General features: G+C 51.8%; 60 protein-coding genes (1 of these 60 running past the window's edge). 45 read left to right on the top strand and 15 right to left on the bottom strand.

Annotated features, from left to right (window positions below; translation table 11 throughout):
* The 8 genes from ACYP03_RS06065 to ACYP03_RS06030 form a co-directional block, all read left to right on the top strand.
* Nucleotides 1-54, top strand: the 3' end of a protein-coding gene (locus ACYP03_RS06065) for a type II secretion system F family protein (protein ID WP_459778871.1). Its footprint begins 813 nt before the window's first position; 54 of the gene's 867 nt are visible here — the last part of the coding sequence; its start codon lies off the left edge, out of view; its stop codon occupies nt 52-54.
* A 115-nt stretch (nt 55-169) separates the two neighbouring features.
* Nucleotides 170-1,072, top strand: coding sequence for a type II secretion system F family protein (locus ACYP03_RS06060; protein ID WP_459778870.1), 903 nt, complete (start codon nt 170-172; stop codon nt 1,070-1,072).
* A gap of 58 nt (nt 1,073-1,130) precedes the next feature.
* Nucleotides 1,131-1,841, top strand: a complete 711-nt coding sequence (locus ACYP03_RS06055; RefSeq protein WP_459778869.1) for a tetratricopeptide repeat protein — start codon at nt 1,131-1,133, stop codon at nt 1,839-1,841.
* A gap of 29 nt (nt 1,842-1,870) precedes the next feature.
* Nucleotides 1,871-2,230 carry a DUF3613 domain-containing protein gene (locus ACYP03_RS06050; protein WP_459778868.1) on the top strand — a complete coding sequence of 120 codons (360 nt, stop codon included), beginning with the start codon at nt 1,871-1,873 and terminating at the stop codon, nt 2,228-2,230.
* A 63-nt stretch (nt 2,231-2,293) separates the two neighbouring features.
* Nucleotides 2,294-4,066, top strand: a complete 1,773-nt coding sequence (locus ACYP03_RS06045) for a pilus assembly protein TadG-related protein (RefSeq protein ID WP_459778867.1) — start codon at nt 2,294-2,296, stop codon at nt 4,064-4,066.
* 378 nt (nt 4,067-4,444) lie between these two features.
* Nucleotides 4,445-4,975 (top strand): copper resistance protein NlpE, encoded by a 531-nt coding sequence (locus ACYP03_RS06040; RefSeq protein ID WP_248142999.1) that lies wholly within the window; start codon nt 4,445-4,447, stop codon nt 4,973-4,975.
* 242 nt (nt 4,976-5,217) lie between these two features.
* Nucleotides 5,218-5,988 (top strand): PEP-CTERM sorting domain-containing protein, encoded by a 771-nt coding sequence (locus ACYP03_RS06035; protein WP_459778866.1) that lies wholly within the window; start codon nt 5,218-5,220, stop codon nt 5,986-5,988.
* 286 nt (nt 5,989-6,274) lie between these two features.
* Nucleotides 6,275-7,873, top strand: a complete 1,599-nt coding sequence (locus tag ACYP03_RS06030) for a putative bifunctional diguanylate cyclase/phosphodiesterase (RefSeq protein WP_248142995.1) — start codon at nt 6,275-6,277, stop codon at nt 7,871-7,873.
* 5 nt (nt 7,874-7,878) lie between these two features.
* Here ACYP03_RS06030 and ACYP03_RS06025 read toward each other — a convergent pair whose 3' ends face one another.
* Complete coding sequence (locus ACYP03_RS06025) at nt 7,879-8,664, bottom strand: AraC family transcriptional regulator (protein ID WP_459778865.1); 786 nt, start codon at nt 8,662-8,664, stop codon at nt 7,879-7,881.
* Nucleotides 8,665-8,851: 187 nt separating this feature from the next.
* Between ACYP03_RS06025 and ACYP03_RS06020 the strand changes: the two genes are divergently transcribed.
* From ACYP03_RS06020 to ACYP03_RS05980, 9 genes are all read left to right on the top strand, one after another.
* Complete coding sequence (locus tag ACYP03_RS06020) at nt 8,852-9,397, top strand: 3'-5' exonuclease (protein WP_248142991.1); 546 nt, start codon at nt 8,852-8,854, stop codon at nt 9,395-9,397.
* 33 nt (nt 9,398-9,430) lie between these two features.
* Nucleotides 9,431-9,784, top strand: a complete 354-nt coding sequence (locus tag ACYP03_RS06015; protein ID WP_248143358.1) for a RidA family protein — start codon at nt 9,431-9,433, stop codon at nt 9,782-9,784.
* Nucleotides 9,785-10,248: 464 nt separating this feature from the next.
* Nucleotides 10,249-11,415 carry a serine hydrolase domain-containing protein gene (locus tag ACYP03_RS06010; protein WP_459778863.1) on the top strand — a complete coding sequence of 389 codons (1,167 nt, stop codon included), beginning with the start codon at nt 10,249-10,251 and terminating at the stop codon, nt 11,413-11,415.
* Between the two features lie 207 nt (nt 11,416-11,622).
* Nucleotides 11,623-12,642: a LysR family transcriptional regulator gene (locus ACYP03_RS06005; RefSeq protein ID WP_248142988.1), complete on the top strand. Its 1,020-nt coding sequence runs from the start codon at nt 11,623-11,625 to the stop codon at nt 12,640-12,642.
* 283 nt (nt 12,643-12,925) lie between these two features.
* Nucleotides 12,926-14,359 carry an ethanolamine permease gene (gene eat, locus ACYP03_RS06000; protein ID WP_248142986.1) on the top strand — a complete coding sequence of 478 codons (1,434 nt, stop codon included), beginning with the start codon at nt 12,926-12,928 and terminating at the stop codon, nt 14,357-14,359.
* Nucleotides 14,360-14,467: 108 nt separating this feature from the next.
* On the top strand, nt 14,468-15,835 hold the full coding sequence (locus ACYP03_RS05995) for a glutamine synthetase family protein (protein ID WP_459778862.1): 1,368 nt from the start codon (nt 14,468-14,470) through the stop codon (nt 15,833-15,835).
* Between the two features lie 26 nt (nt 15,836-15,861).
* Nucleotides 15,862-17,253, top strand: coding sequence for an aldehyde dehydrogenase family protein (locus tag ACYP03_RS05990; protein WP_459778861.1), 1,392 nt, complete (start codon nt 15,862-15,864; stop codon nt 17,251-17,253).
* Nucleotides 17,254-17,318: 65 nt separating this feature from the next.
* Nucleotides 17,319-18,482, top strand: a complete 1,164-nt coding sequence (locus ACYP03_RS05985; protein ID WP_248142983.1) for an iron-containing alcohol dehydrogenase — start codon at nt 17,319-17,321, stop codon at nt 18,480-18,482.
* Between the two features lie 21 nt (nt 18,483-18,503).
* Nucleotides 18,504-19,223, top strand: coding sequence for a glutamine amidotransferase-related protein (locus ACYP03_RS05980; protein WP_459778860.1), 720 nt, complete (start codon nt 18,504-18,506; stop codon nt 19,221-19,223).
* Between the two features lie 124 nt (nt 19,224-19,347).
* Here the strand turns inward: ACYP03_RS05980 and ACYP03_RS05975 are convergent, their stop codons facing one another.
* The 3 genes from ACYP03_RS05975 to ACYP03_RS05965 all read right to left on the bottom strand — a co-directional run bounded on the left by ACYP03_RS05975 (nt 19,348) and on the right by ACYP03_RS05965 (nt 22,003).
* Nucleotides 19,348-20,148, bottom strand: coding sequence for a siderophore-interacting protein (locus ACYP03_RS05975; RefSeq protein ID WP_459778859.1), 801 nt, complete (start codon nt 20,146-20,148; stop codon nt 19,348-19,350).
* Between the two features lie 27 nt (nt 20,149-20,175).
* A complete protein-coding gene (locus ACYP03_RS05970) occupies nt 20,176-20,811 on the bottom strand; it encodes a recombinase family protein (RefSeq protein WP_459778858.1) in 636 nt (211 codons plus the stop codon).
* Nucleotides 20,812-21,082: 271 nt separating this feature from the next.
* Nucleotides 21,083-22,003 carry a LysR substrate-binding domain-containing protein gene (locus ACYP03_RS05965; RefSeq protein ID WP_248142979.1) on the bottom strand — a complete coding sequence of 307 codons (921 nt, stop codon included), beginning with the start codon at nt 22,001-22,003 and terminating at the stop codon, nt 21,083-21,085.
* A 96-nt stretch (nt 22,004-22,099) separates the two neighbouring features.
* On the opposite strand from ACYP03_RS05965, the gene ACYP03_RS05960 reads away from it, so the two are divergent.
* From ACYP03_RS05960 to ACYP03_RS05950, 3 genes are all read left to right on the top strand, one after another.
* Nucleotides 22,100-22,285, top strand: a complete 186-nt coding sequence (locus ACYP03_RS05960; protein WP_248142978.1) for a hypothetical protein — start codon at nt 22,100-22,102, stop codon at nt 22,283-22,285.
* 127 nt (nt 22,286-22,412) lie between these two features.
* Nucleotides 22,413-22,883: a GNAT family N-acetyltransferase gene (locus ACYP03_RS05955; protein WP_459778856.1), complete on the top strand. Its 471-nt coding sequence runs from the start codon at nt 22,413-22,415 to the stop codon at nt 22,881-22,883.
* Nucleotides 22,880-23,344 carry a GNAT family N-acetyltransferase gene (locus tag ACYP03_RS05950; protein ID WP_459778855.1) on the top strand — a complete coding sequence of 155 codons (465 nt, stop codon included), beginning with the start codon at nt 22,880-22,882 and terminating at the stop codon, nt 23,342-23,344. Before ACYP03_RS05955 ends, ACYP03_RS05950 begins: the two co-directional genes overlap by 4 nt.
* Before the next feature lie 49 nt (nt 23,345-23,393).
* On the opposite strand, the gene ACYP03_RS05945 is transcribed toward ACYP03_RS05950, so the two are convergent.
* Nucleotides 23,394-23,903 (bottom strand): c-type cytochrome, encoded by a 510-nt coding sequence (locus ACYP03_RS05945; protein WP_459778854.1) that lies wholly within the window; start codon nt 23,901-23,903, stop codon nt 23,394-23,396.
* A gap of 289 nt (nt 23,904-24,192) precedes the next feature.
* Nucleotides 24,193-25,467 carry a sulfite oxidase gene (locus ACYP03_RS05940; RefSeq protein WP_330960894.1) on the bottom strand — a complete coding sequence of 425 codons (1,275 nt, stop codon included), beginning with the start codon at nt 25,465-25,467 and terminating at the stop codon, nt 24,193-24,195.
* A 290-nt stretch (nt 25,468-25,757) separates the two neighbouring features.
* Between ACYP03_RS05940 and ACYP03_RS05935 the strand changes: the two genes are divergently transcribed.
* The 5 genes from ACYP03_RS05935 (at nt 25,758) to aspA (ending at nt 33,004) form a co-directional block, all read left to right on the top strand.
* Nucleotides 25,758-26,192 carry a DUF2000 domain-containing protein gene (locus ACYP03_RS05935; protein WP_459778853.1) on the top strand — a complete coding sequence of 145 codons (435 nt, stop codon included), beginning with the start codon at nt 25,758-25,760 and terminating at the stop codon, nt 26,190-26,192.
* A 206-nt stretch (nt 26,193-26,398) separates the two neighbouring features.
* Nucleotides 26,399-28,111 carry a transporter substrate-binding domain-containing protein gene (locus ACYP03_RS05930; RefSeq protein WP_459778852.1) on the top strand — a complete coding sequence of 571 codons (1,713 nt, stop codon included), beginning with the start codon at nt 26,399-26,401 and terminating at the stop codon, nt 28,109-28,111.
* Complete coding sequence (locus ACYP03_RS05925; protein WP_459778851.1) at nt 28,108-29,526, top strand: sigma-54-dependent transcriptional regulator; 1,419 nt, start codon at nt 28,108-28,110, stop codon at nt 29,524-29,526. The genes ACYP03_RS05930 and ACYP03_RS05925 overlap by 4 nt, the downstream gene beginning before the upstream one ends.
* A gap of 317 nt (nt 29,527-29,843) precedes the next feature.
* Entirely contained in the window at nt 29,844-31,133 is a 1,290-nt protein-coding gene (locus ACYP03_RS05920; protein WP_459778850.1) for a dicarboxylate/amino acid:cation symporter, read from the top strand.
* A 440-nt stretch (nt 31,134-31,573) separates the two neighbouring features.
* Nucleotides 31,574-33,004: an aspartate ammonia-lyase gene (aspA, locus tag ACYP03_RS05915; RefSeq protein WP_248142969.1), complete on the top strand. Its 1,431-nt coding sequence runs from the start codon at nt 31,574-31,576 to the stop codon at nt 33,002-33,004.
* Nucleotides 33,005-33,136: 132 nt separating this feature from the next.
* Here the strand turns inward: aspA and ACYP03_RS05910 are convergent, their stop codons facing one another.
* Nucleotides 33,137-34,042, bottom strand: coding sequence for a LysR substrate-binding domain-containing protein (locus ACYP03_RS05910; protein WP_248142968.1), 906 nt, complete (start codon nt 34,040-34,042; stop codon nt 33,137-33,139).
* A gap of 462 nt (nt 34,043-34,504) precedes the next feature.
* Here ACYP03_RS05910 and ACYP03_RS05905 point away from each other — a divergent pair, with 462 nt between their 5' ends.
* From ACYP03_RS05905 to ACYP03_RS05870, 8 genes are all read left to right on the top strand, one after another.
* Nucleotides 34,505-34,891, top strand: coding sequence for a GFA family protein (locus tag ACYP03_RS05905; protein ID WP_248143356.1), 387 nt, complete (start codon nt 34,505-34,507; stop codon nt 34,889-34,891).
* Nucleotides 34,881-35,600 (top strand): HD domain-containing protein, encoded by a 720-nt coding sequence (locus tag ACYP03_RS05900; protein ID WP_459778849.1) that lies wholly within the window; start codon nt 34,881-34,883, stop codon nt 35,598-35,600. Before ACYP03_RS05905 ends, ACYP03_RS05900 begins: the two co-directional genes overlap by 11 nt.
* Nucleotides 35,584-36,039: a GNAT family N-acetyltransferase gene (locus ACYP03_RS05895; protein WP_248142966.1), complete on the top strand. Its 456-nt coding sequence runs from the start codon at nt 35,584-35,586 to the stop codon at nt 36,037-36,039. Before ACYP03_RS05900 ends, ACYP03_RS05895 begins: the two co-directional genes overlap by 17 nt.
* A 54-nt stretch (nt 36,040-36,093) precedes the next feature.
* Entirely contained in the window at nt 36,094-36,468 is a 375-nt protein-coding gene (locus ACYP03_RS05890) for a nuclear transport factor 2 family protein (protein WP_459778848.1), read from the top strand.
* Nucleotides 36,469-36,479: 11 nt separating this feature from the next.
* On the top strand, nt 36,480-37,397 hold the full coding sequence (locus ACYP03_RS05885) for an alpha/beta hydrolase family protein (RefSeq protein WP_459778847.1): 918 nt from the start codon (nt 36,480-36,482) through the stop codon (nt 37,395-37,397).
* A 21-nt stretch (nt 37,398-37,418) separates the two neighbouring features.
* Nucleotides 37,419-37,874: a GNAT family N-acetyltransferase gene (locus ACYP03_RS05880; protein WP_459778846.1), complete on the top strand. Its 456-nt coding sequence runs from the start codon at nt 37,419-37,421 to the stop codon at nt 37,872-37,874.
* 63 nt (nt 37,875-37,937) lie between these two features.
* Nucleotides 37,938-38,447, top strand: a complete 510-nt coding sequence (locus ACYP03_RS05875; protein WP_248142962.1) for a DUF2867 domain-containing protein — start codon at nt 37,938-37,940, stop codon at nt 38,445-38,447.
* A gap of 10 nt (nt 38,448-38,457) precedes the next feature.
* Complete coding sequence (locus ACYP03_RS05870; RefSeq protein WP_459778845.1) at nt 38,458-38,904, top strand: GNAT family N-acetyltransferase; 447 nt, start codon at nt 38,458-38,460, stop codon at nt 38,902-38,904.
* A 79-nt stretch (nt 38,905-38,983) separates the two neighbouring features.
* Here the strand turns inward: ACYP03_RS05870 and ACYP03_RS05865 are convergent, their stop codons facing one another.
* On the bottom strand, nt 38,984-39,457 hold the full coding sequence (locus tag ACYP03_RS05865; protein ID WP_248142960.1) for a peroxiredoxin: 474 nt from the start codon (nt 39,455-39,457) through the stop codon (nt 38,984-38,986).
* Nucleotides 39,458-39,649: 192 nt separating this feature from the next.
* On the opposite strand from ACYP03_RS05865, the gene rimJ reads away from it, so the two are divergent.
* The 5 genes from rimJ (at nt 39,650) to ACYP03_RS05840 (ending at nt 43,107) form a co-directional block, all read left to right on the top strand.
* Nucleotides 39,650-40,189, top strand: coding sequence for a ribosomal protein S5-alanine N-acetyltransferase (gene rimJ, locus ACYP03_RS05860; RefSeq protein ID WP_248142959.1), 540 nt, complete (start codon nt 39,650-39,652; stop codon nt 40,187-40,189).
* A gap of 56 nt (nt 40,190-40,245) precedes the next feature.
* Nucleotides 40,246-40,689, top strand: a complete 444-nt coding sequence (locus tag ACYP03_RS05855; RefSeq protein WP_248142958.1) for a GNAT family N-acetyltransferase — start codon at nt 40,246-40,248, stop codon at nt 40,687-40,689.
* Between the two features lie 57 nt (nt 40,690-40,746).
* The gene (locus ACYP03_RS05850) at nt 40,747-41,202 is read left to right on the top strand and encodes a GNAT family N-acetyltransferase (protein WP_248142957.1); all 456 of its coding nucleotides are present in this window, start codon (nt 40,747-40,749) and stop codon (nt 41,200-41,202) included.
* Nucleotides 41,203-41,565: 363 nt separating this feature from the next.
* A complete protein-coding gene (locus ACYP03_RS05845; protein ID WP_459778843.1) occupies nt 41,566-42,198 on the top strand; it encodes a hypothetical protein in 633 nt (210 codons plus the stop codon).
* 138 nt (nt 42,199-42,336) lie between these two features.
* Complete coding sequence (locus ACYP03_RS05840; protein ID WP_248142955.1) at nt 42,337-43,107, top strand: hypothetical protein; 771 nt, start codon at nt 42,337-42,339, stop codon at nt 43,105-43,107.
* A gap of 77 nt (nt 43,108-43,184) precedes the next feature.
* Here ACYP03_RS05840 and ACYP03_RS05835 read toward each other — a convergent pair whose 3' ends face one another.
* The 6 genes from ACYP03_RS05835 to ACYP03_RS05810 are packed head-to-tail and all read right to left on the bottom strand — an operon-like array spanning nt 43,185 to nt 49,157.
* The gene (locus tag ACYP03_RS05835) at nt 43,185-44,912 is read right to left on the bottom strand and encodes an ABC transporter substrate-binding protein (protein ID WP_459778841.1); all 1,728 of its coding nucleotides are present in this window, start codon (nt 44,910-44,912) and stop codon (nt 43,185-43,187) included.
* Between the two features lie 22 nt (nt 44,913-44,934).
* Entirely contained in the window at nt 44,935-45,207 is a 273-nt protein-coding gene (locus tag ACYP03_RS05830) for a DUF2160 domain-containing protein (RefSeq protein WP_248142953.1), read from the bottom strand.
* Between the two features lie 23 nt (nt 45,208-45,230).
* Nucleotides 45,231-46,031 (bottom strand): carbohydrate ABC transporter permease, encoded by an 801-nt coding sequence (locus ACYP03_RS05825; protein WP_459778840.1) that lies wholly within the window; start codon nt 46,029-46,031, stop codon nt 45,231-45,233.
* 39 nt (nt 46,032-46,070) lie between these two features.
* Nucleotides 46,071-46,940 carry a carbohydrate ABC transporter permease gene (locus ACYP03_RS05820; protein ID WP_459778839.1) on the bottom strand — a complete coding sequence of 290 codons (870 nt, stop codon included), beginning with the start codon at nt 46,938-46,940 and terminating at the stop codon, nt 46,071-46,073.
* The gene (locus ACYP03_RS05815; protein WP_459778838.1) at nt 46,930-48,066 is read right to left on the bottom strand and encodes an ABC transporter ATP-binding protein; all 1,137 of its coding nucleotides are present in this window, start codon (nt 48,064-48,066) and stop codon (nt 46,930-46,932) included. The genes ACYP03_RS05820 and ACYP03_RS05815 overlap by 11 nt, the downstream gene beginning before the upstream one ends.
* On the bottom strand, nt 48,066-49,157 hold the full coding sequence (locus ACYP03_RS05810; protein ID WP_459778837.1) for an ABC transporter ATP-binding protein: 1,092 nt from the start codon (nt 49,155-49,157) through the stop codon (nt 48,066-48,068). The genes ACYP03_RS05815 and ACYP03_RS05810 overlap by 1 nt, the downstream gene beginning before the upstream one ends.
* 234 nt (nt 49,158-49,391) lie before the next feature.
* Between ACYP03_RS05810 and ACYP03_RS05805 the strand changes: the two genes are divergently transcribed.
* The 3 genes from ACYP03_RS05805 to ACYP03_RS05795 are packed head-to-tail and all read left to right on the top strand — an operon-like array spanning nt 49,392 to nt 52,305.
* Complete coding sequence (locus ACYP03_RS05805; protein WP_459778836.1) at nt 49,392-51,254, top strand: sigma-54-dependent Fis family transcriptional regulator; 1,863 nt, start codon at nt 49,392-49,394, stop codon at nt 51,252-51,254.
* A gap of 49 nt (nt 51,255-51,303) precedes the next feature.
* The gene (locus ACYP03_RS05800; RefSeq protein WP_459778835.1) at nt 51,304-51,669 is read left to right on the top strand and encodes a MerR family transcriptional regulator; all 366 of its coding nucleotides are present in this window, start codon (nt 51,304-51,306) and stop codon (nt 51,667-51,669) included.
* 60 nt (nt 51,670-51,729) lie between these two features.
* The gene (locus ACYP03_RS05795) at nt 51,730-52,305 is read left to right on the top strand and encodes an NAD(P)H-dependent oxidoreductase (RefSeq protein ID WP_459778834.1); all 576 of its coding nucleotides are present in this window, start codon (nt 51,730-51,732) and stop codon (nt 52,303-52,305) included.
* 74 nt (nt 52,306-52,379) lie between these two features.
* Here ACYP03_RS05795 and ACYP03_RS05790 read toward each other — a convergent pair whose 3' ends face one another.
* A complete protein-coding gene (locus ACYP03_RS05790) occupies nt 52,380-53,291 on the bottom strand; it encodes a LysR family transcriptional regulator (protein ID WP_459778833.1) in 912 nt (303 codons plus the stop codon).
* 131 nt (nt 53,292-53,422) lie between these two features.
* Here ACYP03_RS05790 and ACYP03_RS05785 point away from each other — a divergent pair, with 131 nt between their 5' ends.
* The 4 genes from ACYP03_RS05785 (at nt 53,423) to ACYP03_RS05770 (ending at nt 56,214) form a co-directional block, all read left to right on the top strand.
* The gene (locus tag ACYP03_RS05785) at nt 53,423-54,064 is read left to right on the top strand and encodes an NAD(P)-dependent oxidoreductase (RefSeq protein ID WP_459778832.1); all 642 of its coding nucleotides are present in this window, start codon (nt 53,423-53,425) and stop codon (nt 54,062-54,064) included.
* A gap of 155 nt (nt 54,065-54,219) precedes the next feature.
* Nucleotides 54,220-54,942, top strand: coding sequence for an SIMPL domain-containing protein (locus ACYP03_RS05780; protein WP_459778831.1), 723 nt, complete (start codon nt 54,220-54,222; stop codon nt 54,940-54,942).
* A gap of 39 nt (nt 54,943-54,981) precedes the next feature.
* Nucleotides 54,982-55,719 carry an SDR family NAD(P)-dependent oxidoreductase gene (locus ACYP03_RS05775; RefSeq protein ID WP_459778830.1) on the top strand — a complete coding sequence of 246 codons (738 nt, stop codon included), beginning with the start codon at nt 54,982-54,984 and terminating at the stop codon, nt 55,717-55,719.
* A 108-nt stretch (nt 55,720-55,827) separates the two neighbouring features.
* Nucleotides 55,828-56,214, top strand: coding sequence for a hypothetical protein (locus ACYP03_RS05770; RefSeq protein ID WP_459778829.1), 387 nt, complete (start codon nt 55,828-55,830; stop codon nt 56,212-56,214).
* Nucleotides 56,215-56,411: the final 197 nt, after the last annotated feature.

Genomic DNA, 56,411 nt, shown 5'->3' with positions numbered 1-56,411 from the left:
GGGGCGCAGTTATTCGGCGGCCTGGTGCTTTGGCGGATGATACGGTCACTGTAGATATGGGGGCATCGTTTGTCCGGTGGCCGCCGTCTGTTTGGAGATGATCTTCTTCTGGCGTAATTTCTGCGCGGGATGAGGAATGGGTGTTGAAGGAATATGCAGGAGAAACACCATGACAATCACAGCTTATCTGATTATTGCGAGCCTGTTGTGCACTGTGAGCGGGGCAGGGCTGATTTACTGGTCTCTGAAACTGCAAAAAGCGCGTCATGTGGAAGAGAATCTGGCGAAATCGCTGGGCAGGCCGCGAGCCGGGGAGCGGGTCATCCGGCGCGGGCAGTGGTTGTGGGGAAAAACAAAACGCAGCAATGCCTCTTCTTACTTCAATGAAATTCTGGAGATGATGCGTAAAGCCGGTTACATCACGAACCGTGAGCAAACGCTCTGTGTGTTTCGTCTGGCGGCGGTGTGGTGTGCCATCCAGCTGGTCTTTGCCAGTCAGCTGATTCAGGCGGATGCAACGCTGAATCATAAAATCAGTCTGATGCTGGTCAGCGCGATGGGGACTGCTTATTTCACGATTCAGTGGCTGAAGAAAAAGGCAGCCAGACGGACCCGTATCATTGATGAAGAACTCATCATTGGCCTGCAGGTAATGAAAATTCTGTGGGATGTGGGTCTGTCGCTGGAAAGTCTGTTACGCACGTTAACCCGTGAACTGTCCGATCTGACTCCGGAACTGAACAAAGAGCTCAGGCTGGCGTTGAGCAAAATTGAAGCGGGTCAGGAGCGGGCTTCCGTCTTCAGTCAGATCGCCAGAGTGAACGAGTCTGCCGGGATGCAGGATTTACTCACGATGCTGGCTCAGGTCTCTGAAACCGGTGGCAATATGTCTGCATCACTCAATCAGTTGTCGGTGCTGTTGCAAGACAGACGGCGAACTCAGTTACAGGAAAAAGTCACCAAACTGTCGGGCAAGATGTCTGTGGTGATGATGATATTTCTGTTTCCGGCCTTGTTTGTTGTGCTGGCAGGTCCCGGGTTTATGGCGCTGCTCAACTCACTCAGCAGTTAACAGCAGCCAGGACAACAGATCTGGAAGTGGATAGCAGGAAATGAACAGGGATGGATGCATGAAAAACGGAAAACAGGGACGATCTTTTTGGGTGAGTGGTTTGCTGGCGGTGGTGCTTACTGGTTGCAGTGTATCGCCGCAGAATGAGAGTGCACATGAAACGGCCAACAAAGATGTGCAGTCCGGTGCCTGTGGCGAAACTCTGGTTGCGAAAGACGGTATGAAGCTGGCGATGGTGAAGCAGCAGATGGCGCAGGGGCAGTATTACCTGGCGCTGGCTGCGCTTGATGAGCTGAAGGAAGATGGCTTGAGTGTCCGGATCATGCGGGCCAACAGTTACCGGAAACTCGGCAAATGGGATGAAGCTGCCCGGCTATACCGGAATTTGGCGGACACTTGTCTTGCCGGAGAGGCTTATCACGGTCTGGGCTTGATTGCTTCCTATCAGGGGCAGATGAATGCAGCAATGGACTGGATGGAAAAAGCAGCTAAGGCCGCCCCTGTGGAGGCGGATGTGCGCAATGATCTGGGATTTCTGCTACTGGTCACCGGCCAGGATCAGAAAGCCAGAGATGAGCTGATGACAGCCCTTGAGCTGAATCCGAATCATCCGAATGCGGCTAAAAACTTATGGTTTATTTTACTGAAAAATAACCAGAAACAGGCTGCCGCCTCACTGGCTTCCCGTTTCGCATGGGGGGAAGCAGAGCAAAAAGAAATGATGGATGCCATCGCTGTTTTCCACCCGTTACAGTTGGATCCATCTTAACCGGACAGTCAACAGACAGGAGTACTGGGATGAAAGGGACAAACACAGCTGCGATTGCTTTTCTGAGTGTCATCTTGCTGAGCTGTGCCGCAGGGCATGCAGCAACTTTCCCGCCGAAAAAGGTGAATGAAGACCTTACAGAAAAGACACAAAGTCAGATCAGTGAATATCCGGAAAAAGCAACGGCTCAGTTGAAACCTGTTGTCCGGCATCAAGGTAAAAACATGACTCAGCTTTGGCTGAATATCCAGACGCGCGGTCAGATGGCGACATCTGAGACCGATAGTCTGACCCCGGAAGCAGCCAAGGCGACGCAATTGCGGATGCAACAGAGCTTCAGTCATCCGATTCCGGATAAATTCATTAAAGATGACTTTACCGGCAGTTAACTGACGTTCAGGAGAAACACTTATTCAGGGCTGTCATTCCCCCGCAGGGAAAGGAGCAAAATCATGTTGCGTGCATCCGGTGATCAATGGTCATCCATGGCTCGACAGCGCGGTGCCGTCGGGCCGGGGCTGATCTTACTGATGATCAGCATGGTGCTGTTTCTGTCACTGGCAGTTGATACCGGCCGGTTGTACATGGAAAAACGTCAGTTACAGAAACAGGCCGATCTGGCGGCGCTCTCGCTCAGCAGAAGCGGCTGCTATCTTGACGGCAGTACAGAAGATAAAGCGCAGGCGCTGATTACACTGATGAAAGGGAATCTGAAGAATAATGGATTTGACCCGGATGCTAACGAGTATGAGGTGTTGTTTGGAGCCGCTAGTATCAATCAGGCCGATTCCCGATGGGAGTTTGATCCGGATAATTCTGTGAAATCTGCCGGGAAAGTTACCCTGACAAAGACGGTACCGGCAAGTCTCCTGACTCAAATGACTTCCGATGAGCGCGTCACACTCTCGGCATCAGCAACGGTCATGAAGCGAATGTCCGTCGGGTTCGGTGTGGGGTCGCGAACCATCGATGTGGGCCTGACCAATTCAGTGCTGGGAGCTGCGCTCGGAGGCGAGCTGTCAGTGGGATCTTATCAGGGGCTGGCAGACACTCAGGTACGTTTGGCCGGGCTGCTCAGCGCAATGAATGATATGGGCTTGCTGGCAGTGGATGTATCTGCCGGTACAGTAGAGGGCATTTTAGACACACATCTGACGGTTGCACAGTTCATTGAAGCCAATATTCAGGCGGTGAGTGAATATGCGGTGCTGGATGCGGATGTATTGCCTGCACTCACCCAGTTGGATAGTCTGGCGAAGGTTTCCGCTCTGTCGCTGACCCTGTCAGACATTATTCAGCTGGCGGCAGGCTCAAACGATGCCATGAATGATGAGATCCACCGTGCTGCGCTGGCCAGTAAAATTACTTTGTTTGATTTGGTTTCAGCGGCGATTTATGCGGCGAATGGAAACCATGCGATAGAAATTGATGATTTAAATGTAGACACGGGTTTGTTGGGGCTGGGGCAACTGGGGGTGACTGTTGATGCAACAATTATAGAGCCACCTAAATTTACAGTTGGGGTTTTACCGGTTACAGATGAACAGCCTGGAACAAAAGTAGAAACAGCTCAGGTTCGGTTGAAAGTTGGATTAGATTTACCGCTGAATCTTCTTTCCCTTCCCGGAATTTTAGACACTGATCTTTCTTTTGGGTTAGCCGTCGATGCAGCGAAAGCGAATGCCGAGTTGTTAGATATGACGAATTGTACTTCAGATGGCTACCAATTAATGTTTGATGTGACGCCTGCGTTAGCTTCGGTGAAATTGGGAAGTCGAAGTGATGTAGACCAGCCCGCAAAATTATCTGCAGAAGTTTTGTCTGGATTGGTTGGCTTAGATGTTAAGCTCAGTGCAAATGTTGAAAAAACAGATGGTTCTGGAATACCCCTGATAGTTAATGCAGCTCATGGTGATATACCAAGTGTCTATTCATTAACTGAAGAAGTTTCAGACAATTTAGATAGTTTATTATCTAACGAAAATATCATTCATGTGGATACTGAAATTAAATCTGGCTTGGGTAGCCTAGGTCTGGATGATGCAGTAGATTATTTAGTCAATACTACTATTAGTGGGATGATATCTGATTTATTATCACCTGTGATTTTATTAGTGAGCCAACAAGTTTTAGACCCGCTACTAAATCTTTTAGGGATTCAGGTCGGCACGGCAGATGTCTTCGTTTCATCAATTGATGTTGATGGTGGCGGTTTAATTCAGTAACCCCGTACATGCATGGTGCAATGACTTCTCTGTGGCGACACTGGAAGCGGTCGACTGGAATAACCAACGCGGCGATAGTGCTGGAGTGGATCAGATCCAAAGACACTGCCTTTGATAAAGAATTGAAAGATTTCCTTTTAACAATTAAACCGATTGCACACCCACAATCCTGTTTTTGCTCACCGCTTTTGGCTGCATGATGATGCCGTTGAACTGTGGTATGAATTCTTGGGCACTTTTTCAATCATTCCGAGTCCAATCACACATCACGAGTCAGGCCGGTTAAGCGGTCTGGTTTTTCAGTATGTTTGACGGGTTTAAAGGGCCGGGTGTCTCAGGATCGCTCTCAGGCCGTTTGAGTCAGGATCAGGAGAAAGTATGAATACGAAGCGACTGTTAACTCTTGCTGTGGGTATGGGGCTGGCAGCGGTTCTTGTCGGGTGTGAACAAACCTCATCTGAAAGTGAACAGGCTCAGAAAATGAAATCGGAACCGGAATCAGTGACAGAAGTGGCTTCTGATTCGGCTCAGAATGAAACGCAGCCCGAGTTTGCTTATGTAGACACAGAGCATAATGCCCGGAATTCGCTGGACTGGAACGGGACTTATGCCGGCACCATTCCTTGTGCAGACTGTGCCGGTATTGAAACCGTGCTGGTGCTGAATCTGGATGGTACTTTCTCTCTGACAGAGACTTATCTGGGAGCCGATGATCAGGGCCAGTTCAGTCATCAGGGAAGTTTCACCTGGAACGATGCCGGAAACACCATCACGTTAACCAACGACAGTGGTGATGATATTCAGTTCTTCGTGGGTGAAAATCAGTTGTTCCGGTTAGATCGTGAGGGGCATCGTATTACCGGGGAACTGGCCGATATGTATGTCCTGAGTAAGCAGCGTACTCAATAATTCTCCCTGTTTTATCGAATCAACGGGCCGTGAATCAAAAATTCCGGCCTGTTTGTCTGATTTGACGTCAGTAAATTTTACATGCCCGCCTGAAGTATCCCGAATTTTGTCGGCCTTTTTTACAATGAGTGAACTCAGTCTGTAAAACTCATTGCATTTCAGCCAAGTACGACTTGGCATACAAGATGCACCTTCCTGTTGCGAACACAACTTCAATTTTCAACACGGTAGGGAGCAATACCATGAAAACGATAATTCAAACCGGGCTGCTTGCCCTGGGTTTGCTGGGGGGCTCAATGAGTGTCTCGGCGACACAGATTGATTTTACCGGGAACCCATACTCTGTGCTGGATGGAAATCAGTCTGCAACCGTTGGCGACATTACTTTTTCTGCCTGGCGATATTTTCTGGATACTGATGGGCTGTTTTCTGAAGGTTCTCTGGTCACTGGGAATCCAAACCGGGTCCTGCTGTCGCATACGCCAACACAGGGGATTGGTGTGGATACTCTCCCGACCCCGATTGAAGTGATTGCTGAAGCCCTGCTCGATGATGAAGACAAAATTGACGCCTGGGAATTTGTGGTGCTGAGTTTTGCTGAGCCTGTGACGTTGAACGGCCTTTACCTGAATCACTATAATCTGCTGGAATCCGGCACAGCCCTTATGTTTGATGACGGTTTTCCTGAGTTAGAACTTGGCATGAATGTGAATCTGCTGGGTCTGCCTTCCCTGCTGAATATGCTGACGCCAAACGCATTCAACTGGGATGGCTCATACTGGGACTTAGATGACGAAGACAATGTCAGCCATCTTGTGATTTCTGCGACACTGCTGTCTGATTTTTATATCGCCGGTATCGACTATAACGATACGTATGGCCATGACGGTCCCTGCTATCCGAATCCAGTTCCTGAACCTGCCAGTCTGCTGTTACTGACCACAGGTCTTGGGATGCTGGGATGGCGCCAGCGCCGTAAACACATCATAAAAAATGAGCCAATGATGGCCTGAACACAACTATCCGTATGAACCTCAGTGATTCATATATTCCGGCGTAGCAAGATGCACGCCGGTTTTTTTATTGAATGGCTGTAAGGAGTTGCAGCGATATCACGAAATTGTTCACAAAGAAGTGCCACATCAGGAGGAAATTTGCCTAAAATGAAAGTGTCATTTTCACGTTAATGTGATCGTGTTAACTAAAAATCTCTTCATGGAAAACAAAAAGAGAACAGCAATCACAGATTTCCGATGAGTGATCACGTGACAGTGATATTTGGGACGAGGTAATCCGTTTATGAGTCAATCTGCGCAGGGTAGGGCTGGTCGTGAGGCTGGTATCTTATCGTTATTTCATTCGCTGTTTCTGAAAAGAACATTAGCCAAACTGTCTGTTTTTGCCGTTGTTTGGGTGCTACTGGCTACCCAGTTCGAGTTTTTCGAGCGATTCACGCAATGGGTAATGCAGTATCAGAACTTTGGGCTGGGCGCGATTATTTCGCTTCTTTTCGTACTTCCTGTGGCACTGGTCGCACTGAGCTGGAAGCGCCTGCGTTCAATGCGCCACCAACTGAAAGCGGGTGAGCGCGACAAAGCCGCCATGTATAAACTGGCGATGCATGATCCGCTGACTGAGCTGCCAAACCGGCTGTATTTTTCAGAACAGCTCCAAAAAGCATTACAACACGCGGGTGACAACGACGCCTGTGTCGCGGTCCTGATGATGGACCTGAACAAATTCAAACAGATCAATGATGCCTACGGCCATATTGTCGGCGATGAACTGCTGGTGGCGACCGCAGGCCGCCTGAAACATCTGCTGCGGATGCACGATACCATTGCCCGGCTGGGTGGGGATGAATTCGCGCTCATCCATGTGGGCGGACAGGAACCGGATGAAGCTTCTGCACTGGCATCGCGGATCATCAAAGCCATGTCTGAGCCGTACCACATTCGGGGACAGCAGATCATGGCGGGCGTCAGCATCGGGATTGCGATGTCGAACCATGATATCGAACCGGTCGATTTATTACGGGCAGCGGATACGGCGATGTACCGGGCCAAAATGGACGGCGGCTCGACCTTCTGTTTCTTTGATACCCGGATGGATGATCAGCTCAAACAGCGCCAGTTACTGGAACGTGACTTGAGAAAAGCGATCGCTCAGGATTTGCTCGAACCTTATTACCAGCCGGTGTTTGCTCTGAAGAGCCGTCAGTTGCAGGGATTTGAAGCCCTGCTACGCTGGCGCCATCAGCGTGAAGGCATGGTTTCATCCAAAGAATTTATTCCTGTGGCAGAAGATGCCGGTCTGATTCAGGTACTGGGTGACTGGGTTCTGAAACAAGCCTGTGTTGCAGCCATGGACTGGCCGGAAGAAACCACGGTTTCGGTGAATGTCTCTGTTCAGCAGCTTAAACACGACACCTTTTGCTATTCAGTTTCTCAGGCGCTGAAAGAATCCGGACTGGAACCTTCCCGGCTGGAAATCGAGCTCACGGCTCAGACTGTACAGCAGGACCCGCATCAGGTTCTGGCGATCATGCAGGATCTGAAACACATTGGTGTCGGGCTGGTACTGGATGATTTTGGCAACGGCAATGCCTGTCTGACGATCATGCGGGACTTCCCGTTCGATAAAGTGAAGATTGCCCGCGCCTGTGTGGGCACGTTGCCGGGCTCCGAGACCAACAAAGCCCTGATTCAGTCCGTGGTGGGAATGAGTGAAAGTCTGGGGATGCAGGTTTCGGTTGTGGGGATTGAAGATGAAATTCAGTTGGCGATGGTGTCTTCACTGGGATGTCAGCAGGGACAGGGATTCCTGCTGGGCCATCCGCTCAGCCGCCATGCGGCAGGCCGTCTGCTCGTGAATCTGCCGGATGCGATGGGCCACTGAAGCCCTCACTGACGGCTTTGTTTTTGCCGGTATTGCTCCGGGGTACATTGCGCGTGCTTTTTAAACAGGCTGATAAAAGGAGATGCCTGGTGATAACCCAGTGTCAGCGCAATCTCCTTCACGGATAAACCTTTCCTCAGTAAGTGCAGCGAGTAGATAAACTTTCTTCGCTGCCGCCATTCAATGAAACTCATGCCGAGCTTATCCTGGCAGTGTCGGGCCAGGGTTCGCTCCGTGGTATGCAGTTTCTTCGCCCATTCTGCCAGCGTGGTGTTGTCTGTCGGGTTTTTCTCCAGTGACCGTAAAATAGGCTGAAGCAGCTTGTCTTCACTACTGGGCAGAAATTGTTCATGAATCCGTGTCTGTTTCAGTTGATCCAGTAACACGGCAATGAGGCGTTCATCTTCGTCTGTTTCCGCGACCTGCAGCTGCCTGTGACGCAATTCATTGATGATGGCCTCAATGATTGGCGTGACTTCCAGCAGGCAGGGGAAATCCGGCAACTGTTTGGCCAGCGGCATGATGATATTCATCGAGCAGTAATTCATACTGCGGCGCATATAACTTTCGTGTTCGATGCCGGGCGGTATCCAGATGGCGTACTGTGAGGGCGATAAAAACCGTTTTCCTTCCGCGTTCAGTTCTAATATCCCGCCACTGATCAGCTGTAACTGTCCCCAGGGGTGTTTGTGTCTGGGTGTTGTGGTATGTGGTAAAAACGCCTGATGGCCGAAAAACACCTCGCCGGGCGGGTTGTGATCATCAAACAGAGGGCGGTAGACGTTTTTCATACAGGCTTCCGGAGTCATCGTAATCCGCAAGAGTAAATCCGACCTGCTGTTGTTGGCAAGGGGCTGAAGACCGTCGCCAGACATGCTATGCTTCGCCGCCTTGTTTGAGACTGAATCATCGTCAGTATTGGTAAGTCACCCTTGAGGTGCGAATGATTGAGTTTGGTATGACGGATTTGGGAACCACATGAATTACAACCGCATCGTTTGTTTTGATCTTGAAATGTGTTGCTGGAATGAAGACGGCATGGGCCGTACGGGCGAAATCATTGAGATCGGCGTTGCTGAGCTGAATCTGGAAAAGGGCACGATTTCCCGCCGGGCGCAATATTATGTTCAGCCTGAATCTGATGAAATCTCGCCTTTTTGCACTGAACTGACCGGTATCAAGCCAGAAGTGGTGGCTCAGAACGGTAAGCCGCTGGCGAGTATTCTGAAAGCGGTGGAGCAGAAGTTTGGCGGCCGTCATAAAATCTATGCGGCGTGGGGCCGTGATGACGCCATCCTGCGTGCGGAGTGCAAAGCCAAAGGGTTGGATGTGCCTTTCCGGGAATACCTCAACCTGGCAACCTTATTCAAACTGCAGCCGCATGTGCAGAATAAGCGAATCGGGCTGCGCGCTGCTATGAACATGAGCGGGCTGGAGTGGGAAGGGCGCCAGCACTCCGGTTATGTCGATGCTTATAACCTGGCCCGTCTGGCGCGTGTGATGCTTTGCCCGGCGGAAAAATAACGGCGTGGTTTTGGATTGATAAAAGGAAACATGATGAATATTCAGCGTATTAACCCGACCCAGCGTTGGTCTGATGTCACCGTTTTTAACGGGATTGCCCACTTTGTGGAAGTGCCGGAGTCAGACACCAGCGCTGATATCATCGGCCAGGCGCAGCAGGTCTTTGCACAGGCTGAGGCAATGCTGGCGACGGTCGGCAGCGATAAATCCCGCATTCTGTCTGTGACCATTTACATCACCGACTGGGCAAATCTTGACGCTTTCAACGCCGCCTGGGATGCCTGGTTACCAGAAGGCGCCGCACCAAGCCGCGCCTGTGTGAAAGTCGAACTGGCTGACCCGGATTATCTGGTCGAAATTGCCTTCGTCGCGGCCGCCGGACAGTAATTTCTTTGCCTGCCATTGCCTGACAGACGGTGGCAGGTTTTTCTGTGTTTTTCTTTTCTGCTCACTTCACTTAACTTCACTGATGTTCGAAATACATATTTTCAGAGCATTCATTTTCAGCCTCACCATTCGCTGAATCGCCATTTACCTCATTGATTTTCAGTATCAGTATCTTGATGAGTTACCCGATATTTCAATGCTTATTTGGTTGTCTTCGTGTCTGTTTCAGTTTCAACGCCAATACGTGACATCAATTAAATTAATGAAAGAAAACAGAATGAGATAGTGAATTCAATCATTGAGATCCTGGTGGTGAATGGCAGGGGGTTGTATAAGGCGATGTTTTCTCATCTTTTCAGAGTAGATGAGCTTTCAGGGATGGCGTCGTTTTTCTGATCAATATTGAGGCTGGCTTGTATCAGGCTGTTGCGATGGCTCGGTGATCATCCGTATCGGGAGGGATCGTGAAGAAATTGATATTGATTGGACTGGGGTTGATTGCGTTTTCGTTCTATCAGCTGAACTATGTTGATATGAGTAACTTCAGCTGGGTTCAGTCGTCACAGCAAAGCGACTGGCCGACGAATGAACCGCATGCATCAGGGTTTGATGAAGAGAAGCTGGTCAAGCTGCACCAGTTCGTGAGCAGAAGTAAGCGTAAAAATGTTCATTCGCTTTTGATTGCCAAAGACGGGCAACTGGTGTTTGAACAGTATTATCCGGCGGCGAATACACCGACGGGAACGCCCATGCCCACGCATTACCCGCCCGGGCCGGATACAGCCCATCAAATGCGTTCCGTGACCAAAACGGTGACCGCGACTCTGTTGGGAACGCTGCTGCAATCGGGGGAAATCACCAGCCTGAATCAGTCGTTGTTCAGTTTTTACCAGAACGAAGCGATTGCGGATTTGCCGCATAAAGCCGATGTCACGCTGGAAAATGCTCTGATGTTCAATGTCGGGCTGGACTGGGCCGAATGGGGTGAGCAGCACAGTGATGCCATGTACATGTGGCAGTCACCGGATCCTTACGCATACATTCTGAAGAAAAAAATGGCATACCGGCCCGGGGAGAAGTTTATTTATCAGGGCGGTGTCAGTGTATTACTGGGTGGTGTTATTGAGCGCGTTTCCGGCATGAATCTGCGCGAATTCGCCGACAAAGCCTTGTTCGGGCCGCTTCATATTACAAATTACGACTGGTTTGAACATGAAGTGACAGGCCAGTATTTAGGTTCATCCGGCTTATATCTCAGAACCCGTGATTTAGCCAAGCTCGGACAGCTTTATTTAAATCTTGGGGAGTGGCACGGGCAGCAGCTTTTGTCTCCGCAATGGGTGAAACAAAGTTTCATGCCGCGCGGGAAGTTCTGGTCGTGGAAATCCATCGAATATGGCTACAACTGGTGGCTGCCATTGATTCAGTCAAACGGAAAGCGGGTCTCGGTTGCAGCCATGCGCGGCAGCGGTGGGCAGGAGATGTTTGTCGTGCCCGAGTTGAATCTGGTGTTTGCCATGACATCAGGCGCTTATTTCAATCAGGATGAAGATTTTCCATTACAGTTGCTGGCTGACTACATCTTACCGGCAATCGGGATGGAAAAAGTGGCGTACATTCCGAATCGCTGAAGTCTGTTCAGGTCGCTTTGTAAGTGACTGAACAACCACTCACGCCATTGAACACGCAAATATCACTGATGAGTTTGATATTTAGGTATTTTTATTTGTAAATTATACCTTTGCGTGATGTTTCTGCTGATGCTGTTCCCCTTGCAGGAAGTCATGTATGTCACAAGAGCGCATGTCACAAGACAGATGCCACAAACGGAATGACGCATGACAGGAAGTCATGCCACCAGAACCTTAGACGCATTCCGGCAGTTCAGAAGGATGGCTGATTTGAAAGGATTCGGATTTGATCTTCGTTCACTCGAAGTCTTTGTCGCCACGGCCCAGACCGGCAATATGACGATGGCTGCGACTCAGCTCGGGCTGACCCAGTCTTCAGTGTCGCAAACACTCTCAGCCTTAGAGCAGAATCTCAATGTGGCTCTGCTGGATCGCAGTGTCCGGCCTGTCGAGCTGACGGTTGCCGGGCGATATTTTTACGATCAGTCCTGCCATTTGCTGGCCGAAGCGGAGAAAACCCACGGGGTGATGACTCAGGGCAATTTTCAGAAGTTGCATCTGCTGCGAATTGCCATGGTTGATTCACTGGCAACCTCGCTCGGGCAACCCCTGGTTGAAGTGATCAAACGTCATACCGAGAACTGGCGCATCAGTACGGGCCGATCCCATATGCATGCCCAGTCGCTGTTGTCCCGCAGCGTCGATATCATTATTTCTGATGATGCGCTGGACAATCATGAACACCTCAGTCGCCACCGGATTCTGCGTGAACCCTTTGTCCTGGTAATCCCGAACTTGTTTACGGCTCAGTTTCAGCAGTTGCATCAGGTTGTGAATCGACTGGATTTTGTCCGCTACACCAGCGATTCGCTGATTGGGGTCACGATTGAACGCTATTTGCGGCGGCAGAACTTAAATGTGCCGGTCAGGATGCAGCTGGATAATACTTTTGCGGTGCTCACCAGTGTTGCTGCCGGTCTGGGCTGGACCATCACCACACCACTTTGTCTGTTTCAGTGCGGGCCGATCCGCGACAAACTCACCTGTCTGCCGTTGCCCGGCGATGAACCTTTCTTTCGGAATCTGACGCTGGTCAGCCGTCATCATGAGTTAGGAAATCTGCCGCAGATTCTGGCAAACGACAGCCGCCAGATTATCAATGAAAACTTTTTACCCAGGATCCGGGATGAACTGCCCTGGCTGGAACACGAGTTTTATGCCGGGTGATATGGTTTCCGACTGGAACGATTGAGGCGCAAAGCGTCTGCGCATTTTGCGCAGGCGGGAATCAGATACAGAGCCCGATGTCTTTGATGCTTGTTATGTTTTTGTCTGTTACTCAATGAATTTATTGGTTTTTTGAGTTGGCCGATCATCACTATTAAAAAAATTTATGCCGCACTGTTAGCAGAACTGATTCTTGTTGTCGGGGTTGTTCAGTCGCATTTAAGTTAACAAAGTTGTAACAAGAGATGCGATTTGACTTTATTACCGTTGAAGAGGAACAGTGATGTCTGACAGCAATTATCAAGCAGTCGAAAATAACACCGTCTCTGACGATTACTTAAGTAAACGACAGCTCAAAAAAGGCGTTGCCGGGTGGGTGCTTCTGGCCAGTCTTGGGGTGTCTTATGTGATTTCCGGCGATTTTGCCGGCTGGAACTTTGGCCTGGAACGTGCTGGTTTCGGTGGCATGTTGCTGGCAACCATTGTGATGGGGCTGATGTATCTGTGCCTGATTCTCAGTCTGGCCGAAATGTCATCTTCCATTCCGACTGCCGGCGGCGGCTACAGTTTTGCCCGGCGGGCGATGGGGCCCTGGGGCGGTTTTCTGACCGGAACCGCGATTTTGCTGGAATATGCCATTGCACCGGCGGCGATTGCAATCTTCATTGGCGGCTACGTCAACGAGCTGATTGGCATCGATGGCCCGGTGGTGTATGCCGTCTTCTACTGCGTCTTCGTTGGAATTCATCTCTGGGGCGCTGGTGAAGCACTGCGGATCATGATGGGTATCACGATTCTGGCCGTGATTGCGATTATCGTGTTTGCGCTGGGCATGCTGCCGCACTTCGACATCAACAACCTTTTTGATATCCCTGTTCAAGCTGATGTCGCGGGTGCCAGCGTATTTTTACCGGAAGGTTATCTCGGGATCTGGGCGGCACTGCCGTTTGCGATGTGGCTGTTTCTGGCGGTTGAAGGCGTCCCGCTGGCTGCAGAAGAAGCGACCAACCCGGCAAAAGACATGCCGCGCGGGATTATCGCTTCCATGCTGCTGCTGATTGTCTTTGCTGCCGTGGTACTGATTCTGGTCCCGGGCGGAGCCGGTGCTGAGGCGATGAAATCTCACAGCGCGCCACTTGTTGGGGCTTTGCAGGCAGTTTACGGCACAGATTCTCTCGCTGCCAAGTTTGTGAACGTTGTCGGCCTGTTCGGTCTTATAGCCAGCTTTTTCTCGATTATTTATGCGTATTCCCGTCAGGTGTTTGCCCTGTCCCGGGCCGGTTATCTGCCCCGTTTCCTGTCCCTGTCCGGTGAGCGAAAAGTGCCGGTCTGGGCGCTGATTGTCCCCGGTGTGATTGGGTTTCTGCTGTCCCTGTCCGGCGAGGGCGATCTGATGATCACCATGGCGGTGTTCGGTGCGACTGTGTCTTACGCCCTGATGAGTCTGTCCCATATCTTGCTGCGCCGGAAAGAGCCGGAACTGGCGCGTCCTTACAAAACACCGGGGGGCACGCTGACGTCCGGCATTGCACTGGTGCTGTCGTTAGTGGCACTGGCATCCACCTTTGTGGTGAGCCTGCAGGCGGCGTTGTGGTCGGCACTCTTCTATGCCGTGATGCTGACTTACTTCGCCCTGTACAGCCGCCACCGGATTGTGGCGAATGCGCCGGAAGAAGAGTTTGACCTGATTTCCAGTGCTGAGTCTGAACTCAGCTAATTCAGCGGATATCCGGACGCGTGACGAGCGAACGTGTCCGGACTGAATCATTGAGCACACGGCTCAGGTACGAGCCATCTTTATCAAGAGAGATCAAGAGAGGTACACATGGAAGCCAGAGAAGTGAAGACGATTGCGGACGCAATGGCCATTGTTGAGGAACGGGGTCTGACACATGTCAAAGTCGGGCTGTTCGATAACGACGGCATCATGCGCGGTAAATATATGGCGAAATCGAAATTCTTTTCCTCACTGGAAAAAGGGTTTGCTTTCTGTGATGTGGTTCTGGGCTGGGATTCCAAAGACCAGCTGTACGATAACGCGAGTTACACCGGCTGGCATACCGGCTACCCGGATGCGCCGGTGCGGATTCTGCCTCATACCTGCCGTGACGTGTACGGGGAAGACGGCATGCTGCTGTTTATTGCAGAGTTTACGGAAGAGGCCGAAAAAGTCTGCCCGCGCGGTACCCTGCGCCGGGTGCTGCAAAAAGCCGATGCCATGGGTTTCGATGTGTTTTCTGCGCTGGAGTACGAGTTCTTTGTGTTTAACGAAACATCGCATTCGGCCCGCGAAAAAGGCTTTCGCAATCTCGAACCGATTACGCCGGACTGGTTTGGTTATTCAATGATCCGCAATTCAGTCCATTCAGATTTGTATCACGCAATTCTGGAAATGGGGGAGCAGATGGACTTCCCGATCGAGGGCATTCACTCCGAAACCGGACCGGGCGTGCTGGAAGCCGCCATTGGCGTCGACGGTGCTGAAGCGGCCGCAGATAAAGCTGCACTGTTCAAAACCTTCATGAAGGTGCTGGCACAGAAGCGTGAGCTGATGGCGACCTTCATGGCGAAATGGTCAGGCGACTATCCCGGACAAAGCGGGCATATCCATGTTTCGCTGAAAAACAAAGACGGTTCTTCGGCTTTCTTCGACCCATCGCAAACCCACAATATGAGCAAGATTCAACGTCATTTTCTGGCGGGACAGCAGCGCCTGATGCCGGAGTTTCTGTGCCTGATTGCGCCGACTATTAACAGTTATACCCGGATGATCCCGGGCTTCTGGGCCCCGACCGATGCGACCTGGGGCGTGGAAAACCGCACCACTGCGCTGCGGGTGATCCCCGGCAGTGAGAAGTCGCAACGCATTGAGCACCGCCTCGGCGCGGCAGATGCCAACCCTTATCTGGCACTGGCGGCTGCGGTCGCGTCCGGTCTGTATGGCATCCTTCAGGAATGGGAACCCTTTGAACAGGTAAAAGGCAATGCCTATGAACAGCCTCATGCGCCGGAGCTGCAGCTGCCCCGTACTTTGTGGGAAGCCGCGCAGCGATTCAGGCAGTCGGAAGCGGCCCGTACTATGTTTGGAGATGAGTTTGTCGATCATTTTGCGGCCACCCGTGAGTGGGAAGAGCGTGAATTCAGAAAACATGTGACGGACTGGGAAATGGACCGCTACTTCGAAATTATCTAGGTCAACAAACCTGAGGAAGACTTGCAATGACAACCATGCAGCAAACAATTTCGCCGGTTGACGGCAGTGTGTATGTGACCCGGCCGCTCGCCTCACAGACGGAGATTCAGCAGGCGCTGAAGCTGGCACAACGCGCACAGAAAAACTGGGCCGGTACAGACCTGGCAGAGCGTCAGGCCATCTGCGCGAAAGCCGTCGAATGGTTTGAAGCCCATCAGGCGGATATCGGTCTGGAAATCAGCTGGCAGATGGGACGTCCGGTCCGTTATGCCAAAGGGGAAGTCGCCGGTCTGGCCGAGCGTGCCCGATATATGATTGAAGCCAGTGAGACAGCGCTGGCCCCGGTTACCCTGCCGGACAAGCCCGGATTTACCCGGTATATCCGACGTGAACCTGTGGGTGTGGTTGCGGTGATTGCACCCTGGAACTATCCGTATCTGACGGCAGTGAACAGCATCGTACCGGCCCTGCTGGCGGGCAACAGTGTCATCCTGAAGCACTCGGCCCAGACGCCGCTGTGTGCGGAGCGTCTGAAGGCCGCATTTGATGCCGCCGGACTGCCGGAAGGGGTGTTCCAGTATCTGCATCTCAGTCATGACGACACCACTGCGCTGATTCAATCAGCGCAGATCAGTCATGTCGCGTTCACCGGGTCGGTGCCTGCCGGTGCGCATGTCGAACAGGCGGTTGCCGGACGTTTTATCGGGGTCGGACTGGAGCTGGGCGGCAAGGACCCGGCATATATCCGCGCCGATGCCGATCTGGTTTATGCCGCCGAAACGGCCATTGACGGCGCCTTCTTTAACAGCGGCCAGTCCTGCTGCGGTATTGAGCGGATTTATGTGCATGCATCGGTTTATGACGCCTTTGTTGAGAAAGCGGTCGCGATCGTCAACAAGTACACGCTGGGCCGATCTGATGATCCGGACACGACGCTCGGGCCGCTGGTCCGTGCCAGTGCAGCAGATTTTGTCCGGGGACAGATTGAAGACGCGGTTGCTCAGGGGGCCGTGGCCCATATCGACGAGAAAAACTTTCCGCTCAGTCTGGCCGGGACGCCTTATCTGGCACCGCAGATTCTGACGCAGGTGGATCATTCGATGCGGGTGATGCACGAAGAATCCTTTGGCCCTGTGGTTGGCATCATGAAGGTCAGCAGCGACGAAGAAGCCATCACCCTGATGAACGACAGCGATTTCGGCCTGACTGCCAGTATTTTTACACAGGACATCGACACTGGGATCACGCTGGGCGAACAGCTGGAGACCGGGACGTTCTTTATCAACCGGTGTGACTATCTGGATCCCGCATTGGCCTGGACCGGGGTGAAACAATCCGGCCGCGGCTGCACGTTGTCCGTGCTCGGCTTTGAGGCGCTGACCCGTCCGAAGTCGTTCCATATCAAGACGTTGGGCTAATTCATCGTATTTCAGAAAATGTGTCGCTCTGTGCTTGGTGACGGAGTGGCCACAAGGAGAGCAAGATGGCATTACAAGGAAACTGGAATTACCCGACACCGATGACGGTCGGCGAAGGCTGTCTCTATCAGATTGCACAGGCGTGTCATGGCGCAGGGATCCGCAAAGCCCTGCTGGTGACGGACCCCGGTCTGGCGGAGTTGCCCATGGTGTCTGAAACGGTTGCGCTGTGCCGGGAAGCCGGGATTGCCTGTGAGGTGTTCAGCCGGATTCAGGGCAATCCGACCGGAGAAAACGTCGAAGATGGTCTGTCGGTGTATCGTCAGGGTGGTTTTGACGGGGTGATTGCATTTGGCGGTGGTTCCAGTCTGGATGCGGCCAAGGCCATTGCGCTGATGGCGGGACAGTCCCTGCCGCTGTGGGCGTTTGAGGATGTGGGTGATAACTGGCTTCAGGCCAATGCCGCTGCCATTGCACCAGTGATCGCAATTCCGACCACCGCCGGAACCGGTTCTGAAGTAGGACGCGCCTCGGTGATCACCGATACGGCCAATCATGTCAAAAAGATCATTTTCCATCCGAAGATGCTGCCGGTTCGTGTGTTGCTTGACCCGAAAGTGACCGTTGGTCTGCCGCCGCATATTACGGCCGCAACCGGGATGGATGCACTGTCCCATAATCTGGAAGCCTTCTGTGCCCCTGGCTATCACCCGATGGCAGAAGGAATTGCACTGGAAGGGATCCGGCTGATCAAAACCTATCTGCCGCAGGCCGTGGCGAATGGTGAAGATATTGAAGCCCGGACCCAGATGCTGGTGGCGTCTAGCATGGGAGCAACGGCTTTTCAGCGCGGGCTGGGCGGCATGCACGCCATCGCGCATACACTGGGCGCCTTGTATGACAAGCACCACGGTCTGCTGAATGCGATCCTGATGCCTTATGTGCTGGCGGCCAACCGCCATGCGATTGAAGACCGGATCACGGATCTGGCCCGTTATCTGGATCTGCCTGAGCCCGGTTTTGATGCTTTCCTGCACTGGGTTCTGGACTTCCGTGCCGAGCTGAAGATTCCGCAGACGCTGGCAGAAATCGACATCACCATTGAAGAAGCCCAGCGGGTCGGGGAAATGGCCGTGCAGGATCCATCGGCCGGGGGTAATCCCGTTGCCTTCTCGGCGGAAGAATACAGCCAGATTTTTGTCGATGCCGTCACGGGCCGGCTTCCGTAAGCCTGACATCAAGGAGACACCATGCAGATGAAAATAGGCATTTTGCAGTGCGATGACGTCCGGCAGGATTTGCAGCCGGCACACGGGAATTATCCGGCGATGTTTGAGCAGTTACTGCATCATGCCGACAGCAAACTGGAACTGGTGTTTTACCGGGCACTGGACGGTGAATTGCCTTCGGATGCGGACGAATGTGATGTCTACATGACCACGGGCAGTCGCTTCAGCGTGAATGATGATTTGCCGTGGATCCCGCCGTTGCTGGAATTTATCCGGTCCCTGTATACACGCCACAAAAAGCTGGTGGGGATATGTTTCGGACATCAGCTGATTGCCAAAGCGCTGGGGGGCGATGTGATTCAGGCACCGCAGGGCTGGGGGGTTGGCGTAGCCACGCATTCGCTGCTGGCGTTACCCCGGGGCGTGAACGGTGCTGCGACGGTGCCTGAAAGCCTGTCGCTGGTGGTCAGCCATCAGGATCAGGTGGTTACACTGCCGCAAAACAGTGTGGTGCTGGCCGGAAGCGATTTTTGCCCTTATGCCATGATGCAGGTCGGCGATCATTTCCTCGGGATTCAGGGTCACCCGGAGTTCAGTAAGCCTTATTCCCGGGATCTGATGCTGGCAAGAAAAGACATCCTGCCTGCTGAAGTCCTGGATGACGGGCTGACGTCGCTGGAGAAAACGGTCGACAGTGAACGGGTCACCCGCTGGATGCTGGATTTTCTTCAGGCATCCTGAAAGTAATCCAAGCCTGACGTCACAGCCTGTCCTGCATTCTGCCGGGCAGGCTGTTTTTTGCCGGTATCACTGCCGTCGTCGCTGATTTGCTGTAACTTTTTTCTTGTGACTTATTCCTTGTGAATTAGCCGTCATAATTCTCCTGGTCATCACGTTTGATAACCTTATGACCATCCTCGGTGACGCCCGCCTTCCAGTAACTGCTGATGTAGCAGGCTTTGCGATCGAATTCCTGCTGCTGGCTGAGATGCTGGCGAATGGCTCTCATATTGCTGAATTCACAGGCACACCAGATGGCCGGTTTTCCTGTCAGCCACGGCAGTGAAGCCACGCGTTCTGCCAGCGAAGGGGCAGTCTGGAGATCTCCGGTTCTGAGGATCAGTTCAACACCGGCGGGCAGGTTCAGGGCAGGCAGATCGGCATCACTGTGCAGATCCAGCACTACATAGCCTCTGGCATCTGCGGGCAGACTGGCGGCTTTGAGCTGAACCGATGGCAGGGCGGTCATATCGCCGATGATGAACACCCAGTCATAGTCTTCTGCCAGACCCTGAATCGTGTTCGGTCCGCCAATGGAAATCTGATCGCCTGCCTGGGCTTGGATGGCCCAGTGGCTGGCGTATCCGCCCTGCATCTGATCGACCGTGTCCCCATGTTGATGTTTGACAAAGTCGATTGAAAACCGGCCCTGCACGGCATCAAATTCGCTGATGGTGTAGGTGCGCATCACCGGACGCTGACCTTCGGTCAGGGTATTCAGGTCCGTGCTGCCTTCTGGCGTGAACAGCAATTTGGCGTATTGCCCGGCACTGTCTGCCGGAAGTTGCCGGATATCCTCACCGGTCAGCACGATACGGCGCATGTTCGGGCTGATATCGAATGTTTCTGAGACGGTGAATGTTTTGGGTTGAAGACGTTTTTGCATGTGTTGTGCCCTTTTATTGTTCTTTATTTATGGTTTACAGGAGGACGGGTCGTGGCGATCAAGGCCCGCTTGGTCCGGTTGCTGCATTTTGGCTTTGACGCGTTTGACCGTGGAAATGCTCACGCCCACTTCATCCGCCACACTTTGCAGCGTTTTCCCGGCTTGCAGCAGTTTAGCGATCTGCTGGTGTTGTGCCTGATTGGCCCGACGGCCCCGAAATTTTTCTTTCCAGGCCGACGGGTCTTGCCGGAGGATGCCGCGACTCGCTTCAGCGGCCCACAATCGTTGCTGGGTTTGCGAGCTGGCGTAGCCTTTCAGCATCCGCAGCAAGGCGTCGGTGATCGGGCAATCCGGCTGAAATGTCAGGGGCTCATTCAGGGTATGGATGATCACGCCTTTGGCCAGCAAATTGCTGATAGTCAGACGACAGGCATCGAAATGAAAACCCAGATCGGTTACCCAGCGGACGACCAGTTCATCGCCCGGTCTGAGACGGTCAAACAAGGCACGGTACTGCGGACGATCTTCTGCGGGGACATTACCGCGCATTCCGGTTTCCTGAAACAGACGGAGATCCGGACTGGCATCGGTCATCTGTCGGATGAAAGCATCCGGATCCGTCATTTTCGGTGACAGCCGAATGTAGCCGTAAGTCGTCGGCATACGTTATTCCTGTGTTGTGTCGGTGTGGTTTTGGCAGGACCACGAAAGAAAGAATGGTTCAAATGAATAAATAGTTCATTTGGTGTAGCTCATTTGATGGCTATCATAGTGGCTCAAATTAAATTGATCAACACTAAATGAGCCATTCTGAAAACTAGAGAGCGATATCCGAAAAAGTCAGAAGGTGTACGGTGCGAACCGGAATCCCGCTTGTGCGGGAATGACCGGTTCAAATTGGCAGAGCAGTCGGGATGACCGGAAAAGGGGAATTTCAGACGAGCGCGGATTGCGCCTGAAAGTGTCTGACTTCATTGTGCAGCCAGTCGATGAAAGCCTGGGCCCGGGCGATCCGGGGCGAAGTCTGGCTGTAAAACAGGGTGAAGCGGACGCCGGGGGTCATGCCAATGTCGAAAGGCTTCACCAGCAGGCCGCGTTCAATAAAATCTCCCGCCAGACTGAGCGTGCCCAAACAGGCACCATGGCCGGCGATCACCGCATTCAGCCCCATATCGAATGTGCTGACTTCCATCCACTGGACGTTGTTTTTGGGCATGGTGACCCCGGCGATCTGGAACCATTTCTCCCAGGTGAAGCTATGGGTGTCCACACCATGGATGAGCCAGCAATCTAATAACTGTTCCGGTCGGGTCAGTTGAACGGATTCTGCCAGTTCAGGCGAGCAGATCGGGTAGACGGCCTCTTCATACAGCAGGGTTTTGGTCAGGTTATTGCCTAAATCGGTGTCATAACCCTGACGAATGGCAATATCGATATTGCCGTATTTCATCTCCGGTGATTCGGCGGTGGCGTAAACACGGATCGGAATATTCGGATGACTCATGGTGAACTTCCAGAGTCTGGGCATCAGCCAGCGTGCCGCAAACGACGGCGTGGTATTGACGGTCAGCATGCCTTCCAGCGGCTCGGCCTGAATGGTATTCAGACCAGACAGAATATGTTCGAATCCTCTGGAGACGGCTGAAAACAGGCTGGTGCCCTGGCTGGTCAGCATCATATTGCGTCCCTGACGGGTAAAAAGTTTGCAGCCGAGTGATTCTTCCAGCTGGCGGATCTTCTGGCTGACGGCCGCCTGACTGACATAAAGCTCTTCAGCGGCTTTGCTGTAGCTCTGTTGCCGGGCTGCGGCTTCAAAATAACGCAGCCCGGATAAATGACGTAAGCGATTGTCCATAATCTCAGCTTATAGGTGGTGTCATAAATCATCGTTCGTTGATAGGAAAGATTATACGCATAATCTCCGCAGACACAGTGACCGGAGAGAAGAAAAATGATCAAATTGATGTTGCACTGGGAAATGAAAAGTCAGCGTCTGAGCGCGAAGAAGCGCATTCTGGCGATGAACTCGGCCAGAAAGGCAGCTGTACAGCAAGACGGACTGACGCCGCATCTGAAACATGATCTCGGGCTCGATGAACCGTGTGTCACTTCTGCAGACTATCATCAGTACTTATAGGGAATGATGGGGCCGGGGTCATTCGTTTTTAGACAGAGTCAGGATAATTTTTCACTGAGTTCTGTCTGTACATCCAATCTGATGCAAGGTTAAGATGCTGAAAAATGGAATAAAAAGAGTCTGAGAGATGGAAGTTTTTGTTCGTGTCTTAATCCCGGCTGATATCCCGGCTTATCGAGAGATTCGTCTGGAAAGCCTACGTCTGCATCCGGACTGCTTTGGCGCCGATTATGAAGCGCAGCGGCGCATGTCCCAAATGTTTTTTGAACGTAATATTGAGGTGCAAAGCCCGCAGCACACCATGTTGGGCGCATATGACGGAGAAGTGCTGATAGGACTGTGCGGCCTTTCTGACATCGGAAACCAGACCGCTTTGATCACCCAGATGTATGTTCAGGGGGTGTATCAGGGGCTGGGTGTGGGTCAGGCGTTAATCGAAGCTGCGAAACAAACGGCAGCCGCAACCCATCAGGCTCGTGTGCTTCAGCTGGATGTCTATCCGCAAAATCTGGCGGCAAAGCACAGTTACGAAAAAGCCGGTTTTCAGGTGACTGATCAGACCGAAGATGAGCTGATCATGACGCTGGTGCTCTCATGATCCGGATTCATCATGTTGATCCTGAACTGATCCCGATGGCGCTGCTGCTGGAAGCTGATCCGTCTGAAGCCTGTATTCAGCGGTACCTGAGCGGTGCATTCTGTCTGGCTGCGGTTCAGAATGATGAGATCATTGGTGTTTGTGTGGCGCAATCTATCGCGGAAGCGACTTATGAACTTTTTAATCTGGCGGTCTATCCGGCATACCAGCAACAGGGAATTGGCACACAACTGCTGACGGATTTGTTTCCGAGACTGCGAAAGCAGGGTGCGACAGCACTGGTACTGGGCACCGGCACTTTTGGTTATCAGTTAACCTTCTATCAGAAACTGGGATTCCGGGTCGACGCTGTGATGAAAGATTTCTTTCTTGATCATTACGATGAGCCCATCTTCGAGCAGGGGCTGCAGCACCGGGATATGCTCAGACTTCGTCTGGATTTGACCGAAAATCAGGGTTAAAAGCCTGACCGGACGGCCGGATGCACAAGTGATCTCCACTCATTCGTTATTACTTCAGACTGGCCCGGTAGGCGTGGACTTCATCGGGCGTTTTTTCAGTTGCCCGGACTGTGGCGACGGCGGCATCGTCGAGCGGTGATATGTTTGCCGGGCGCAATGCATCGTTGCCCCAGGCTTCACGGATGTAATTGATCACCGCAGCGACCTCCGCATCCGAAAGGTGTGCGAACGAAGGCATCTGAGCGTTGTACGTTTTGCCTTCAACCGTGATTTTACCTTGCAGACCGTTGAGCACGACGAAGACCGGAAAGTGCGGGTCGAGCATCAGATCCGGGTTGCCAGCCAGCGGTGGGAACGTCCCGGGCAGCCCGGCACCATTGACCTGATGACAGCTGGAACATTGTTCGTTGAACAGCGTTTTACCGTCAGCCGGTCCTGCTGCAGAGGCTACGGCGGCACCGGACGATGCCGGTGGCGGATTGGGACCGAGGTATGCGCCGAGATAACGGAGAATTCTGGCGCGCCGGTCCGGGGGAATGCGCAGGCCGTATTGCTTCATGCTATCCAGCAGATCGCTCCAGGCACTCTCTGGAATTCCGGCGGAGTCTTGCAGGTATTGCAGATCATGGCAGGTCCGACAGGTACCATAAACGAGGTCCCGGTCGGGGCCGGGCGGCAGTTCGATTTCAGCCGATGCAGCACTTGCCAGCGAGGCAATCAACATTGCTCCGGCTGCATGCCAACATCTCCGGGAAGGAGTTTTGCGGTGATGCATTATCAGATTTCCATCGGCAGCATTGCGAGAGCACGGGGATCTTGCGGATGGTGCAGATCCCCGAACTATCGGTTCAGGAAAACTTCACGGCGCTCCGTTCGACACCGTTCCATTCGTAGCCGCGAGGGTTCCAGCGCGCCAGACCGTCGATAGGCTGGGTTCGGCCAAGCGCATCGGTGGCCCGTGACATCAGGGTTTGCTCACCGGCTCCGACCTGAAGTTTCACTGACCAGTAATGCCATGCCCAGGGACTTTCCGGCTTCTCAAGCGTCGCCGTATGCCATGACTTGCCGCCGTCAGCTGAAACTTCGACAGAAGTGATCGGCGCCATGCCGTCATTAAAGGCAACGCCGGTAATTTCGGTCATTCCGGACTTCGGACTGTCGCTGGGCAGCGGTGAGAAAATCACACTCTTGATCGCGTGGCCGTAGGTCGGCCGGCTGTTTTCGAGCGTATAGTCGTTGGCACCGAAAGTGTCCGGTTCGACCGGGGCCAGCGGCATCCGGTAGCCGACCGACTGGTAGGTGCTTGGCGATTGTTCGGCAGCGAACAGCAGTACCGTCAGCAGCTTGACGTTCATATTGCCGTAGAAGCCCGGAATGATCAGCCGCACCGGGCCACCGTGAATGGCAGGGATCGGTTCACCGTTCATCTTCAGCGCCAGAATTGCATGGTCGAGCGCTTCGTCGTCAATGAGGTAGCTTTTGGCGAAATCAGTGCCGGCGCGGGTTGCGGGCTGGTCCCAGCCTTCTGCCGTCAGCCAGCGGGCGCTCAGAGACGGTTCCATCTCCAGGCTCTCAAGGAATGGTTTGAGTGGCACACCTTCCCAGACCACGTTGCCCATTCCGCCGTTCTGCCACTGACCGCCGCTGACTTTCTGCTTGGCTGCGTAGAATGAGCGGCCGTTCCCGGCACATTGCAGGACCGAAATGCGTTGCTCCTGCGGCATCGCCTGCAGTTCAGCGATGGTTACCGTGCGCGGGCGCTTGACCAGACCGTCGATGCGGATTGTCCAGTTCTCGACCAGCTTGGCCGGTGGCGCCTCAGTGGTTCCGTACCATGCGGCTTCACCTTCGTGCGGGAAGTGATAGCGGGAGAACAGAATTTCCTTTGGTGTGTGTTTGTATTTCCGCAGCAGCTCAAGCGGTGTTTCAGTTACACCGAGCTTGGCATTGTGGATGATCATCTCAGAGGATTTTCCGTGGATGATCTTGTCGGCTGTCTCTTTGACCTGAGCGATCGCGCGGCTGAGCATGCCCGGCGCAAAACCGAATACCAGCCCGAGCAAACCGGTGAGGGCGCTAAACCGGCGACGTGTGATGGAAATATGACTCAGATCTTTGGGCATGGGAACCTCCCAATTTTTGTATTGTTTTCGCAGGAGTGCGAAGCAGTTTTTAGTTGCGTGTCCGGCTAATGGAGTATAGACAACTTTATCTGAGCCGATGGCGTTGGTGAGTATCCCGTTGAACAGGCAGCGATGTCGCAGTGCTGGTGTTTTCGGATCTTGTGGCAGAGGGGGGCTGACGACAGAGGGCCCTGATACCTTCGCTGCTTGGTTTATTTCAGAGAGGAACACTGTTAATTTACTGGTTTTGAAACGAAACTGTCACACACGATGCTGGCGAGGGAGACATGATGAGCAGCAGTTTACCGGATGAAAATCAAAAGCGTTTTGTCGTTGTCCTGAATAAGAAACTGGAACTGGGCAGGACGTTAAATGTGCTGGGACACATCAGTGTGGGCCTGTCTGCACAATTAGAACAAGGCATGGCGCATTATGTGGATTACACGGATAAAGATGGTCAGGTTCACCCTTCTTTATCTCACTATCCTTTTATCGTGCTGAAGGCCGATAACAGCAATAAAATCCGGAATGTCAGAGAAGCGGCGCTGGCGAAGGGCGTCACGTTTACTGATTTCACCCATACGATGACTGACGGCGGCTCGCTGCATCAGCAAGCGGTCACCGCAGAAACTGCGGAGGCTGATTTAGAGTACATGGGCATCGGACTGTTTGGTGATGCAGAGATGCTGAAAGAGATGACCAGAAAGTTCAGTTTATATCGTTAATTCTTGTAAGAGATCTATGCGCAGTTGCGCAGTTTCATGGAATGCGCCTGCCTTTCCTTTGCTTTTTCTTCCCTTGGATATTGGTGATAAATCTATAAAATAACCCCTTCATTCATTGGGAGGAAAATCACCTTTCTCCCGTCACTCACGAGACGCAGTTCCCGGTCTTTGATGCCGTGAACACCGGGCTGATGAAGGAAGACTGCATGATCCTGAATGCTGATAACTGTCGTGCTGCATGCGGTGCATGGATCCGCAGGTTCGGGATCGGCATCGTTTTCCTCTCTTCGCTACAGGTGTTTGCTGCTGATGCAGAACGGGTCATTATTGTCGGCGGTGACCATCACTACCCGCCTTATGAATTCATCAATGCAGACGGTGAACCTGACGGTTACAACACGGAGCTGACGCTGGCAATTGCAGAAGTCATGGGCATTGACGTTGAGATCCGTCTGGGGGCTTGGGATGACATCCGCCATCAGTTCGATCAGGGGCACATCGATATTGTTCAGGGGATTGTGCAGTCGAAAGCCCGGCAGCAGTATTATGCGTTTTCTCCGCCCCATGCCATTGTGCATCAGTCTGTCTTTGCCCGAAAAGGCGAACCGGTGGTCTCCGGGCTGGACGAGCTGAACGGCAAGTCGGTGATCGTTCAGAGCAGCGGCGCGATGCATGATTATCTGCGTCACCAGCAGCCGGGGGCGGATTTAGTGCTGGTAGACTCTCACGCAGATGCCCTGCGGTTGCTGGCATCCGGTCAATACGACTATGCGCTGGTGGCGAATCTGCCGGGGCTGTACACCGGCAAGGCGCTGGAGCTGTCGAATCTCATTCCAGTCGGAAAGCCGCTGGGCGCTCAGCATTACGGTTACGCGGTGCTGAAAGGCAATGAAGATCTGCTGGCGCAGTTTAGTGAAGGACTGGCGATTCTCAAAAATACCGGCCGGCAGCAGGCCATTTATGACAAATGGCTGGGTCCGCTGGAAAATCAGGGCTTCAGCTGGAAGCAGCTCGGTATGGCTGCGGCAATGGTATCCGGGATTCTCTTGCTGGTGCTGGGCGGGATTATGATCTGGAACCGCGCCCTGAGCCGTGAAGTGGCAAAACGCACGGAAGCGCAGCAGCTGCAGCAACAGCAGCTGATTCAGGCGGACAAAATGACCTCGCTGGGGATTCTGGTGTCGGGGATGGCACATGAAATCAATAACCCCAGCAGTTTACTGTTGCTGAACCTGCCGATCCTCAAAGAATCCTATCAGGACGCAGAGGAGATCCTCGACGCTTATTATCAGCAGCATGGTGATTTTATGATGGGCGGTTTGTCTTACAGCCGGATGCGGGATGAAATCCCTCCGATGCTGGATGATATGCTGGCCGGGACGCAGCGCATTCGCCGGATCGTGGAAGACTTACGGGATTTTGCCCGTCAGGAGCCGACAGATTTGAGCGATGTCGTTGATCTGAATGTTGTCACTGCGGCAGCAATCCGGCTGGTTGACCGGACCATTCAGCAATCGACCCAGCATTTTTCCGTGAATTACGGCGAGTCACTGCCCGCATTTGAGGGCAATGGCCAGCGGATAGAGCAGGTGATTATCAATCTGATGATTAATGCCTGCCAGGCACTGTCATCGTCCGATCAGGCGATTCGGGTCCGGACGTATTTCCACAGCGCGGAACAGCAGCTCCGGCTGGAGATTTGCGATCAGGGGCAGGGCATTGCACCAGAACATCTGCCCCGGCTGAGCGATCCTTTCTTTACCACCAAACGCGAGCAGGGCGGCACCGGACTGGGATTGTCCATCTCGTTCAGCATCGTGAATGAACATGGTGGCAATTTAACTTACGACTCTAATTTGCAACAAGGGACCTGCGTGACGCTCTCGCTGCCCGCCTTGAAAGGGACAACTGCTTCATGAATACCAATCCATATCCGGCTTTCGGTGTCCTGCTGGTCGATGATGAACCGGCTTTTCTGCGCAGCCTGAGCATTGTGCTGGAGCGGCGGGGAGGCATTAATCATCTCTTTCAGTGCCAGGACAGCCGGGAGGCCATGGCAATCATCAAGCAGGAAAATATCGGCTTAGTGTTGCTGGATCTGACCATGCCACATGTGTCCGGTGAAACTTTGCTGGCCCAGATCAAAGCGGAATATCCGGAAGTCGCGGTCATCATTATCAGTGGCCTGAATCAGGCGGAAACTGCGGTGAACTGCATCCGGCTCGGCGCCCATGACTATTTCGTGAAAACCACGGAAGAGAACCGGCTGGTGGAAGGAGTCAAACGGGTCATTCTGATGCAGGAAATGCAGGCTGAAAATCATGCCCTGCGGCGGCGGTTTCTGACGGATACTCTGGAGCGGCCGGAGGTTTTTGCCCGGATTATCACCCGGGATAAAGCGATGCGGTCAGTCTTTCAGTATCTGGAATCGGTGGCGCCCAGCAGCCAGCCGGTGATGATCTGCGGTGAAAGCGGCGTCGGCAAAGAGCTGATTGCACGCGCACTGCATACGCTGAGTCAGCGAAACGGCCCGTTGATCAGTGTGAATGTGGCCGGGCTGGATGATCATGTGTTTGCCGACACCCTGTTCGGGCATCACCGGGGCGCGTTTACCGGGGCAGATGCAGCCCGGGCCGGGTTGATTGAGCAGGCGGCCGGAGGCACGCTGTTTCTGGATGAGATTGGCGATCTGAGTCAGGCATCTCAGGTCAAATTGCTGAGGCTGATCCAGGAAGGCGAGTATTACCCGCTTGGGAGTGACCGGCCCAAACGGCTGAAGGCCAGAATTGTGGTCGCGACGCATCAGGATCTGGTGCAAAAGCAGTTGAGCGGCGAGTTCCGTAAAGACTTGTACTATCGCCTGAAAACCCATCAGGTCGATATTCCTCCGCTGCGTAAACGGCGTCAGGATATTCCGTTGCTGCTGTCACATTTTCTGCAGGAAGCGGCGGATGAACTGGGGAAAACCAAACCGACGATTCCCAAAGAGCTGCCGGTTTTACTCGCAAATTATGCGTTTCCCGGCAATGTCCGGGAATTACGTGCGCTGGCCTATGATGCGATGAGCCAGCATCGTTCCCGGATGCTGTCGATGGATGTCTTCCGCCGGGTGCTGGACAAGCATGCGGTGTCTGCGGACTTGCCCTCGCAGCCTGCTGTGTCGTTATTTGATCCGGACTTCCCTTTGCCTTCTCTGCAGGAGATTGGCGACTTACTGACTCAGGAGGCGATGCGGCGGGCGGAAGGCAACCAGTCTCTGGCTGCGAAGCTTTTGGGGATTTCACAGCCCGCACTGAGTAAACGGCTGAAGAAAGCACAGTCGGAGCCGGAATAAACCCCTATAACCAGGGGAACAGTTATAACTTTATGAATAAATAGTAACTGTTTGTTTATTATGGGAAAGTTTGGTCTTTGTTGTTGGGTTATTCTTCTGGTTATACCCCTTCTGATGCCCAAAGCTCAGAAGTTTTCATTTTTTATTAAATAAATCATACAGATAGATGCTCGTGCAGAGTGGCATCATGCTTGCAGTGTTTCATCCTCTTAAGGAATGGGATGGCCCGTTCTGGTCTTAGGGTCCACAAACCCTGAAAACAACAGCGAAACAGAAACAGGGAGATCCTGATTTCTGTCAATGGAAGAGGAAAAAACATGGAGCAAGCAAGCATGAAGTCGTCGCCAAAAGGCGTCTGGGGCAGACTCGCCTTATGGAAAAAGATACTGATCGGGATGATTCTGGGGGTGGTCGCCGGCAGTATTCTGGGCCCGGATGCTGAAATTCTGAAGCCAATCGGCACCTTATTTATTAATGCAATCAAAATGTTGATTGTCCCGCTGGTTTTCTGTTCGCTGGTCGTGGGTGTGACCTCAATGCAGGATACCCGCAAGATGGGCCGCATCGGTGCGAAAGCGATTGTGATTTACCTTTCCACCACTGCCGTTGCGATTAGTATCGGTCTGGGACTGGCAAGCCTGCTGGCACCGGGAGCCGGGTTGGAAATGACGGCGGCTGCGACAGCTGCGGAAGCCAAAGAAGCACCGACCCTGGTGCAGACTCTGCTCAGTTTAATTCCGAACAACCCTATCAGTGCACTGGCCGCGGGTAACATTCTGCAAATTATCGTTTTCGCTTTGGGTCTGGGTGTTGCACTGAATTTGTGTGGTGAAAAGAGTAAACCAGCCGTGCAGGTCTTCGAAAGCCTGGCCGAGGCGATGTACAAGCTGACTGAACTGGTGATGAAACTGGCTCCTTACGGCATCTTTGGTCTGATGGCCTGGGTTGCGGGTAAGTACGGTCTGGAGATTCTGCTGCCGCTGTTCAAAGTGATTGGCGTGGCTTATCTGGGCAGTCTGCTGCACGTTCTGCTGTTCTATCCAGCCGTGATCAAAGTGGTTGGCCGCCTGAATCCGGTGCCGTATATCAAAGGGATTCTGACTCCGGCAGCGGTGGCATTTACCACCACCAGCAGTTCAGGCACGCTGCCGGCGAGCATTAAATGTGCCCGCGAAGAGCTGGGTGTGTCGAAAGGCGTTTCCAGTTTTGTGCTGCCGCTGGGGGCGACCATCAACATGGATGGTACGGCGCTGTATCAAGGCGTTGCGGCGATTTTCGTTGCACAGGCCTTTGGTGTGGATCTGGAATTTGCGGATTACCTGACCATTGTGATGACGGCAACGCTGGCTTCGATCGGCACAGCTGGTGTTCCGGGTGCCGGCCTGATTATGCTGTCTCTGGTTCTGACCACAGTTGGTCTGCCAATGGAAGGTCTGGCTATCATTGCCGGGATTGACCGGATTCTGGATATGGCCCGTACTACAGTGAACGTGTGTGGTGACCTGATGGTGGCCGTCCTGGTCGGCCGCAGTGAAGGTGAGCTGGACAGCAACATCTATCACAGCACTGATAAACCGAATCTGATGGCGGGCGAAGAAGCCGCGTAAATCCACTCAGATCTGAATGTGAACAGAAGGCCAGCCATTTGTGCTGGCCTTCTTGTTTTTATCTCCGGTCTCGCGGTTTTGAGAAAAGTGAGATAAATCTCCTTTTGGAACAAATGATTTAATTTACGATGTAAAAAATATACTTTCCTGTGGTGCCTTTTTTGCATGACTGTCCGGACGCCTGTCTGAGGCGGATATATTCATGCTGTTGAAACAGCAGGTTGTGACTAAATATCCAAAAGAAGAATATATGCTGTCATTCCGATGTTCTTAACAACAAATGTCGGGCGAATGCAATCTCTTCAGCTATGCATTAATTGCATTGTGGCTTACTTTTCAGCATTTCCTTTCGAACAGGAAAAAGAACATTGTACTGACAACCAAGCACCTGAGGTGGCTTTGGTAAATCTTATTTCTGTCATGAGTCAAAGGTGACCACTATGCTAGACAATGCCCAAAAGGTACGTATTGAAGAAGACCTGCTCGGCAAACGTGAAGTTCCTGCTTCTGCTTACTATGGCATCCATACCCTGCGTGCCTACGAGAACTTTAACATTTCAACGATGCGCATTTCAGATATCCCTGAATTTGTTCGTGGCATGGTGTTCACCAAAAAAGCAGCGGCAAAAGCCAACATGGAACTTGGCGCGATTCCAGCGGATGTCGGTCACTACATTATTGAAGCCTGTGATCTGATTCTGGAAACCGGAAAGTGCATGGATCAGTTTATTTCTGATGTGTATCAGGGCGGTGCCGGTACTTCGGTCAACATGAATGCGAACGAAGTGATTGCCAACGTTGCACTGGAACTGAAAGGCCATGACAAAGGTGAATATCACATCATCAACCCGAATGATCATGTGAACAAGAGTCAATCGACCAACTGTGCTTATCCAACCGGCTTCCGGGTTGCGGTTTACAACAGCATCATCAAGCTGATGGGCTCAATTGAACAGCTGCAGGCTGCATTTGATGCCAAGAGTGAAGAATTTAAAGACGTTCTGAAAATGGGCCGTACCCAGCTTCAGGACGCGGTTCCGATGACAGTCGGTCAGGAATTCCATGCGTTCAGTATTCTGCTGAAAGAAGAAATTAAGAACCTGCACTACGCGGCGACCCTGCTGCTGGAAGTGAATCTGGGTGCGACGGCTATCGGTACCGGTCTGAATGCTCCGGCAGGTTACCAGGCTCTGGCCGTGAAATATCTTGCGGATGTGACGGGCCTGAACTGCGTGCCGTCTGAAGACCTGATTGAAGCGACTTCTGACTGTGGTGCTTACGTGACGGTTCACGCGGCCCTGAAACGTCTGGCCGTGAAAATGTCGAAAGTCTGTAACGACCTGCGTCTGCTGTCTTCGGGTCCGCGCGCCGGTCTGAACGAAATTAATCTGCCGGAAATGCAGGCGGGTTCTTCAATCATGCCTGCCAAGGTGAATCCGGTCATTCCGGAAGTTGTGAATCAGGTCTGCTTCAAAGTGATCGGTAACGATACAACCGTCACGATGGCCGCTGAATCCGGTCAGCTGCAGCTGAACGTGATGGAACCTGTGATTGGTCAGGCGCTGTTTGAATCTATCAGCCTGCTGAGCAATGCCTGTATTAACCTGGCGGAGAAATGTGTTTCCGGAATTACGGTGAACCGTCAGGTCTGCGAAGACTTCGTCTTTAACTCAATCGGTATCGTAACTTACCTGAACCCTTATATTGGTCACCATGAAGGGGATATCGTCGGTAAGATTTGTGCCGAAACGGGTCGCAGCGTGAAGGAAGTTGCAATGGAGCGGGGTCTGCTGAGCGAAGAGGAACTGAACGATATCTTCTCCGCACAAAACCTGATGCGCCCGTCTTATAAAGCAAAAATGTATAACTAAGTTCAAGAATAATAACGAAAGGTCTGTACCTCGGTATCCCCGTGTCCTGAATGGGCCGGGGAAGAGGATTCACCTTCACCCTACACCCTCCCTGTTTCAGGGAGGGTTTTTTTATGCCTTCAGTATCTGGTTTTAATCTCTGCCCAGCAGTCCGTCAATCGGGCTCATTTTACTCATTGCACTCCAGATGGCTTCACAGGTTGCATGCAAGCGGGAGTGGTAACGGTAGACATATAAATCGAGCGGCACCGGTTCCCGTGCCGACAGAATTTGCAGACGCCCTGCAGCCAGCTCGTCTTTGATCGCATAGTCCGGCAGCCAGCTGATCCCTTTCCCCTGCATCACCAGCGCTTTGATAAAGTCGGTCATGGAAGACGTACACACTGTATTTTGCGTCAGGACCCGGTTCGAGCGTTGTAAGGCGCGTCCCATGTAGCTTTCCGGGGTGTAATCCAGACAGGGAACGGCATCATTTTCAGCCGGATCAAACAGGGCTTTGCCATGTTCATCGACGGCAGAAACGCAGTACAGATAACTGCGGCCGAGGTGAATCGACCGGTAAGGCGCCACTTGGAGCCGGTCTTCATAAAACGAAAACAGGAAGTCACATTTTCCGTCAATCAGCAGTTTCACCGCTTCATCGACTTCATTGGCCACCACAGAAAGCTGGGTATTCAGCACCGGATTAAACAGGCAGGTATGTAATTTCGGTAACACACTGATGGCCATCGAATGGGATGAGCTGATCCGCACGGTATGGCGGCCCAGAAATGAGCTGCCGGACAGCCGGTTCACCTCATCATCCAGTTGCTGAAGGATCGACTGAGCCGTCGTTTTGAACTGTTTGCCATGCAGGGTGAGTTCAATCGGTGTTTTACCGCGATCAATCAGATTCAGACCCAGCTCAGCTTCCAGTGATTTGATCCGGCGGCTGAAAGCAGGCTGAGTGACGTTTCGTATGGCAGCTGCATGTGAAAAATTCCTGAGTTCCGCAAGGGTCAGGAAATCTTGCAACCATTTGGTTTCGATATTTTTCATTTAATCAAAGGCTGTTTTATCGAAGAGTAAAGGTCAGCAGACCTGGCTCAGAGCGAGCGATTTCCGGATAAGATTACCAAATCCCGCCCTTTTAATCCCATGCCACTTTGTAAAATAAATGCTTTGAATCAGCCGGCCACACCATTTTTGTTTGCCTGGAATGGGAAGGCAGATTCACTCGTCGGTCTGAAGCTGGATGCTTTTGGTCTCTGTCCTACTGATTTCAGATTGTTGCGCAGCTTATTGCGTAATCGCACAGAATCAAATTTCCCATGATTTTTTGAGATGAAACAAAATGCATAAAAACGTAAGATGCATGACATGCTAAGCGTTTGACTCACATGTTTGTGGGTTGGTCGGACAAAGACTGACAAAAACAGATAAAAACTAAAAGAGCCCCGGGGCTGCAGGTTCTGCTCCGCTGGGTTTTCGTTTCAATTTTTCGGGGAGAGGGGCATGCCTGTGGAAATTAAGCCAGTTCACAAAGCGAGTTGTCATTGTGGTGCTGTCGTACTTGAACTGAAGATGCCGAATGGTCTGGAAGATCCGCGTCGTTGTTCCTGCTCAATGTGCCGAAAAAGAGGCGCGATTGCCGCTTCCGTACTGCTGGAAAATCTGACAATTGTCAAAGGGGAAGAGAACCTCTCGCTCTATCAGTTCAATACGATGACGGCGAAACATTACTTTTGTAAAACCTGCGGAATTTATACTCATCATCAGCGTCGCTCCAATCCCCACCAGTTCGCGATCAATGTGGCTTGCCTGGAAGGCGTGAATCCATATGAACTGGAGCCGGTCAAAATTTACGACGGGATTCACCACCCATCGGACCAAGAGTATGGGAACTGACGTGGTCCTATCAGCAGCACAACTTCATGATTTTGAACGTCAGTTTCTGGCTTTCATTCAACGCGAAATGAAGCAGGATCTTGCCCATGACATGAATCATGTCAGCAGAGTTGTGCGTACCGCAAAAAGCCTGTGCCGGAAAGAACAGGCAATCGCAGAAGTTGTTGTGCCTGCTGCTTATCTGCATGACTGTTTTTCCTACGGGAAAGAACACCCGAAACGCCGAGAAAGTTCCAGCATTGCAGCGGGGAAAGCGGTTCATTTTCTGGAAGAAACCGGCTATCCGGTTCAGTACCTGAACGCCATTCACCACGCCATTGTTGCACACAGTTTCAGCGCCAATGTTCTGGCGCAAACACTGGAAGCTCAGATTGTGCAGGATGCCGATCGTTTGGATGCGCTCGGTGCAATTGGGATTGCACGCTGTGTTCAGGTCAGTTCCAGCTTAGGTCGTGCACTGTATGAGGCGGCAGACCCGTTTTGCGGTGCGCGGGAACCTGATGATGGCACTTATACCATCGACCATTTCTACCGCAAGCTTTTCAGGTTGTCTGCGCAGATGAATACGCCTTCAGGCCGGGAAGAAGCCACACGGCGAACACAATATATGCGGGATTTTTTGCAGCAGCTACAGGGCGAAATTGATGGCGAATTCGTTGTGCCGTCTGGCGAACACAAGGTGAGGACAGTTGATGGAATTAAGGTTTAGGGAAGCCAGATCTGAAGATTTAGAACATCTGATCGGGATGCTGGCGGATGACATACTGGGCAGCCAGCGCGAAGACACTTCAGTACCACTGAACCCGGCGTATCTCTCTGCGTTTCAGGCGATTGAGTCGGATGCGAATAACAGTCTGGTTCTTGCCGAAAATGAAGGGCAGGTGATGGGCATGTTACAGCTGACCTATATTCCTTCACTGACCTTGACGGGCAGCTGGCGTTGTCTGGTTGAGGGTGTGCGCATCCACTCGGCTTATCGCGGATTGGGATGTGGCGAAAAACTGTTTGAATACGCGATTGAAAGCGCGAAGCGCAAAGGATGCGCCATGATACAGCTCACCAGCGATAAATTACGGCCGGATGCAATCCGGTTTTATGAAAAACTGGGGTTTACGGCCAGTCATCAGGGAATGAAGATGAAACTGTAAATTCCCCGTCCGGATGAATCAGGAAAATACCTGAACGGAGCCAAAGGGAGACACATGAATAACATATTGCTCAATGAAGTCAGAAGCGCAGAAGAAAAATTAAAGCAAGCCATGCTTACCTCAGACACCGATGTCTTGACTGACTTACTCGCGGAAGATCTGATTTTTACCAACCATTTGGGACAGCGTTTAACCCGGGATGATGATCTGTCCGTGCATGCATCGGGCCAGCTGAATATTCAGTCAATTGAAGTGTCTGACGAGATGTTTTATCAGGTCGGTACTTTTACGATTGTGAATGTCAGAACCGATATTACCGGCACCTATGATGGTGAAGTGGCGAATGGACGCTTCAGGTTCACCCGGATCTGGCTGAAGAAAAACGGCAAGTTACAGGTCAAAGCAGCCCATTCCAGTCTGATTGTTTAACGGGAGTTCAAATGCGTCAGTTCTTGAGTTTCACCTTGTTGGGCATGCTCACTTTGTCTTCTGCCTTTTCCGGCCCGGCTGCCGGTGAAACGTTGCAGAGAGCTGACGGTTCGCCCATTACTTATTATCTGAAACAGACTGAGGGGGACAAGCTGCTGGTGCTTGTTCAGGGCTCAGACTGCAACAGCGTGTATCACAACGACAGGATCAATCGTCAGTTCAGTCAGGTCATTGAAGATGCAGATATTCTTACGGTAGAAAAGTACGGCATTGATCAGCGGCTGGTCTGGCGCACGGACGCTGAGCGGGATGATTGTCCCGAACTTTATCTGAAACATGATTCCCCGCAGCAGCGCGTAAGTGATTATCGTCAGGTGATCAAGCAGTTGACCCAAAGCAAGCTGTACCGGCAAGTGATTGTACTTGGCGGCAGTGAAGGCGCGCTGGTAGCCCACCTGCTGGGGATTGACAATGAGCAGGTTGATGCGGTGGTGTCACTCAATGGCGGGGGGCGTTATTTCATTGATGATGTTCTCTATAACATGCGCTCTCAGATGCCGCCGGAAGCTTATCAGGAAGCGGAAGCCGGATTTCGGCAGTTTGCCCAGTCTGTGGTGCAGAATGAAGCTATGGATATCACCGTGAGCGGCCATGGTTTTCCGTGGTGGAAACAGATGCTGACCATCGATCAGCAATCTGTTCTGGCGAAAGTGACTGTGCCTTTGCTGCTGATTCAGGCCGGGCAGGATACCAATGTTGATCCTGCCTCTTTTACGGCCATGGTAAAGGCCTTGAAAGATACCCGGCCAAACCTTCAGCCGCGGAATTATGCCAGTCTGGATCACCGGTTTCAGGATCAGCAAGGGCACAGTCATACCGGGCAGGTGGTTCAGGACATCAGACTCTGGCTGGCGACCTTGCGTCAATAAAACAATGTTGATGGTTTAGACATGGAAATCGTGAAGTATTCAGCCGAGCATAAAGATGATTGTGTTCTGGCATTCAAGAGTAACCTGGACCAGTTTTTTGCCGCATCGGAACTGGATGAATTTATGGCGTTTCTGGATACCCAGGCACTGAATTCACCTTATTTTGTGTTGATGAAGGAAGGGCAGGTGATTGGCTGCGGCGGTGTCAGTGTTTATCAGGGCATCAGCTATTTATGCTGGGGGCTGGTGCACCGTGCACACCATCATTGCGGTCTGGGCGCCTTACTGACCGAATACCGGTTAGACTGGATCCGGTCTGAAAATTTATCCGACAGCGTCAAAATTGAAACTTCACAGCATACACAGGGTTTTTATGCCCGATACGGATTCGTAGTGACAAACATGGTTCACAATGGTTTCGGAGAAGGCGTGGATCAGGTCACGATGGTGCTGGATTTATCTTCGGTTCACGCTTGAGTCCGGCCACGGAGAACGATTGAACTGATATTTGAAATTCATTTCACGAAAAGGAGATTCATCATGACGCTTCCTGCACAATCCGGCATGCATACACTGCTAAAAGACGCTTATTTCTTTGACAGTCATTCGACCACAATCCCTTATCGTAACCAGTCTGCGCTTGATGTTTATTTTGTGCTCGTCAAAGAGACACCTTCCTGGGTGAATCGATTAATGGCGTTACGCAATTATATTGTTGGCTTTCTGGGATTGAAAAATCTGGGTCACATGGCAGATATCGATGCCGCTAAACCGAATGCAGAGTACCGGGCCGGAGACAAAGTAGGCATTTTTTCAATTTATTCGGTTTCCGACCAGGAGATTATTTTAGAAGACCGGGATAAGCACCTGGATGTCAGAGTCTCTTTTTTTGTTGAGCCTGCTGGTGAAACAGCAACTGTTCATGCCAGTACTGTCGTTCAGGTGAAAAACTGGCTTGGTAAACTGTACATGTTTTTTGTTGCGCCAGTCCATCAAGTGATTGTGCCGACGTCCCTTAAAAAACTGCAACGCGCAGAAAATCAGCTGTAAAGAGAACTGCATGAACGTACATTTATTAGAAACGTCTGAATTCGAGAAGTCCCCTGATTTACCGGCCGTCTTGGATGTGTTGCTGCAACTCCGGCCTCAATACGACCGGACATCGCTGCTGGGTCAAATTCAAACACAGCTGGCACAGGGCTATCAGATCGTTTACGTGAAATCCGGCGTTCAGGTACTGGGTGTGGCGGGCTTTGTTGTCACTGAAAAACTGGCCTGGGGCAAGGCGATTTATGTGGATGATTTGGTCACGGATCAGCATCACCGCAGTCAGGGGGTAGGCGACTGCCTTATTCAATGGCTGAAAGATTATGGTCAGATGCAGGGATGCGGACAATTGCATCTCGACTCTGGCGTTCAGCGATTTGCCGCGCACCGGTTTTATCTGCGTCAAGGCTTCAACATTGCCAGCCATCATTTTTCGATCACCGATATTGAGGGTGAATGATAGTACAGGTCAGGGGGAAAAAGCTCACTGCAAAAAAACGGAAGATTGCTCTTCCGTTTTTGAATGCAGCCGGTTTGAATTACAGGAGCTCGAGCAGTTTTTCTGCCTTGCTGACTTCAAATTCTTTCGGCGCTTCAATATTCAGTCGGGTCACCACACCATCGTCGAGCAGCATGGCGTAACGTTGTGAACGAATGCCACCAAATTTCTCGGTGTCCATTTCCAGGCCCAGCGCTTTGGTGAAACTGCCGTCACCGTCGGCCAGCATCATGATTTCAGATGCATTTTGTGCTTCGCCCCAGGCTTGCATCACAAAAGCATCGTTCACAGAAACACAGGCAATCAGATCAACGCCTTTGGCTTTCAACTGGTCGGCATGGACCACATAACCTGGCAGGTGAGACTCAGAACAAGTCGGTGTAAATGCGCCCGGTACGGCAAATAAAATGACTTTTTTGCCGGCGAACAGCTCGGTGACGTCATGATTGACCATGCCGTCTTTGGTCAGTTCACTGAGTGTAGCATTCGGGAGTTTCTGGCCTTGCTGGATCATGTTTGATTTCCTTTCTTCATCATCAATGAGATTCAATTCAGTCTAGTCTGATTTCACCGTAAGAAACACAGAAAAAAGATAGGGTTATCCATTTTTAACCTGATGAAACCCGCTTGATATGCACTGGCGCTCTATTATACTGATGCCTTCCCATATCCCTTGCGGGACACTTCGACAATTCATGGAAAGAATATGTTAGCCACCCCAAGAACCCGATTAGAAATCTTACCGGCTGATGACGCAGGATTGTTGCTGGCTTATTACCGGGAGAATCAGGCCCATTTAGCGCCATGGGAACCGATTCGGGACGAAAATTACCTGACCTTACCGAACTGGCAGACGCAGTTATCGAATGCGCAAGCGGCCTTTGACGCGGGCAGCGAATACCGTTTTGTTGCGCTAAATCCAGCGCGAACCGAAGTCGTGGGTGTTTGCAATTTTACCGGGGTGGCAAGAGGGCCGTTTCAGGCGTGTTATCTGGGTTATTCGATTGCGAAAAAGTATGAAGGGCAGGGATTCATGCAGGAAATTCTGGAAGCTGCCATGCGATATATGATCAATGACGTGGAGCTGAACCGGATTATGGCTAATTACATGCCTGCCAATGAACGCAGTGCACATGTTTTAGAAAAACTGGGATTTGAAAAAGAAGGTTACGCCAGACGATATCTGAAAATTGCCGGGCAATGGGAAGATCATGTCTTGACAGCCAGAGTCAGAGCATATCAGTAAATACTTGCTTTCATCTGAAAACAGACAGAATGAGTGGTTCTTTCAAGGAGGAGAACATGCAGGATTATGAAATCAGTACCGACCAATCCCGACTGGACTTTAGGGTTATACACGGTTTTCTGGCCAACAGCTATTGGGCAAAAAATATTCCGGAAACCGTGATGAAAAAAGCCATCGAACATTCCCTCTGTTTCGGGATTTATCAGGCCACTGGGGAACAGGTCGGTTTTGCCCGGATGATCACGGATAAAGCAACTTTTGCTTACTTAGCGGATGTGTTTATCAGTGATGCACACCGGGGCAAGGGGCTGAGCAAAAAGCTCATGGATGACATCGTTCGTCATCCGGATTTACAGGGGCTCAGACGGATGGTGTTAGCAACTCGCGACGCGCACGGTCTTTATGCGCAGTACGGATTCCGGCCAATTCAGCATCCGGAAAGTTTTATGGAAATCTGGCAGCCAGATGTGTATCAGGCTGCGGTGCCTGAATCCGTGTGATGCATGGTGGCGGTATGTGCTGAGCCGTACACATTAGCGATTTGGGATGAGGAAAATATGGATATTCACTTGAGAGCGGTGTCAGAAGATGAATTTGACTCACTCTTTTCTGTCGTAAAACAAAGTCTGTATGTTTATGTTGATTCAGTGTTTGGCTGGGATGATGATTTTCAGCGCCATCGCTTGAAAACGGACTATAAGCCAGATTGGTTTTACTGGATTGAACTTGCTTCTGAACGCGTTGGCTTATTCTGTTTTAAGCCGTACAAATGTGCCTACCATATCCACTTGCTGATTGTGCTGCCCGAATTTCAAAATCAGCAAATTGGTACAGTGATAATGCATGATCTTCATCATCGGGCTTATCGTGAAAACCGAAGCCGTGTGACATTATCCAGTTTTGCCTGTAATACAAATGCAATCCGTTTTTACCAATCATTAGGTTATCAGGTCGAAGCACGCGATGAGCATTTCTTCTCTTTGGCATTGAGGCTTGCTGATTTTCAGGTTTAAACAAAATACCGTGTATATAGCGCCCCTATGGCTACAAGGTTGTGGGTATATGATGGGATGTGTAGGGTGCTGCCATCCCCGTTCCCACCTGCTATTCCCATGAAGGTAGGGTTCGAAGTCAGCGCCTTCGTTCTACAGAAAAATCAGGTGGCCTGGTTGCAGCCTGATTTTTTATCCTTTCCTCAACTGCACACCTCACATGCATCCTGGTATCTATTCGTAATATTGAATGGGATGCATATTTTTTATTGTTGTAATTCAAAAGGTCGCTTTATTTGTTCGTTGGAAAACCCCATTTTCCTTTGAATCATTCCTTCAATGCTTGAGAGGAATGCCAGCGTTTAATTTCAGGAGAAACAGCGGATGGATTGGTTTCGACGCAGTGTTGTAATGCTTTTAATTGTCTCCCTGACAGGATGCAGTGGCCCACTCAGAACGGCGCTTTGGAAAGAACCTTATTACGATGAAACTATTTCAGGGTTTTATCTGAATCCGAAAGAAGGTGTTCTGCTGATTTCAGGGGAAAAATACAGCTATATCATTCAATGCGAAAGCTTACTTTGTGATTATGCGCAAGCGAGCCGTCAGTTGGAAATGAAGACCTCATTTTGGGATTTAACGCTCAATCCGGAAGGTAGGGTTCAAGGTCGGGTCATTTTTGCACCTGATATCGATCTCTCCCGACCCATAGATCCTGTTTTGGAAAAAAAATACATGGATATGGACCTGCTTTGGAAGAATAAGGGCAATTTACTGAAGGACAGTAAAGATTTTTTGTTTACAGCAAAACGATATGAAGTGGAAGGGCAATTGCCATTTCAAGTGTTGGAAAATCCGCTGAATATAAAAATCAAGACATTTGACACCAATTTAGAAAAAGTCGGTAAGATGGTTGTGACTCCTGCTGCGATTGTTTTAGATGGCGTCTATTTCGTCTCACTGACTTCTTTGTTCCTTGTCTTAATTGCGACTGGAAGTAACTTTAGTGTGCTTTAAGACCTTATTTTTCTGGGTATCAATCGCGAAGTGCGTTTTACATTATTTCTACTCACCCAGCCATACGTGAGCATGACAGGGTGAATTTAAGTTCGAGTGAATGTATCACTTTAAGTCACTTGACTGAGGAAAATCACCATGACATTAAAAAAGATTCCCAATGATCATCGCGATGCCGTGGAAGTCTGTCTTACTTATGTGGCTGAAAATGTCACCTCGTTTGATGATATCCTCACGTATCGACAGCAACTTCAGGAAACATATAAAGATCACACCATCTTGATTACCCTGGATGACTACCATCAAGCGCGCTACACATCTATGCATCGGACAATTTTATCTGATTTAGATGATTATGAAGCGCTGGCGGAGCCGTTTGGTGTCCAGTCCGATGAAGATTATGAAAATCTGTCCATTGATTTGAAATTTAAAATTCGGGAATTTAACTTCAAGAAAGCGTTTGTTCCTGAACACGTTGAATTTGAATCGTACAGGTTGGAATATGAACAATATGAGTTATTCAAGCAAGCGAATCTCAATCCAATTGAGGTTTTAGATAAAGATATTTACTTTATTGTTGTGCCGGTTGATCACAGTCCTTTGGCTTTAACAGCTTTGCCAAACGGGTATTTTGGCTGTGATATGGAGCCGAATGACATTTATGAAATGTCTGAGTATTTGCGTAAGACCTATGGCTTCGAGTTTTACGGGATTGGCGCATCGTTGCTCTGTTATCAAAAAACTAAGCTGTTGAGTCACACCGAAGTAAATCATTTCATTGATCATTTCTTCACCATCACAAGCATGGAAGATGATGCAATTGAATACACGGAAGATCCCGATATCAGACAAGAGCTGCAAGATATCATTGAGAGCCGTGATTACTTGTTTCTGATTTACACAGAATAAAGGCTGGGATTGATTCCACAGTCATGACTTCAACATCAAGGGAGGCAATCGCCTCCCTTGTCTTTTACATCCCTTTTTTACTGCTGCCAGGATTTCAGCAGTTCTGCATATTGTATGGTGACGCCTTTGGGCTTCTCGTTTGCCAGTTTAGCTTTGGGTGCGCCGGGTTGTGAGAGCCAGTACTCCGCATCTCTTGGCTTGTTGAGTTTCGGACCGCACTCACCCTGGACATTGGCCCGCTCCAGCCGTTGCAGGACGCGATCCTGCGCTTTTGCCAGACCGTCCAGTGCCTGCTGAGGCGTTTTCTCTCCGTTGGCGGCTTCTGCAATATACTGCCACCAGAGTTGCGCCAGTTTCGGATAATCCGGGACGTTGGTGCCGGTGGGGGTCCACTGAACCCGGGCCGGGCTGCGGTAGAATTCGACCAGCCCCCCCAGCTTCGGTGCTGCCTGCGTCATGATGTCGGTGTTGATATCCGATTCACGAATCGGCGTCAGGCCGACCAGGGTTTTCTTCAGCGACACAGTTTTCGACACCGTGAACTGCGCATACAGCCAGGCGGCTTTGCGGCGCATGGGATCGGTGGATTTCATCAGTGTCCAGGAACCGGCATCCTGATAGCCCAGTTTCATGCCTTCTTCCCAGTACGGGCCTTTGGGAGACGGTGCCATCCGCCATTTTGGCGTACCGTCCGGGTTTACCACGGGCAGCCCCGGTTTGGTCATATCGGCAGTGAAAGCGGTATACCAGAAAATTTGCTGAGCGATATTCCCCTGCGCCGGGACCGGACCTGCTTCAGAGAAGGTCATGCCCTGTGCCTCCGGTGGCGCGTACTTACGCAGCCAATCGACGTATTTGGTGGTCGCGTAAACGGCTGCCGGACCGTTGGTGGCTCCGCCCCGTTCAACGCTGGAACCGACCGGACGACAGCCATCGACGCGAATGCCCCATTCATCGACAGGTTTGCCGTTTGGCAGTCCTTCATCACCGGCACCAGCCATTGAGAACCAGGCATCGGTAAATCGCCAGCCTAATGACGGATCTTTCTTACCGTAATCCATATGGCCGTATACGCGCTGGCCGTCGATTGTTTTCACATGATCCGTAAAGAATTCCGCGATGTCTTCGTAGGCGGACCAGTTGACCGGTACACCCAGCTCATAACCGTAAAGGTCTTGAAACTGTTTCTGCAAATCTTTGCGTTCAAACCAGTCGGCCCGGAACCAGTACAGGTTGGCAAATTGCTGGTCGGGCAGCTGGTAAACTTTGCCGTCCGGGCCTGTGGTGAAACTCAGGCCGATGAAGTCTTTCAGATCCAGGGTCGGCAGGGTGACGTCTTTCCCTTCACCGGTGATGTAATCGCTGATGGGGATGACCTTACCGTAGCGGAAGTGGGTCCCGATCAGATCGGAATCGTTGATGTAGGCATCATAAATACTGCGGTTGGACTGCATCTCGGTTTGCAGTTTTTCCACCACATCCCCTTCCTGGATCAGGTCATGGGTGACTTTGATGCCGGTGATTTCCTCGAAGGCTTTGGTCAGCACTTTCGACTCATATTCGTGGGTGGTGATGGTTTCCGAGACGACTTTGATTGCCATGCCCCGAAACGGTTTGGCCGCTTCGGTAAACCAGGCCAGCTCTTTCATTTGCTCGTCCTGACTGAGCGACGATTGCGCAAATTCATCGTTGACCCATTTCTTTGCTGCATCGCTGTACTGGTCTGCCCAGGCTGCCGGGGACAGCAGCAGGGTCACGATCAGTCCAAGCGTGGTGGGTTTCGGTACAGGGTGTTTCCGGTTCATGATTGAACTCCTTTGTTTTGTCTTAACCCCAACGAAGCACAATCGCGAGCCACAGCACGGATAGCGTAAACGGTATCCAGATAGACAGGTCGGTTATGCCAATGAAGAGCAGGTGGATATAGGCACTGCTGAGCAGGCCGATGAACAGGCGATCGCCCCGGGTGGTGCTGATCGGCAGAAAGCCTTTCCGTTCGGTACAGGGCCGGAGGATCTCGAAGAGGGTCATCGTCAGCAAAATGCCGGCGATGGAAATAAAAAACAGTGCACTGGGCAGTGTCCAGGCCATCCACTTCATGGTTCTCTCCTTCTTGACGTCTGTTATACCCGACCCAATGCAAAGCCTTTGGCGACATGATTTCGCACAAACCAGATCACCAGCAGTCCGGGAAGAATGGTCAGTACTCCGGCCGCCGCCAGCACGCCCCAGTCTATGCCGGATGCACTGACGGTCCGGGTCATGGTGGCGACAATGGGCTTGGCGTTCACTGAGGTCAGGGTCCGGGCCAGCAACAGCTCGACCCAGCTGAACATGAAACAGAAAAAGGCAGTCACGCCAATGCCGGAACGGATCATCGGCAGAAAGATCCGGACAAAAAAGCGCGGAAAGCTGTAGCCGTCGATGTAGGCGGTTTCATCAATTTCTTTGGGCACGCCAGACATGAAGCCTTCCAGAATCCATACCGCCAGCGGAACGTTGAACAGGCAGTGTGCGAGTGCGACGGCGATATGGGTGTCAAACAGGCCGACAGAAGAATAGAGCTGGAAAAAAGGCAGCAGGAATACTGCCGGCGGAGACATCCGGTTGGTGAGCAGCCAGAAAAACATGTGTTTGTCGCCAATGAAGCGGTAGCGCGAAAAAGCATAAGCGGCTGGCAGCGCGACCAGCAAGGAAATCACCGTATTCATTGAGACGTAAGTCAGCGAGTTAAGATAGCCGCTGTACCAGGACGGATCGGTGAAGATCACGGCATAATTCCCAAAGGTAAAATCCTGCGGCCAGAATGACAGCCCGCCGAGGATCTCCTCATTGGTCTTGAACGACATCATGAGCAGCCAGTAAATCGGCAGCAACAGAAAAAGGATATAGAGCAGCAATCCGACAGTTTTCCGGGTTTGCATCTTATTTCTCCCTATTCATCTTAGTTCTCCTGATCCATCTTATTTATCCTTATCTATCAGGGTCATGGAGGTGTAGAACAGCCAGCACACCAGCAGGATGATCAGGAAATAAATGATGGAGAACGCTGCGGCCGGACCAATATCGAACTGACCGACCGCCATTTTGGTCAGCGCCTGAGACAGGAACGTGGTTGCGTTACCGGGGCCGCCCCCGGTCAGCACAAAGGGCTCGGTATAGATCATGAAGCTGTCCATAAAGCGCAGCAGCACGCCGATCAGCAGGACGTTTTTCAGCTTTGGTAACTGGATATAGCGAAAAACGGCCCAGTTGGAGGCCCGGTCAATTTTGGCGGCCTGATAATAAACGTCGGGAATGGCGCGTAAGCCGGAATAACAGAGCAGGGCAACCAGAGAGGTCCAGTGCCAGACATCCATCACCAGCACCGTGACCCAGGCATCGACCGGATTCGAGGCGTAGTTGTAATCTACGCCCAGCGTATTGAGGAACCAGCCCAGCAGCCCGATATCTGCCCGGCCAAAAATTTGCCAGATTGTTCCCACCACATTCCATGGAATCAGCAATGGTATCGCGAGCACGATGAGCACTAGCGAGGCTCTCATGCCGCGGCTGGGCATGGTCAGGGCCACCAGAATCCCCAGCGGAATTTCAATCAGCAGGACACAGGCGGAATAGATGAACTGGCGCAGCAGGGAATCATGCAGCCGGGAATCATTGAGGATTTCTTTGTACCATTCGGTGCCGACGAAATAAGCGGTGTTCTGATCGAAAATATCCTGAATGGAGTAGTTCACCACCGTCATCAGGGGCACGATGGCGGAAAAGGCCACCAGCAGAAAGACCGGGACAACCAGCCACCACGCTTTGTTGTTTTCAGTTTTATGCTGCATCGTCGCCTCCGGCATTGTTATTGCCACGACTCTCTCCCACCAGATATTCATCAGCGTAGAGTTTCAGCCACTGGCCGGGAAAACTGACCCAGGCCTCACGGTCCGGCACCGGCGTTCCTTCTGCCAGACGGATTTTGAGCGGGGTCTCTGCCAGCAGTACAGTGACGATTTTATAGGTGCCGAGATCTTCGGTATGGGTCACGGTCACGGGAAAACTGTCTTCGCGTTGTGTGTCCCAAAGTTGCACAAACTCAGGACGAATCCCCAACTGAAGCTGAGTCGACTGCGTCTGATTCAGCGCCGCCTGCTGGCTGGCCGAAACGGGGATCTTCAGCCCTTTGAAATTGAGATGTTCGCGAGACGGGTCCCGCTCAACCGCCAGCAGGTTCATGCCGGGACTGCCAATGAAATAGCCGACAAAGGTATGGTTCGGACGCTCGAACAGCTCTCGCGGTGTGCCGAACTGGACAATATTGCCGTCGTACATTACGGCGATTTTGTCTGCAAAGGTGGCGGCTTCCAGCTGATCATGGGTGACGTAAACCATGGTGAGATTGAACTGCTCATGAATTTGTTTGAGCTTTCGGCGCAGCTTCCATTTCAGCTGCGGGTCGATGACCGTCAGGGGTTCATCAAACAAAATGGCGGAGACATCATCCCGGACCAGCCCGCGGCCCATGGACACCTTTTGTTTCTCATCGGCATTGAGGTTGCGTGCCTTCTTATTCAGCACAGGTGTCAGCTCAAGAATCTCGGCAATTTCTTTCACTTTGCTGCGGATTTTGGCTTCCGGCGTTTTCATGTTACGCAGCGGAAAGGCGAGGTTGTCGAACACCGTCATGGTGTCGTAGATCACCGGAAACTGGAATACCTGGGCGATGTTACGCTCCTGCGGGGCCAGTTCGTTGACGACTTCGCCATTGAATTTCACAGAACCTTCAGAAGGGGTCAGCAGGCCGGAAATAATGTTCAGCATGGTACTTTTGCCGCAACCGGACGGGCCGAGCAGCGCATACGCCCCCCCGTCTTCCCAGACATGATCCATCCGCCGGATCGCGTAGTCACTGTCGCGGGTGGGATGGGGGGTATAGCTGTGTGCCAGCGACTCAAGACGGATTTCAGCCATCATCGGATCTCCCAGCCGGAGCGGGCAGCCTGAATCAGCTGCTTGTCCTGTGAAAATACATAGAGTTTGTGGGTGGGGACATAGACATTGATCCGGGTATCCACGGTGTATTCATGAACGCCCGGTAAGTGCAGCACCAGGGTCAGTTCACGGTTGGAAACGTGCAGAAAGGTTTCGCTGCCACTGATTTCTGCCAGCTCAACATCCACGGCCAGTTCCAGATCATCATCGCGGTTCGGCACCAGCGTCAGGTGGTTGGGGCGAATGCCGAATACATAGTCTCCCGGGGGCAGATCGCCCAAATCGTCATTCAGCGCAAAATGGATATGATCCGAGAATGACACCGTGTGCTGGCTGACTTTGCCTGCTATCAGGTTAATCGGCGGCTCGCCAAACAGCTCAGCGCAGGCCACGGTGGCCGGGTTGTGATAGACCACCGGGGTTTGACCGGACTGGATAATCTCCCCTTCATGCATCAGTACCACATTGCCTCCCAGCGCCAGCGCTTCATTCGGTTCTGTGGTGGCGTAGACGGCAATGGTGTTGCGGGCCGCAAACAGTGCGCGCATTTCCTGCCGTAATTCTTCCCGCAGCTTGTAATCAAGGTTCACTAAAGGTTCGTCGAACAAAATGATATCTGCATTTTTGACCAGTGCCCGGGCCATGGCGGTGCGCTGCTGCTGTCCGCCGGAAAGTTCAAGCGGGTAGCGTTTCAGATATTCTTCAATGTGCAGCATCCGGGCTGTCTGCATGACCCGTTCATCGATTTGTGCCTTGGGTAATTTTTCCAGTTTCAGGGGGGAGGCGATGTTGTCGTAGACCGTCATATTGGGGTAGTTGATGAATTGCTGATACACCATCGAGATATTGCGTTCCCGCACGGGAATACCAGTCACATCCTGACCGTTGAAGTAAATTCTCCCCTGACTGGGTCGGTCCAGCCCGGCCATCAGACGCATCAGGCTGGTTTTGCCCGCCAGCGTTCTGCCCAGCAGCACATTGAAAGAACCCGGTTCCAGCTCCAGGCTGGCATTTTTGATCCAGTACTCGCCATCGACTTTCCGGGAAATGTTCTCCAGTTTCAGCGACATCTTGCTGCGGGCTCCGTGATTCATCCTGCACAGCAACAGGCGAAAAATGTGCCACAATTATTTAACAATTGATCCGGGCGTTATCTGCCTGATTTTTCATGAACTTCATTTCTTCCCTGATTGATGCGGGCCAGACAGACCCGGTTTAGCGGTGTTGATTGTGAACGGTCTGTGAACAGTGTTGAGCGTTCAGTCAGCAGGAGACAGGGATGAAAGCCAGTGACAGGTTGCGACATGACGATAGAAAAGCAGCGCAATGAACATCTGGTGGCCGAATCCTGGCAACGTTGCCGGGGTTACGGGCTCACCAGTCAGGATCAGCCTGCGGTTGTCCTGCCGGATGAATCGCAGTGGCAGCAGAAACTGGCGCAGGCCGATGTCATGTTGTCAGTCACGCGGGATAAAGTTCTGCCGGGCTATCGCAGCATGCTGGCGAACGCGAACAGTCTGGTTTTGCTGACCGATCAGGACGGTTACCTGCTGGCGCGTTGGGGGCATCCGTCTTTTATACAGCACATGCCGGCTGCGCTGCTTGAACCGGGAAGCTGCTGGCAGGAGCGTGCAATCGGCACCACAGCCATTGGGCTTGCGCTACACACCCGGGAGATTATGGATATCCGTCGCGATGAACATTTTCTGGTGCAGAATCGTCTGATGAGCGGTTCGGCTGCGCCCGTATTTGACCCGCACCGCCAGCTGGTGGGCATACTCAGTATCGCCAGCGATGCTTACCTGCCGACCACGCAGATTCACGGCATGGTCAAAGTGATGTCACAGGCGATTGAAAATCATCTGATGGGGGCTGCGTATGGGCAGCATTTCTGGCAGTGCGTTCTGAATACCAGCCCGGATAACCTCGACAGCCAGTGGGCCGGACTGCTGGTGTTTGATCATCAGGGGCAAATTGTGGCTGCCAACCGCCGCGCAGATTTGCTGCTGGGGCAGCCAATGGCCGGGATCACGATGGACATGCTGGCGGGCCTGCCGTTATCTGAGATGAAAACGATTGATCCGGCCCGCGTGCTGCCCCTGAACGGTCTGGTGTCGATTCCATTATTTGCCCGGATCAAATCACCTGCCCAGCCTTGCGCCGAATCTGTTGCCGATCCCGATGCAGTTTTAAAAGATAAGTCGGGACAGCAGCCAGGTGAACGCTTACTGACCGAACTGGATACCGGGGACAAGCAAATGGCGAAAGCCGTGAGCCTGGCGCAGAAAGTCGCCGACAGCGATATTCCTTTACTGATTCTGGGGGAAACCGGGGTGGGGAAAGAGGTGTTTGTCCGCGCCCTGCATGCATCGTCTTCGCGAGCGGCTGCCGACATGGTGGCTGTGAACTGTGCGGCGATTCCATCCGAGCTGGTGGAGTCAGAACTGTTTGGTTATGTGAAGGGCGCATTTACCGGCGCAAATCAGAAAGGCAACCCCGGCCTGATCCGCCGTGCCGATCGCGGGACCCTTTTTCTGGACGAGATTGGTGATATGCCGCTGTCGACTCAGGCAAGGCTGTTGCGGGTGCTTCAGGAAAAGTGCGTGACCCCGCTGGGGAGCAGTAAAAGTTATCCGGTCGATTTCCGGCTGGTCTGTGCCACGCATCAGTCGCTGCGCGATGCCATCAAACTCAGGGAATTCAGGGACGATCTTTATTACCGTATTAATGGCCTGACGGTGACGCTGCCGGCACTCCGGGAGCGTCTGGATCTGGCTTCCGTCGTGCAAAGTGTGCTGGCTGAGCTGACCTCCTGCTGTGCGCGGGTTTCTGTCAGTGATGAGGTGATGCAGCTGTTCGCATCCCACCTGTGGCCGGGCAATATCCGCCAGCTTCATAATGTGCTGCGTGTGGCTATCGCGCTCGCCGGTGACAAAATGATCGAAACGTCGCACTTACCTGATGACTTCTTCTGGGATCTGAAAGGCATTGTCCGCGAACAGGACGACATTGAACCCGAATTACTGGAAGAAGACTGGCAGACGGCTTTGCCGAAAGTTTACCGTGCACTGGGCCGGAACGTCAGCAAAACCGCGGAGGCCATGGGTGTGAGCCGTAATACCGTGTACAAGCGCCTGAAACAGCTGGGGTTGTGGCATGACGGGTGAGGAATGTGTGACAATCAGGCCGATGATGAACCAGAACGGGTGAAGCACAGTGTACATCGGCGAAGTTTCAAAACAGACCGGGTTGTCGGTCAAAGCGATTCGGCTCTATGAAGACATGGGATTGATTCGGACCCCGTCAAGACTGGGTCGCTACCGGGTGTATACACAAGCTGATGTCGAGGTATTGCAGCTGATCTCAGAAGCAAAGCAACTGGGCGTGACGCTGAATCGCCTGAAAGGCGTGATTCACTATCATCAGGGCGAAATCGACTGGGGACGGATTCACTGTTTTTTACAGGATGTCAGGGAGCGCTTACTTGCGGAACAGGCGTTACTGGCCTGGAAGATTCAGCAGGTGGAGCAATGCATCCAATCGATTGATACCTGTCCTCGAACGTCTCCGCAGAACGCTTGACTCTGCCCTATAGGGCAGACGGTAGACTCATGATTGAATTTTGAAGAATGAGAGGAAATCATGTCGAAAAACATCCTGTTACTGAACGCCAATCCAAAAGCGGAGAGTCTGTCCCGTTTGCTTGCCGACCAATATCAGATTGAAGCCCGGGAACACTTTGACGTCCGGCGTTTTGATTTGCCGGAGATGGATTTCCAGCCCAGCCTGGACAGCGGCTACGATGCCATTCAGCCGCTTGAACCCTGCCTGCAAGACTTCCAGGAGCAACTGAAACGGGCTGATCATATCGTGATTATCTCACCGGTCTGGTGGGGCGGATTGCCCGCAAAATTCAAAGGGCTGATCGACCGGGCCATTCTGCCGGGATCTGCATTTCGGTTTGAAGTCGCTCACCCGGCGCCGGTTCAGTTGCTACGGGGGAAAACGGCACGGATCATTCTGACGATGGATGCACCGCCGGAGATGCTCCGGGAGCAGGCCCAGCCAGTCCTTACACAGCTCGATCGCTTTACGCTGCAGTTTTGCGGCGTGACTCCTGCCGAAACCACGCTGTTCGGCTCGGTGATTTTCTCCACTGAAGCCGAGCGCGCAGGTTGGGTCAGCACAGTGAAAACTCTGGGTGCCGGGGGAATTTAAAGGTTTATCTATTTACGGTTCATCTATTCACGGTTCATTTTAGTCGTCAGGCTGGCTGTCATCTGCCAGCCTGTTTATGGCTTGCTGTCTGCTTCAGCCGTCCGTTCAGTGAGCCATTGCCGGTAAAAATCAACAAAAGCTCTGACTTTGGCCGGAATAAAAGCGCCAGGCGGAAACACCGCGTAGATGCCGCCACGGGGCAATTGCCAGTCGGAAAACAGCGGCACCAGATCTGGCTCATCTTCGCCTAAATGCATGGCGATGACGGATAATCCGGCGTTACTTTTGATCAGGCTTCGCATGGCACTGGTGTTGTCGACCCGGAAACTGCTCTGCATCTGAACCTGAACTCGTTCACCGGCTTTTTCAAAGGTCCAGGTCAGTGCGCTCGGCAGCGGAGAAAACTCAATCCACTGGTGATGTTTCAGCTCGCTGGGATGCTTCGGAGTGCCCATTTCATGTAAATAACCAGCCGAGGCCATGACACGCTGTTCGAACTCCCCCAGTTTCTGGGCACGCAGGCTGGAGTCTTTCAGCCAGCCCATCCGGATCGCCAGATCAATTCCTTCCCGCACCATATCCGATACCTTATCGCCGCTTCGAAGCTCAACCGTGAGTCCCGGATGGCGTTTTCCGAATGCAGCAGCCGCAGGGGCGAGCATCAGCGCCATGTGATCAACCGGCGCAGTAATCCGCAGTGTGCCGGATAAGGCCTGTGCGCTGGTACCGGCTTCGCTGAGTGTCTCGCCCAGCTTTGCCAGCAGTGGCTGACAGGCCAAATAAAGCTGATGACCGGCATCGGTCAGGGTGACTTGCCGGGTCGTGCGGTTGAATAGCACTGCACCGAGATGATTTTCCAGCGCTTTGATATTCAGACTGATTTTGGTTTTAGTGCACCCCAGCTTATCGGCTGCTGCTGTGAAGGAACCAGCTTCCACGGTGGCAATGAAGAGTGGCAGAGTATTCAGATCGAGTTCGTTGTTCATGGCTTGACTGTTATGGATTTAATAACAGTGAATTATCGAATGGACTATTTTTCAAATCAATGATTGATCGCACAATGTGTTCATCAGCTAGACACAGTATCTATGAATAAAAAATAAATGAGGACAACACGATGAATATTGCGATTATTGGTGCCAGCGGTTTTATTGGTTCAGCACTGCGTGAAGAAGCGCTGAGCCGAGGTCATCAGGTGACGGCTCTGGTGAGTCGTCCGGAGCGACTGGCAACGCAGCCAGGTCTGACCGTCATGAAAGCCGACGTGCAGGATACTGATGCACTGACAGCACAACTGAAAGGGTTTGATGCCGTGCTGAGCGCATTCTCAGGCCATGCGCAGGCCGATGTGGGCAGTTACTTTGCAAAAGGTTTCGACAGCATTCTGGCAGCAGCGGCTTCAGCGGATGTGAAGCGTCTGATGGTCGTCGGCGGTGCCGGTTCTCTGGAAGTCGCACCGGGCGTGCTGCTGATTGATACGCCTGCGTTTCCGGATGAATATAAAGCGACTGCGGAAGGGGCACGATATGCACTGAACCAGCTGCGTGCTCAGCAGAACGTCAACTGGACGATGCTATCTCCGGCAGCCATGATTGCCCCGGGCGAGCGGAGCGGTCAGTACCAGCTGGGTACCGATCAGTTGCTGACGGATGCCAGCGGCAACAGCCAGATCTCTGTTGAAGATTACGCGAAAGCGATGATTGATGAGCTGGAATCTCCGGCGCACCTGAACCGCCGCTTTACTCTGGCTTACGCCTGATTCTGAAACTCACTGCCTTTGAGTTTAAAAACGCAGCTTCGGCTGCGTTTTTTGTCATTTCTCCTTCGTGATCAATCATTTCTGCCTATATTTCATTTACGTTTGGTGAAAAGCCATTGAATTCAACCAATGATTCATTCAGTCATGGAGGGGGTATGGCGCAACAACAGGACAGAATCGGGTTCGCTTTGCTGGCGGGCGGCATATTACTGGGACTGGTTTTTCTGGGTATTTTGCTCGGCCAGGCTGCGATGAATTACAAGCAGCTTGACCGCAGTGTGACCGTCAAAGGGCTTTCGGAGCGGGAATATCCGGCAGATATTGTCATCTGGCCGATTCAGTTCAATGTCGCCAGTAACGATTTGGGTGAGCTGTACCAGATGCTGGATGGTCAGGCATCGCAAATTCGCGCTTACCTGCGCAGCAACGGGATTGGTGCCAGCGAAATTTCGGTGTCTACTCCGGCGATTACCGATAAATCAGCCCAGCAGTATGGCAATGACGCTCAGGTTGCTTACCGATATACCGCACTTCAGACGGTGACGGTGTATTCCAGCGATATTGAGACTGTGCGCGCAGTCATGAGCTCATTATCTGAACTGGGCAAGCAGGGCATTGTCTTTACCGGAGATGCGTACCAGACCCAGACGGAATATCTGTTTACCCGGCTGAACGATATTAAACCGGACATGATTGAAGAGGCGACCCGCAATGCCCGAGAAGTGGCACAGAAGTTTGCTTCTGATTCTGACAGTACATTGGGGAAAATCCGCAAAGCGTCTCAGGGGCAGTTCTCCATTTCCGCCCGGGATAAAAATAATCCCCATATTAAGAAAGTCAGAGTGGTTTCAACCGTTGAATATTATCTGTCTGACTAATGAAATATTTGAAAAGTGGAAGTTAAACATGGAGGTTATGTGAAAATTGCATTCGTTACCGGTGGCAGTCAGGGGATTGGACTGGAAACAGTCCGGCGTTTGGTTGCTGACGATTATCAGGTGATTACCTGTTCCAGACGGGAAAATATCTGGCAGCAGCAGGTTGAACGCAATCCCGAGCTGGCTGTCGTGGATTATTATCAGGTGGATATCAGTGATGAAATACAACTGAATCGCTTGTTTTGTGTCATCAGAGAGCGATACGGCAATCTCGATGTTGCCGTGAATAATGCGTCCCCAGCTTTGGCATCCGGCGGACAGTTTGCAGAGGTTGAGCCGTCAGCACTGCGGGATACACTCCAGCAGGATTTCTGGGCGCAGGCATATTGTCTGCAGCACGAACTTCGGTTGATGGGTGAAGGTGGTGCGATTGTCAATCTCAGCTCGGTCAACGGATTTCGTCCGACGCCTAATGCTGCAATGTACAGCGCTGCGAAGCATGCCATCGAAGGGTTGACGCGTTCCGTTGCGCTGGAAGTGATTGGGCAGGGCATTCGCATCAACGCCGTGGCGCCCGGCGTCACCTGGACACCACGCTGGGAAGCCCGTGAAGCCGAAGCTCCCGGTACTCGGGAAGAAGTGTCGGCGGTGGTTCCGGCCAAACGCTATGCAAAATCCAGTGAAATTGTGGATGCCATTACTTTTCTGTTGTCAGAGCAAGCCAGCTATATCGTCGGCCATACACTGGTGGTGGATGGCGGGTTGAGTTTGAATTAACGACTGTGCTCATGCGGTAATATTCATTATCATTGAACCGAACTCTAAACATGATGCTTTCAGCTCCGAAAGCATCATGTTGTTGTGTATTTTTGAATGAGAAAGAAAATGAAAAAAGCAATATGTCTGAGTTTTTTGCTTGCCGGATCTGCACTGATTCAAGGATGCGCTGCTGAACAGAAGATCGGACAAGAACAAAAAGAAGAACGAACCGGTGTTGTGGTCAGTTCAGATGATTTTTCAATGACCGCTGCCATCAATCAGAACGGTGAATTTTTTGAGACGCAAACCGAAAACCACCTGACACGAAGTATTTCAGGTCGGCTGCAAGCGTCTGAGGGACAGAGCCTGGTTCATATTCGCTATGAAAGCAGCAATAAACAAGGTACTTCTCAACGGGAAATCAATTCGACTGTGCTGTTACAAAACGATGAGTCGGTGGTGATTGGCGGTGATGACGACAAGATGATTTACCTGCAAATCACAGGAAATTAGTTGTTTCCGTGTTTCAGAATTGGACAGATATTCTGTCCAATTCTGAGCGGGGGCGATACAAGATCTGAGATTGAGGCAAGTGAATCGAAAAGAGGCGATGCTGGGGGGAATATTTTTATTTGTACTGATTCAGACCTGATCTGACAGTTACCCACTTTTAGCGGTGCTGTCAGATTATATCTGGGTCAGATCCTTTT

This window comes from Photobacterium sp. R1 (assembly GCF_054600795.1).
Note: the sequence above shows the minus strand (reverse complement) of the source record. Positions and strands in the feature narration are given on the sequence as shown.

Coding starts and splice junctions, on each gene's coding strand:
- ACYP03_RS06060 (WP_459778870.1), top strand. CDS start 170: ATGACAATCACAGCTTATCTGATTATTGCGAGCCTGTTGTGCACTGTG.
- ACYP03_RS06055 (WP_459778869.1), top strand. CDS start 1,131: ATGAAAAACGGAAAACAGGGACGATCTTTTTGGGTGAGTGGTTTGCTG.
- ACYP03_RS06050 (WP_459778868.1), top strand. CDS start 1,871: ATGAAAGGGACAAACACAGCTGCGATTGCTTTTCTGAGTGTCATCTTG.
- ACYP03_RS06045 (WP_459778867.1), top strand. CDS start 2,294: ATGTTGCGTGCATCCGGTGATCAATGGTCATCCATGGCTCGACAGCGC.
- ACYP03_RS06040 (WP_248142999.1), top strand. CDS start 4,445: ATGAATACGAAGCGACTGTTAACTCTTGCTGTGGGTATGGGGCTGGCA.
- ACYP03_RS06035 (WP_459778866.1), top strand. CDS start 5,218: ATGAAAACGATAATTCAAACCGGGCTGCTTGCCCTGGGTTTGCTGGGG.
- ACYP03_RS06030 (WP_248142995.1), top strand. CDS start 6,275: ATGAGTCAATCTGCGCAGGGTAGGGCTGGTCGTGAGGCTGGTATCTTA.
- ACYP03_RS06025 (WP_459778865.1), bottom strand. CDS start 8,664: ATGAAAAACGTCTACCGCCCTCTGTTTGATGATCACAACCCGCCCGGC.
- ACYP03_RS06020 (WP_248142991.1), top strand. CDS start 8,852: ATGAATTACAACCGCATCGTTTGTTTTGATCTTGAAATGTGTTGCTGG.
- ACYP03_RS06015 (WP_248143358.1), top strand. CDS start 9,431: ATGAATATTCAGCGTATTAACCCGACCCAGCGTTGGTCTGATGTCACC.
- ACYP03_RS06005 (WP_248142988.1), top strand. CDS start 11,623: ATGACAGGAAGTCATGCCACCAGAACCTTAGACGCATTCCGGCAGTTC.
- eat (WP_248142986.1), top strand. CDS start 12,926: ATGTCTGACAGCAATTATCAAGCAGTCGAAAATAACACCGTCTCTGAC.
- ACYP03_RS05995 (WP_459778862.1), top strand. CDS start 14,468: ATGGAAGCCAGAGAAGTGAAGACGATTGCGGACGCAATGGCCATTGTT.
- ACYP03_RS05990 (WP_459778861.1), top strand. CDS start 15,862: ATGACAACCATGCAGCAAACAATTTCGCCGGTTGACGGCAGTGTGTAT.
- ACYP03_RS05985 (WP_248142983.1), top strand. CDS start 17,319: ATGGCATTACAAGGAAACTGGAATTACCCGACACCGATGACGGTCGGC.
- ACYP03_RS05980 (WP_459778860.1), top strand. CDS start 18,504: ATGCAGATGAAAATAGGCATTTTGCAGTGCGATGACGTCCGGCAGGAT.
- ACYP03_RS05975 (WP_459778859.1), bottom strand. CDS start 20,148: ATGCAAAAACGTCTTCAACCCAAAACATTCACCGTCTCAGAAACATTC.
- ACYP03_RS05970 (WP_459778858.1), bottom strand. CDS start 20,811: ATGCCGACGACTTACGGCTACATTCGGCTGTCACCGAAAATGACGGAT.
- ACYP03_RS05965 (WP_248142979.1), bottom strand. CDS start 22,003: ATGGACAATCGCTTACGTCATTTATCCGGGCTGCGTTATTTTGAAGCC.
- ACYP03_RS05960 (WP_248142978.1), top strand. CDS start 22,100: ATGATCAAATTGATGTTGCACTGGGAAATGAAAAGTCAGCGTCTGAGC.
- ACYP03_RS05955 (WP_459778856.1), top strand. CDS start 22,413: ATGGAAGTTTTTGTTCGTGTCTTAATCCCGGCTGATATCCCGGCTTAT.
- ACYP03_RS05950 (WP_459778855.1), top strand. CDS start 22,880: ATGATCCGGATTCATCATGTTGATCCTGAACTGATCCCGATGGCGCTG.
- ACYP03_RS05945 (WP_459778854.1), bottom strand. CDS start 23,903: ATGAAGCAATACGGCCTGCGCATTCCCCCGGACCGGCGCGCCAGAATT.
- ACYP03_RS05940 (WP_330960894.1), bottom strand. CDS start 25,467: ATGCCCAAAGATCTGAGTCATATTTCCATCACACGTCGCCGGTTTAGC.
- ACYP03_RS05935 (WP_459778853.1), top strand. CDS start 25,758: ATGAGCAGCAGTTTACCGGATGAAAATCAAAAGCGTTTTGTCGTTGTC.
- ACYP03_RS05930 (WP_459778852.1), top strand. CDS start 26,399: ATGATCCTGAATGCTGATAACTGTCGTGCTGCATGCGGTGCATGGATC.
- ACYP03_RS05925 (WP_459778851.1), top strand. CDS start 28,108: ATGAATACCAATCCATATCCGGCTTTCGGTGTCCTGCTGGTCGATGAT.
- ACYP03_RS05920 (WP_459778850.1), top strand. CDS start 29,844: ATGGAGCAAGCAAGCATGAAGTCGTCGCCAAAAGGCGTCTGGGGCAGA.
- aspA (WP_248142969.1), top strand. CDS start 31,574: ATGCTAGACAATGCCCAAAAGGTACGTATTGAAGAAGACCTGCTCGGC.
- ACYP03_RS05910 (WP_248142968.1), bottom strand. CDS start 34,042: ATGAAAAATATCGAAACCAAATGGTTGCAAGATTTCCTGACCCTTGCG.
- ACYP03_RS05900 (WP_459778849.1), top strand. CDS start 34,881: ATGGGAACTGACGTGGTCCTATCAGCAGCACAACTTCATGATTTTGAA.
- ACYP03_RS05895 (WP_248142966.1), top strand. CDS start 35,584: ATGGAATTAAGGTTTAGGGAAGCCAGATCTGAAGATTTAGAACATCTG.
- ACYP03_RS05890 (WP_459778848.1), top strand. CDS start 36,094: ATGAATAACATATTGCTCAATGAAGTCAGAAGCGCAGAAGAAAAATTA.
- ACYP03_RS05885 (WP_459778847.1), top strand. CDS start 36,480: ATGCGTCAGTTCTTGAGTTTCACCTTGTTGGGCATGCTCACTTTGTCT.
- ACYP03_RS05880 (WP_459778846.1), top strand. CDS start 37,419: ATGGAAATCGTGAAGTATTCAGCCGAGCATAAAGATGATTGTGTTCTG.
- ACYP03_RS05875 (WP_248142962.1), top strand. CDS start 37,938: ATGACGCTTCCTGCACAATCCGGCATGCATACACTGCTAAAAGACGCT.
- ACYP03_RS05870 (WP_459778845.1), top strand. CDS start 38,458: ATGAACGTACATTTATTAGAAACGTCTGAATTCGAGAAGTCCCCTGAT.
- ACYP03_RS05865 (WP_248142960.1), bottom strand. CDS start 39,457: ATGATCCAGCAAGGCCAGAAACTCCCGAATGCTACACTCAGTGAACTG.
- rimJ (WP_248142959.1), top strand. CDS start 39,650: ATGTTAGCCACCCCAAGAACCCGATTAGAAATCTTACCGGCTGATGAC.
- ACYP03_RS05855 (WP_248142958.1), top strand. CDS start 40,246: ATGCAGGATTATGAAATCAGTACCGACCAATCCCGACTGGACTTTAGG.
- ACYP03_RS05850 (WP_248142957.1), top strand. CDS start 40,747: ATGGATATTCACTTGAGAGCGGTGTCAGAAGATGAATTTGACTCACTC.
- ACYP03_RS05845 (WP_459778843.1), top strand. CDS start 41,566: ATGGATTGGTTTCGACGCAGTGTTGTAATGCTTTTAATTGTCTCCCTG.
- ACYP03_RS05840 (WP_248142955.1), top strand. CDS start 42,337: ATGACATTAAAAAAGATTCCCAATGATCATCGCGATGCCGTGGAAGTC.
- ACYP03_RS05835 (WP_459778841.1), bottom strand. CDS start 44,912: ATGAACCGGAAACACCCTGTACCGAAACCCACCACGCTTGGACTGATC.
- ACYP03_RS05830 (WP_248142953.1), bottom strand. CDS start 45,207: ATGAAGTGGATGGCCTGGACACTGCCCAGTGCACTGTTTTTTATTTCC.
- ACYP03_RS05825 (WP_459778840.1), bottom strand. CDS start 46,031: ATGCAAACCCGGAAAACTGTCGGATTGCTGCTCTATATCCTTTTTCTG.
- ACYP03_RS05820 (WP_459778839.1), bottom strand. CDS start 46,940: ATGCAGCATAAAACTGAAAACAACAAAGCGTGGTGGCTGGTTGTCCCG.
- ACYP03_RS05815 (WP_459778838.1), bottom strand. CDS start 48,066: ATGGCTGAAATCCGTCTTGAGTCGCTGGCACACAGCTATACCCCCCAT.
- ACYP03_RS05810 (WP_459778837.1), bottom strand. CDS start 49,157: ATGTCGCTGAAACTGGAGAACATTTCCCGGAAAGTCGATGGCGAGTAC.
- ACYP03_RS05805 (WP_459778836.1), top strand. CDS start 49,392: ATGACGATAGAAAAGCAGCGCAATGAACATCTGGTGGCCGAATCCTGG.
- ACYP03_RS05795 (WP_459778834.1), top strand. CDS start 51,730: ATGTCGAAAAACATCCTGTTACTGAACGCCAATCCAAAAGCGGAGAGT.
- ACYP03_RS05790 (WP_459778833.1), bottom strand. CDS start 53,291: ATGAACAACGAACTCGATCTGAATACTCTGCCACTCTTCATTGCCACC.
- ACYP03_RS05785 (WP_459778832.1), top strand. CDS start 53,423: ATGAATATTGCGATTATTGGTGCCAGCGGTTTTATTGGTTCAGCACTG.
- ACYP03_RS05780 (WP_459778831.1), top strand. CDS start 54,220: ATGGCGCAACAACAGGACAGAATCGGGTTCGCTTTGCTGGCGGGCGGC.
- ACYP03_RS05770 (WP_459778829.1), top strand. CDS start 55,828: ATGAAAAAAGCAATATGTCTGAGTTTTTTGCTTGCCGGATCTGCACTG.